At 63.5% G+C, this 56,670-nt stretch carries 49 protein-coding genes, 1 tRNA gene, 1 pseudogene and 2 riboswitches (1 of these 53 only partly in view); of the genes and pseudogenes, 29 read left to right on the top strand and 22 right to left on the bottom strand.

The window, feature by feature from the left end; translation table 11 throughout:
• Positions 1 to 488: 488 nt before the first annotated feature.
• The gene (locus C5N93_RS09955; RefSeq protein WP_242559138.1) at positions 489 to 1,820 is read right to left on the bottom strand and encodes a sigma 54-interacting transcriptional regulator; all 1,332 of its coding nucleotides are present in this window, start codon (positions 1,818 to 1,820) and stop codon (positions 489 to 491) included.
• 182 nt (positions 1,821 to 2,002) lie between these two features.
• On the opposite strand from C5N93_RS09955, the gene C5N93_RS09950 reads away from it, so the two are divergent.
• Positions 2,003 to 2,947, top strand: a complete 945-nt coding sequence (locus tag C5N93_RS09950) for a LysR family transcriptional regulator (protein ID WP_069341538.1) — start codon at positions 2,003 to 2,005, stop codon at positions 2,945 to 2,947.
• A 72-nt stretch (positions 2,948 to 3,019) separates the two neighbouring features.
• On the opposite strand, the gene C5N93_RS09945 is transcribed toward C5N93_RS09950, so the two are convergent.
• From C5N93_RS09945 to C5N93_RS09935, 3 genes are all read right to left on the bottom strand, one after another.
• Positions 3,020 to 3,775 (bottom strand): 3-oxoacyl-ACP reductase family protein, encoded by a 756-nt coding sequence (locus tag C5N93_RS09945; protein WP_242559137.1) that lies wholly within the window; start codon positions 3,773 to 3,775, stop codon positions 3,020 to 3,022.
• 103 nt (positions 3,776 to 3,878) lie between these two features.
• Positions 3,879 to 5,741, bottom strand: coding sequence for a TRAP transporter large permease subunit (locus C5N93_RS09940; RefSeq protein WP_242559171.1), 1,863 nt, complete (start codon positions 5,739 to 5,741; stop codon positions 3,879 to 3,881).
• Between the two features lie 15 nt (positions 5,742 to 5,756).
• Entirely contained in the window at positions 5,757 to 6,776 is a 1,020-nt protein-coding gene (locus C5N93_RS09935) for a TRAP transporter substrate-binding protein (protein ID WP_242559136.1), read from the bottom strand.
• Positions 6,777 to 7,491: 715 nt separating this feature from the next.
• Here C5N93_RS09935 and C5N93_RS09930 point away from each other — a divergent pair.
• The 4 genes from C5N93_RS09930 to C5N93_RS09915 are packed head-to-tail and all read left to right on the top strand — an operon-like array spanning position 7,492 to position 11,199.
• Positions 7,492 to 8,658: an acetyl-CoA acetyltransferase gene (locus C5N93_RS09930; protein WP_069341535.1), complete on the top strand. Its 1,167-nt coding sequence runs from the start codon at positions 7,492 to 7,494 to the stop codon at positions 8,656 to 8,658.
• 20 nt (positions 8,659 to 8,678) lie between these two features.
• Positions 8,679 to 10,256, top strand: a complete 1,578-nt coding sequence (locus tag C5N93_RS09925; protein WP_150719513.1) for an acyl-CoA synthetase — start codon at positions 8,679 to 8,681, stop codon at positions 10,254 to 10,256.
• Positions 10,253 to 10,789 (top strand): hypothetical protein, encoded by a 537-nt coding sequence (locus tag C5N93_RS09920; RefSeq protein WP_242559135.1) that lies wholly within the window; start codon positions 10,253 to 10,255, stop codon positions 10,787 to 10,789. Before C5N93_RS09925 ends, C5N93_RS09920 begins: the two co-directional genes overlap by 4 nt.
• Positions 10,786 to 11,199 (top strand): PPC domain-containing DNA-binding protein, encoded by a 414-nt coding sequence (locus C5N93_RS09915; protein WP_069341532.1) that lies wholly within the window; start codon positions 10,786 to 10,788, stop codon positions 11,197 to 11,199. The genes C5N93_RS09920 and C5N93_RS09915 overlap by 4 nt, the downstream gene beginning before the upstream one ends.
• 99 nt (positions 11,200 to 11,298) lie before the next feature.
• Here the strand turns inward: C5N93_RS09915 and C5N93_RS09910 are convergent, their stop codons facing one another.
• The gene (locus C5N93_RS09910; protein ID WP_242559134.1) at positions 11,299 to 12,069 is read right to left on the bottom strand and encodes an alpha/beta hydrolase; all 771 of its coding nucleotides are present in this window, start codon (positions 12,067 to 12,069) and stop codon (positions 11,299 to 11,301) included.
• A 102-nt stretch (positions 12,070 to 12,171) separates the two neighbouring features.
• Here C5N93_RS09910 and C5N93_RS09905 point away from each other — a divergent pair, with 102 nt between their 5' ends.
• On the top strand, positions 12,172 to 12,948 hold the full coding sequence (locus C5N93_RS09905) for a helix-turn-helix transcriptional regulator (RefSeq protein WP_242559133.1): 777 nt from the start codon (positions 12,172 to 12,174) through the stop codon (positions 12,946 to 12,948).
• A gap of 118 nt (positions 12,949 to 13,066) precedes the next feature.
• Here C5N93_RS09905 and alaC read toward each other — a convergent pair whose 3' ends face one another.
• Complete coding sequence (gene alaC / locus C5N93_RS09900) at positions 13,067 to 14,284, bottom strand: alanine transaminase (protein ID WP_242559132.1); 1,218 nt, start codon at positions 14,282 to 14,284, stop codon at positions 13,067 to 13,069.
• A gap of 184 nt (positions 14,285 to 14,468) precedes the next feature.
• Here alaC and C5N93_RS09895 point away from each other — a divergent pair, with 184 nt between their 5' ends.
• Positions 14,469 to 14,798: a multidrug efflux SMR transporter gene (locus C5N93_RS09895; protein WP_150719510.1), complete on the top strand. Its 330-nt coding sequence runs from the start codon at positions 14,469 to 14,471 to the stop codon at positions 14,796 to 14,798.
• Here the strand turns inward: C5N93_RS09895 and rocD are convergent.
• Complete coding sequence (gene rocD, locus C5N93_RS09890; RefSeq protein ID WP_242559131.1) at positions 14,746 to 15,999, bottom strand: ornithine--oxo-acid transaminase; 1,254 nt, start codon at positions 15,997 to 15,999, stop codon at positions 14,746 to 14,748. The genes C5N93_RS09895 and rocD overlap by 53 nt on opposite strands.
• Before the next feature lie 194 nt (positions 16,000 to 16,193).
• Between rocD and C5N93_RS09885 the strand changes: the two genes are divergently transcribed.
• Positions 16,194 to 16,270 (top strand) — tRNA-Arg (locus C5N93_RS09885).
• 238 nt (positions 16,271 to 16,508) lie between these two features.
• A complete protein-coding gene (locus tag C5N93_RS09880) occupies positions 16,509 to 17,222 on the top strand; it encodes a GntR family transcriptional regulator (protein ID WP_242559130.1) in 714 nt (237 codons plus the stop codon).
• Positions 17,223 to 17,321: 99 nt separating this feature from the next.
• On the opposite strand, the gene C5N93_RS09875 is transcribed toward C5N93_RS09880, so the two are convergent.
• The 4 genes from C5N93_RS09875 to C5N93_RS09860 form a co-directional block, all read right to left on the bottom strand.
• Entirely contained in the window at positions 17,322 to 18,692 is a 1,371-nt protein-coding gene (locus C5N93_RS09875; protein ID WP_347403301.1) for a cytosine permease, read from the bottom strand.
• Positions 18,693 to 18,879: 187 nt separating this feature from the next.
• Positions 18,880 to 19,413, bottom strand: coding sequence for a flavin reductase (locus C5N93_RS09870; protein WP_242559128.1), 534 nt, complete (start codon positions 19,411 to 19,413; stop codon positions 18,880 to 18,882).
• Positions 19,414 to 19,429: 16 nt separating this feature from the next.
• On the bottom strand, positions 19,430 to 20,698 hold the full coding sequence (locus C5N93_RS09865; RefSeq protein WP_069341523.1) for a styrene monooxygenase/indole monooxygenase family protein: 1,269 nt from the start codon (positions 20,696 to 20,698) through the stop codon (positions 19,430 to 19,432).
• A 105-nt stretch (positions 20,699 to 20,803) separates the two neighbouring features.
• Positions 20,804 to 21,748 (bottom strand): NAD(P)-dependent oxidoreductase, encoded by a 945-nt coding sequence (locus C5N93_RS09860; RefSeq protein WP_242559127.1) that lies wholly within the window; start codon positions 21,746 to 21,748, stop codon positions 20,804 to 20,806.
• A gap of 291 nt (positions 21,749 to 22,039) precedes the next feature.
• On the opposite strand from C5N93_RS09860, the gene C5N93_RS09855 reads away from it, so the two are divergent.
• The 4 genes from C5N93_RS09855 to C5N93_RS09840 all read left to right on the top strand — a co-directional run bounded on the left by C5N93_RS09855 (position 22,040) and on the right by C5N93_RS09840 (position 26,708).
• Positions 22,040 to 22,954: a bifunctional riboflavin kinase/FAD synthetase gene (locus tag C5N93_RS09855; RefSeq protein WP_242559126.1), complete on the top strand. Its 915-nt coding sequence runs from the start codon at positions 22,040 to 22,042 to the stop codon at positions 22,952 to 22,954.
• 100 nt (positions 22,955 to 23,054) lie between these two features.
• Positions 23,055 to 24,518: a dihydropyrimidinase gene (gene hydA / locus C5N93_RS09850; RefSeq protein WP_242559125.1), complete on the top strand. Its 1,464-nt coding sequence runs from the start codon at positions 23,055 to 23,057 to the stop codon at positions 24,516 to 24,518.
• A 95-nt stretch (positions 24,519 to 24,613) separates the two neighbouring features.
• Entirely contained in the window at positions 24,614 to 25,495 is an 882-nt protein-coding gene (locus C5N93_RS09845) for an RNA polymerase sigma-70 factor (protein WP_242559124.1), read from the top strand.
• 163 nt (positions 25,496 to 25,658) lie between these two features.
• The gene (locus C5N93_RS09840; protein WP_242559123.1) at positions 25,659 to 26,708 is read left to right on the top strand and encodes a LysR family transcriptional regulator; all 1,050 of its coding nucleotides are present in this window, start codon (positions 25,659 to 25,661) and stop codon (positions 26,706 to 26,708) included.
• Positions 26,709 to 26,781: 73 nt separating this feature from the next.
• Here the strand turns inward: C5N93_RS09840 and C5N93_RS09835 are convergent, their stop codons facing one another.
• Positions 26,782 to 27,261 carry a carboxymuconolactone decarboxylase family protein gene (locus tag C5N93_RS09835; RefSeq protein WP_242559122.1) on the bottom strand — a complete coding sequence of 160 codons (480 nt, stop codon included), beginning with the start codon at positions 27,259 to 27,261 and terminating at the stop codon, positions 26,782 to 26,784.
• A 359-nt stretch (positions 27,262 to 27,620) separates the two neighbouring features.
• Here C5N93_RS09835 and C5N93_RS09830 point away from each other — a divergent pair, with 359 nt between their 5' ends.
• The 6 genes from C5N93_RS09830 (at position 27,621) to C5N93_RS09805 (ending at position 33,144) form a co-directional block, all read left to right on the top strand.
• Positions 27,621 to 27,902 carry an OsmC family protein gene (locus C5N93_RS09830; RefSeq protein ID WP_242559121.1) on the top strand — a complete coding sequence of 94 codons (282 nt, stop codon included), beginning with the start codon at positions 27,621 to 27,623 and terminating at the stop codon, positions 27,900 to 27,902.
• Between the two features lie 172 nt (positions 27,903 to 28,074).
• Entirely contained in the window at positions 28,075 to 28,698 is a 624-nt protein-coding gene (locus C5N93_RS09825) for an alpha/beta fold hydrolase (protein ID WP_242559120.1), read from the top strand.
• Between the two features lie 156 nt (positions 28,699 to 28,854).
• Positions 28,855 to 29,010: riboswitch (FMN riboswitch) on the top strand.
• A gap of 70 nt (positions 29,011 to 29,080) precedes the next feature.
• Positions 29,081 to 29,587: a 6,7-dimethyl-8-ribityllumazine synthase gene (locus C5N93_RS09820; protein WP_242559119.1), complete on the top strand. Its 507-nt coding sequence runs from the start codon at positions 29,081 to 29,083 to the stop codon at positions 29,585 to 29,587.
• Between the two features lie 115 nt (positions 29,588 to 29,702).
• Positions 29,703 to 30,272 (top strand): cysteine hydrolase family protein, encoded by a 570-nt coding sequence (locus C5N93_RS09815; RefSeq protein WP_242559170.1) that lies wholly within the window; start codon positions 29,703 to 29,705, stop codon positions 30,270 to 30,272.
• 317 nt (positions 30,273 to 30,589) lie between these two features.
• The gene (locus C5N93_RS09810) at positions 30,590 to 32,425 is read left to right on the top strand and encodes a 3'-5' exonuclease (protein ID WP_242559118.1); all 1,836 of its coding nucleotides are present in this window, start codon (positions 30,590 to 30,592) and stop codon (positions 32,423 to 32,425) included.
• 8 nt (positions 32,426 to 32,433) lie between these two features.
• Complete coding sequence (locus tag C5N93_RS09805; RefSeq protein ID WP_242559117.1) at positions 32,434 to 33,144, top strand: hypothetical protein; 711 nt, start codon at positions 32,434 to 32,436, stop codon at positions 33,142 to 33,144.
• Between the two features lie 1,000 nt (positions 33,145 to 34,144).
• Here C5N93_RS09805 and bluB read toward each other — a convergent pair.
• The 5 genes and pseudogenes from bluB to cobA form a co-directional block, all read right to left on the bottom strand.
• Complete coding sequence (bluB, locus tag C5N93_RS09800; protein WP_242559116.1) at positions 34,145 to 34,828, bottom strand: 5,6-dimethylbenzimidazole synthase; 684 nt, start codon at positions 34,826 to 34,828, stop codon at positions 34,145 to 34,147.
• Positions 34,812 to 36,125: a cobyrinate a,c-diamide synthase gene (locus C5N93_RS09795; protein ID WP_242559115.1), complete on the bottom strand. Its 1,314-nt coding sequence runs from the start codon at positions 36,123 to 36,125 to the stop codon at positions 34,812 to 34,814. The genes bluB and C5N93_RS09795 overlap by 17 nt, the downstream gene beginning before the upstream one ends.
• A gap of 2 nt (positions 36,126 to 36,127) precedes the next feature.
• Complete coding sequence (cobO, locus tag C5N93_RS09790; protein ID WP_242559114.1) at positions 36,128 to 36,730, bottom strand: cob(I)yrinic acid a,c-diamide adenosyltransferase; 603 nt, start codon at positions 36,728 to 36,730, stop codon at positions 36,128 to 36,130.
• Positions 36,717 to 37,226: a cobalamin biosynthesis protein gene (locus C5N93_RS09785; protein WP_242559169.1), complete on the bottom strand. Its 510-nt coding sequence runs from the start codon at positions 37,224 to 37,226 to the stop codon at positions 36,717 to 36,719. The genes cobO and C5N93_RS09785 overlap by 14 nt, the downstream gene beginning before the upstream one ends.
• A 12-nt stretch (positions 37,227 to 37,238) precedes the next feature.
• Positions 37,239 to 37,946 (bottom strand): annotated as a pseudogene (gene cobA, locus C5N93_RS09780) (uroporphyrinogen-III C-methyltransferase); the annotation flags it as partial.
• A 409-nt stretch (positions 37,947 to 38,355) separates the two neighbouring features.
• Positions 38,356 to 38,641: riboswitch (cobalamin riboswitch) on the top strand.
• A 179-nt stretch (positions 38,642 to 38,820) separates the two neighbouring features.
• Here cobA and cobW point away from each other — a divergent pair.
• The 5 genes from cobW to C5N93_RS09755 all read left to right on the top strand — a co-directional run bounded on the left by cobW (position 38,821) and on the right by C5N93_RS09755 (position 46,670).
• Positions 38,821 to 39,927 (top strand): cobalamin biosynthesis protein CobW, encoded by a 1,107-nt coding sequence (cobW, locus tag C5N93_RS09775; RefSeq protein ID WP_242559113.1) that lies wholly within the window; start codon positions 38,821 to 38,823, stop codon positions 39,925 to 39,927.
• A 19-nt stretch (positions 39,928 to 39,946) separates the two neighbouring features.
• Positions 39,947 to 43,771 carry a cobaltochelatase subunit CobN gene (gene cobN / locus C5N93_RS09770; RefSeq protein WP_242559112.1) on the top strand — a complete coding sequence of 1,275 codons (3,825 nt, stop codon included), beginning with the start codon at positions 39,947 to 39,949 and terminating at the stop codon, positions 43,769 to 43,771.
• A 38-nt stretch (positions 43,772 to 43,809) separates the two neighbouring features.
• A complete protein-coding gene (locus tag C5N93_RS09765; protein ID WP_242559111.1) occupies positions 43,810 to 44,862 on the top strand; it encodes an ATP-binding protein in 1,053 nt (350 codons plus the stop codon).
• Positions 44,863 to 45,017: 155 nt separating this feature from the next.
• Positions 45,018 to 45,569 carry a VWA domain-containing protein gene (locus C5N93_RS09760; protein WP_242559168.1) on the top strand — a complete coding sequence of 184 codons (552 nt, stop codon included), beginning with the start codon at positions 45,018 to 45,020 and terminating at the stop codon, positions 45,567 to 45,569.
• Positions 45,570 to 45,614: 45 nt separating this feature from the next.
• A complete protein-coding gene (locus tag C5N93_RS09755) occupies positions 45,615 to 46,670 on the top strand; it encodes a HoxN/HupN/NixA family nickel/cobalt transporter (RefSeq protein ID WP_242559110.1) in 1,056 nt (351 codons plus the stop codon).
• A 74-nt stretch (positions 46,671 to 46,744) separates the two neighbouring features.
• On the opposite strand, the gene cobJ is transcribed toward C5N93_RS09755, so the two are convergent.
• From cobJ to C5N93_RS09735, 4 genes are read right to left on the bottom strand one after another with little or no spacing between them, the layout of a single operon-like run.
• Complete coding sequence (gene cobJ, locus C5N93_RS09750; protein ID WP_242559109.1) at positions 46,745 to 48,502, bottom strand: precorrin-3B C(17)-methyltransferase; 1,758 nt, start codon at positions 48,500 to 48,502, stop codon at positions 46,745 to 46,747.
• Positions 48,499 to 49,233, bottom strand: coding sequence for a precorrin-2 C(20)-methyltransferase (locus tag C5N93_RS09745; RefSeq protein WP_242559167.1), 735 nt, complete (start codon positions 49,231 to 49,233; stop codon positions 48,499 to 48,501). The genes cobJ and C5N93_RS09745 overlap by 4 nt, the downstream gene beginning before the upstream one ends.
• Positions 49,230 to 49,856, bottom strand: a complete 627-nt coding sequence (locus C5N93_RS09740) for a precorrin-8X methylmutase (protein ID WP_242559108.1) — start codon at positions 49,854 to 49,856, stop codon at positions 49,230 to 49,232. The genes C5N93_RS09745 and C5N93_RS09740 overlap by 4 nt, the downstream gene beginning before the upstream one ends.
• A complete protein-coding gene (locus tag C5N93_RS09735; RefSeq protein WP_242559107.1) occupies positions 49,853 to 51,277 on the bottom strand; it encodes a precorrin-3B synthase in 1,425 nt (474 codons plus the stop codon). Before C5N93_RS09735 ends, C5N93_RS09740 begins: the two co-directional genes overlap by 4 nt.
• Positions 51,278 to 51,550: 273 nt before the next feature.
• Here C5N93_RS09735 and cbiE point away from each other — a divergent pair, with 273 nt between their 5' ends.
• Genes cbiE through cobF form a run of 4 tightly spaced genes read left to right on the top strand, consistent with a single transcriptional unit; the run spans position 51,551 to position 55,078 of the window.
• Positions 51,551 to 52,789, top strand: a complete 1,239-nt coding sequence (gene cbiE, locus C5N93_RS09730) for a precorrin-6y C5,15-methyltransferase (decarboxylating) subunit CbiE (RefSeq protein WP_242559166.1) — start codon at positions 51,551 to 51,553, stop codon at positions 52,787 to 52,789.
• The gene (locus C5N93_RS09725; RefSeq protein WP_242559165.1) at positions 52,789 to 53,541 is read left to right on the top strand and encodes a cobalt-precorrin-6A reductase; all 753 of its coding nucleotides are present in this window, start codon (positions 52,789 to 52,791) and stop codon (positions 53,539 to 53,541) included. Before cbiE ends, C5N93_RS09725 begins: the two co-directional genes overlap by 1 nt.
• A 14-nt stretch (positions 53,542 to 53,555) precedes the next feature.
• Entirely contained in the window at positions 53,556 to 54,314 is a 759-nt protein-coding gene (cobM, locus tag C5N93_RS09720; protein WP_242559106.1) for a precorrin-4 C(11)-methyltransferase, read from the top strand.
• Positions 54,311 to 55,078: a precorrin-6A synthase (deacetylating) gene (cobF, locus tag C5N93_RS09715; RefSeq protein WP_242559105.1), complete on the top strand. Its 768-nt coding sequence runs from the start codon at positions 54,311 to 54,313 to the stop codon at positions 55,076 to 55,078. The genes cobM and cobF overlap by 4 nt, the downstream gene beginning before the upstream one ends.
• A 3-nt stretch (positions 55,079 to 55,081) precedes the next feature.
• On the opposite strand, the gene C5N93_RS09710 is transcribed toward cobF, so the two are convergent.
• Complete coding sequence (locus C5N93_RS09710; protein ID WP_242559104.1) at positions 55,082 to 55,948, bottom strand: alpha/beta hydrolase; 867 nt, start codon at positions 55,946 to 55,948, stop codon at positions 55,082 to 55,084.
• A 125-nt stretch (positions 55,949 to 56,073) separates the two neighbouring features.
• Here C5N93_RS09710 and C5N93_RS09705 point away from each other — a divergent pair, with 125 nt between their 5' ends.
• Positions 56,074 to 56,670: the 5' portion of a helix-turn-helix transcriptional regulator gene (locus C5N93_RS09705; RefSeq protein WP_242559103.1), read on the top strand. The gene runs 186 nt beyond the window's last position; the window shows 597 of its 783 coding nt (coding positions 1-597); its start codon is at positions 56,074 to 56,076; its stop codon lies off the right edge, out of view.

Genomic DNA, 56,670 nt, shown 5'->3' with positions numbered 1-56,670 from the left:
CGCGACACGCATGATCGGATTTGGTTCCGTGAGTGTGTGAGCATGTCGCATGGATGATTGCGCACGCCTCGCATCGAACCATCGCATGTTGTGACAGTCATCGTCTCGCGCATCGATGACGAGATGTTTCACCTCATCACTTCATCACGACGATCGCGCGTGTCGTTTCTCGTCATGTTGGATGGCTGCCATGTGGCTGTCATCTATGACGCGTACGCGCGCGCAATGAGATAAATCTGAGACGTTGGCAAGCGCACGAAAGCGTCGCGTGCCGAAAAGTGCTTTATTTATGGGGTTTTACGGACTATTGCGAGTCGCCGAATAATTCATTGCGTCGAATGATGACAATGATTTCGGGATGCAGACCTATACTACGTTCCGCGAGAAGTAGACTTTTGCGTTGAGTGAAAAGTCTCCAAACCTTGGCGCGGCCTCATCGGCCGCGCTTTTTTTTGCCCGCGAATTTCAGCGTACTGGCGCAGGTGTCGTCAGGCGTAATAGCCGGTGGTGAGGGCTTCGCCGCAATCTCGCACGTGGGGAATGCTCAACTGCTTGAGCTTGCGATACAACGACGCACGGCAGAAGCCGAGCGTGCGCGCGGCGGCGGAAATGTTCCAGCGATGTTGGGCGAGCGCTTGCAGAATGCGTTCGCGTTCGGCGTCGTGATGAGCGTCATGCGTGAGGGATTCCGCATGCAGTGCGACCGCCTTCGATGCAGCGCTCACATCCTTCGCATCCTTGCCTTCCCCAAGTTCCTTCGTGCGCAACACGTCGTCACGAGATAACGCTTGCGTCATCCGCATCGACGTTGCCGAGTGCAGCGCGCCGGCTTGCAGACACTCCGGCGGCAAATCGCTCGCGCACAGCACGTCGTCGCCCATCACGGCGCACGCATAACGCAACGCGGCGCGCATCTGACGCAGATTGCCCGGCCATTGATGTGAGAGCAGACGTGAGAGCGCATCCGGCGACACGCGCGAGAGTGCCTGATCGACGCGCAGCCCGGGCCACTCGTCGCACAGCATGCGCGCAATCAATTCAGTCTTGTCGTCGCGCTCACGCAGCGTGGGCAGTGTGAGCACGCCGACCGCGATCCGGTAATAGAGGTCTTCGCGAAACGTGCCTTGCGCGACCGCACTCGCGAGATCCTGATGGGTCGCGCAGATCAGTTGCACATCGACCGGGACCGGCTGGCTTGCGCCCAGCGGTGTGACCTCGCGCTCCGAGAGCACGCGCAGCAAGCGCGTTTGCAACGCATGCGGCATGTCGCCGATCTCATCGAGAAACAGCGTGCCGCCGTCGGCCTGTTGCAGTTTTCCTTTCATGCCGCCGGGCAATGCGCCCGAAAATGCGCCGCGCTGGTATCCGAACAATTCGCTCTCGACCAGATGTTCCGGCAGCGATGCCGTGTTGATCGCGACGAAGGCCTGCGCGCGACGTTCGCTGTACGCATGCAATGCACGCGCGAGAAATTCCTTGCCGGTGCCCGTCTCGCCGAGAATCAGCACCGGCAGACCGCGGTCAACGAAGCGCTTGCCGCGCGCGAGCAGATCGCGCATGCGGGCGTCGGTGCCGCACAGGTCGTCGATGTCGAGGTAGTCGGGGCGCAAATGCCGGGCATGCATCGGTGCCGGGCGGGCGGGGGCGGCCGCAGGCACACGTACGATGCGCTCGGCGAGCGCGGCAAAGTTGTTGAAGGCGGTGTTGACGTTGTTGACGGTGCCGACAGCACCGACGGTATTCGCATTGGCGGCGCCGAGGGGGCTGGCGTGGCCGACAGGTCGAGCGGGGGCGTGCGCTACGGCTAGGTGAGCGGGCATGACTTGTCTCCTTCTCGTATTGGTACGAAAGGGGCGCCGTCGGTGGCTTGTGGCCTGGCGATTCCTGACGTCTCTTTATGTCGCGACCGGCTCGGGTGGCCAACCGCCAATGCAGGATACGACCGCTGAGTCATAACATCCAATACAATATTGATGCGCCAATAATACCTTTGGGGTATCAAATGATCGAATTGCGCCATTTCCAGTACTTTGTCGTGCTCGCGCAGACGCTTCACTTCGGCCGCGCGGCCCAGCAACTGCATATCTCGCAGCCGCCGCTATCGCGTCAGATCGCGTTGATGGAGGCCGAGCTGGGCGTGCAACTGTTCGAGCGCACGAATCGCAGCGTGCGGCTCACACGGGCCGGCACGCGCTTCTATCAGGACGCGGTGGAAATCCTCAATTCGGTCGACCGGGCGCGGCGCAATGTCGTGGCGGCCAGCCGAGGGGAGGACGGTGCGATCACCGTCGGCTTCATGATGTCGTCGGCCTACAACATCCTGCCGGCGCTTACCCGGACGTACGCCGCTGCGTATTCACGCGTCGACATGAAGCTGGCGGAAACGCTGCCGAATCTGCTCGCGGAGTCGGTGCGGGCCGGGCAGACGGACGTCGGCATCATGTACCGCCCGGAGGATCTGACCGGGCTGGATACGGCGACGGTGTTTCGCGAGGAGATGGTGGCGGTCATTCCGCGCACGCACCCGCTCGCGAAGGTGCGCGTGCTCGACGCCGAGCATCTCGCCGAAGAATCGTTCGTGAGCATTCCGCGCGAGATCGCGCCGCTCGTGTACGACCTGATCGTCACGCATTGCCGGCGCTCGGGCTTTTCGCCGCACATTCGTCTCGAGACCAACTTGCAGCAGACGATCATCAACCTCGTCGGAGAGGGTCTTGGCGTGGCCATGGTGCCGATGTCGATGAGCAGTGCCAGTGCTTCGGGCAACGCCGTGTTCAAGCCGCTCAGGAACGCGCCTGTGGCCGAGGTGGCGCTGCTGTGGAGCCGGGACAACCACAACCCCTGCGTGGCAACGTTCGTGGAGAACGCGCGCAGTGTGTGGCGGGAGATGCAGCGCGCGCCGGGCGCGCGGCTGGTGCCCGATCTGCCGGACACCAGCCTGCGCTGAGCGCGTCATGCGTTGGGGGGGAATGATGGGGGGGGACCTTGAGACGAGGAAAGCCGGGGCGCGAGCGCGCCGTCAGATTTCCAGAATCCCGGCGGCCACGAAGCCGCCGTCGACCGGCAGAATGTGGCCGGTCACATACGAGGCGTCGTCCGACGCCAGAAAGCTCACCGCACCGGCGATTTCGTTCGGCTGTCCGTAGCGCCCCAGCGGGGTCGTCTCGGTATAGTGACGACGCGAGATGTCCGAGTGCAGCACCTTGGTCAGCGGCGTGTCGATCGGCCCCGGCGCAATGCCGTTCGCCGTGATGCCGAACGGCGCGAGTTCGATCGCCATCTGACGCGTCAGCCCGATCACCGCCGCCTTCGACGTGCCGTAAGCCGTGCGACCCGCGCTGGCCAGAATCCCTGCGACCGATGCCAGGTTGACGATGCGCCCCCAGCGCTGCTCGCGCATGAGCCGCGCGGCGTGCTGTCCGCACAGCAGCGTGCCCGTGAGGTTCACGGCCATGACCTGATGCCAGTGTTCGAGTGGATAGTCCAGGAACGGAAACGTCTTGGCGATGCCCGCATTGTTGACGAGCACGTCGCACCGTCCGTACCGTTTCGCTACCTGCGCAAAGCCGTCGGCGATCGACGCTTCCTCACCCACGTTCATCCCCAGCGCCCACGCGCGGCCACCCGCTGCGCTGAGCGCTGCGGCCGTCTCCGTTGCCGCGCCTTCGTTCAGATCGGCCACGACCACGGTCATGCCATCCTTGATCAATCGTTCGCAGATGGCGGCACCAATGCCCATGCCGCCGCCCGTGACTACTGCTACCTTCTCCGTCATGCTATGGACTCCTAAATTTACTGGCAGTTACAGCTCGGGCTCCACCGCCTGCTTAAGCGGCGGAGCCCGTCGGTGATATCGCGAAACCGTTAAGGGGTTGGCGTTACTTCAGGAAACCGATCGAGATCCAGGGGATGAAGACCACGATGAGCAGCGCGATGAGCAGCGCCCCCATGTATGTCCACATCCGGTTGAAGACCTTGTCGGGCGATGTCTTGCCGATGGCGCAGGCGGCATAGAAGCCGACACCGAGCGGCGGGGCGAACAGGCCCATGCCCATCGACAGGATCACGACCATGGCGTAATGCACGTCGTGAATGCCGAGCGAGCGCGCGACCGGGAACAGGAGCGGCCCGAACAGCACGATGGCGGGAATGCCTTCGAGCACGCTGCCGAGCACGATGAACACGACCATCGAGATGAGCAGGAAGCCGACCTGTCCGCCCGGCACGCCATGCATCAGGCCGACGAGCTTGGCCGAGAAGCCGGATTGCGTGAGCGCCCATGCCATCGCGGTGGCCATGCCGATGATCAGCAGGATCGCGCCGGACAGGGCCGCGGTCTCGGTGAGCAGCGGATAGAGGCGCTTGAAGTTCAGATGCTTCTTGAAGGCGTGGACGATCAGGCCGATCACGATGGTGTACGCGATGCCGATGGTCGACACTTCCGTGGCCGTTGCCGCGCCTTCGATCACTGCCGTACGGATGAGGATCGGCAGCGCCAGCGCGGGCAGCGCAATGATGAAGGTCTTGCCGATCACGCTCCACGGTGCACGACGCGCGGCGTTGGGCGCTTCCTTGCGCGAGCGGGCGAAGCACACCACGACGATGGCCAGTGTGGCGATCACGGCAGGCAGCAGGCCACCGACGAACAGGGCGGTGATCGACACGCCGCACACGGCGCCGATGGTGATGAGCACGAGGCTCGGCGGGATCGTCTCGGTCATCGCGCCGGTGGCGGACAACAGGGCGACGAGGTCTTCCTGTTTCGAGCCGCGTCGCTGCATCTCAGGGAACAGCGCCGGGGCGACGGCGGCCATGTCGGCTGCCTTGGAACCGGAGATGCCCGATACCAGGAACATCGCCCCGAGCAGCACGTACTGAAGGCCGCCGCGCACGTGGCCGAGCAGCGAGGCCATGAATTCGATCAGGCTGCGCGCCAGTCCGCTCATTTCGATGAGCGCGCCGAGCAGCACGAACAGCGGTACCGACAGCAGCACGAGCCCGGACATGCCTTCGTCCATGCGGCTCACGACGATCTGCAACGGGGCATCGGTCACGAGCGCGAGATAAGCGAGGGTCGCCGTGCCGAACGCGAAGGCGATCGGAATGCCGCCTGCCACGCACGCGCCCACGATCAGCACGAAGAAGATGAGCAGGTTGTAGTTGCCCATGGCGATGAGCGCGGGGCGTCCGAGCCAGAGCGCGGCGCCGAGTGCGGCGACGAACAGCACGCCGAGCCCGAACTGACGCAGGCTGGAGCAGCGCGCCATGCGCGAGATCGCCGCGATGAGCATCAGCGCGGCGCCCACCGGCAGCGCTGCTGCACGCAGGCCGTCGGGAATCTCGAGGGCGGGCGTGGTGATGTCCATCTGTTCGATCGCATGCGTGTACGCCGGCATGATGATCAGCGCGACGAACACGCACACGGTCAGCGCGGCCATGGTCTGGAACCAGTCGCGCCATGCAGCGGGAAGTTTGTTGACGATGGCGGACAGGCGCATGTGTTCGCCCCGGTCGAGGGCGAGCACGGCGCCGAGCATCGACAGCCAGATGAAAAGGATCTGCGCAAGCTCATCCGACCACGTGAGCGGATTGTCGAACCCGTAACGCGAGACAACGCCCGCGAGCAGGATGAGAGTTTCCGCCACCACCAGCAGCACGGCAGCCGCTTCGGTGACTTTCATCACCGCGCGGTTGACGTGGCAGAAGAGGCGGGCGAGCGCGTGCGTCGGCTCGGCCGTCATCGTCAACGTTTCCATTTACGCGAGCTTCCCTGTGTACTTTTCCAGCATGGCCCATGCTTCGTCGCCGAACTTCTTGTGCCATTCGGCATAGAAGCCCGCGGCGCGCAGCTTTTCGCGGAACTGCTCGTTGTTCGGTGCATTGAACACGAGACCCTTCTGCTTGAGCTCGGCCGTCACGCCTTCGTTGAGCTTGCGCACGTCCTCACGCTGGGCGACGGCGGCGGCATTCACGTTGGCGGTCACGATGTCCTGCAGGTCCTTCGGCAGCTTGTCCCACTTCTGCTTGTTGGCGAGGAACCAGAAGCCGTCCCACATGTGGTTCGTCATCGACACGTACTTCTGCACTTCGTAGAGCTTGGCCGTGGTCAGCAGCGCCAGCGGGTTTTCCTGCGCTTCGACGATGTGCGTCTGCAAGGCGGAATAGACCTCGGCGAAGTTGATCGACGTGGGCGACGAATCGAACGCGCGGAACATCGACGTCCACAGCGGGCTCGTCGGCACGCGAATCTTCAGACCCTTCAGATCGTTCGGCGAGTTGATCGGACGGCTGCTCGTGGTGATCTGGCGATAACCGTTTTCCCAGATCTTGTCGAAGGCGAACACCGTGGTCTTCGCGATCTGACCGCGCACGTGCGCGCCAAGACCGCCGTCCATGGCCGCCCACACCTGGCTGTAATCCTTGAACGCGAAACCCACGCCCGAGATCTGCGCGGCCGGTACGAGCGTGCCGAGAATCAGCGGCGAAAGCGTGAAGTAATCGATTGCGCCGGAGCGGATCTGGCTCAGCATGTCGCTGTCCGAGCCGAGCTGGTTGTTCGGATAGATCTGGAAGTCGATACGTCCCTTCGACTGCTCCGCGATCTTCTGCGCCATCTCCTTGGCGCGGATGTTCATCGGATGGCTGACGGGCAGGTTGTTGGCGAACTTCAGGGTGAATTCGGCGGCGTGGGCCTGCGTCTGATACAACCCCGTGGCGGCGGCTGCCGATGTGGCGGCCACGACTTTGATGAAGTGGCGACGATCCATGGTGCTCATACTGCATGTCTCCTATTTATAGGTTTGGTGACTGCGTCTGATGCGCAAGACGTGTGAGGTTGATCGCCTCGCAACGTCCCGGCCAACTCGACTGGCGATGCGCAAATTCATCGATTCGCGTCATCTGCCGGACATTCGGCTCGCAAGTGGCTGGGTCATCTTACGCAAATCGAATGCCAGTTCGGGCCCTGAACGGGAAAACCCTTACGTTGTTAAGCATCAGTGAAATCCCGCGTGGCGTGTCGGCATCCTTTCGTCATGCGCAACAAGGCTTCGCGGCGAACTGGCACGATGACGCGCGTTTGCTGCATGTGCGAACAGCGCCGGGACGCCCCGGCGACCGGGGTGTGACACCTGTCGCATTTCGCCAATGCCTTGCGACACCTGTCGCATGCCCGGCCACGCGCGGTGCGACAGGTGTCGCATCGATATCGGCCCGGCGATTTCTGTTGCGGCACAGCAAAATTTCCGCGTATTACAAGCCTTGGCGATTTTCAAATTTCACTTGATGCGGCGACAAATCCCGCTTTACGCTTGCGTCAATTGCGAATGCGCCAAAAGCGCGTGAGACGGATGGAACTCGCAACGACGACTGACCGAGCCGTCGATGTCGCAGACCTGGCCCTGTGCGGCCCGCGCGCAGACACGCGGCAGAGGTCTGGCATCGAAATTGCTCACCGGAGTCTGGATGACCCCATTTTTCCGGAGACACTTCATGGTTGCTGCATGCCTTACCGGCTGGGCCCACTCCCAGTTCGGCAAACTCGATAACGTCGATGCCGAAGTTCTGCTGGCCGACGTCGCACAAGCTGCTCTCGACGACGCGGGCCTTTCGCCCGAACAGATCGACTCGATTCACGTCGGCACTTTCAATGGCGGGTTCCTGTATCAGGACTTCCCGTCGTCGCTCATCTTCAACCGGATTCCCGGGCTGCGCTTCAAACCGGCCACGCGCTACGAAAACGCCTGCGCGACGGGCTCGGCTGCTGTGCATGGCGGGCTGCAATCGATCGAAGCAGGCAAGGCCACGCACGTGCTGGTGATCGGCTTCGAGAAGATGACCGAACTCGCTACGCCGCAAGTCGGCGAAGTGCTGCTCAAGTGTTCGTATGCGCGTGAGGAAGCCGGTATTCCCGGTGGCTTCGCCGGTGTGTTCGGCACGATCGCGCAGACGTACTTCGACCGTTACGGCGACCAGTCCGACGCCCTCGCCCAGATCGCCGCGAAGAACCATCGCAACGGCTCGGTCAATCCGTACGCGCACATGCGCCGCGATTTCGGTTACGACTTCTGCCGCAACGTCTCCGAGAAGAACCCGTTCGTGGCGGGTCCGCTCAAGCGCACCGACTGCTCGATGGTGTCCGACGGCGCGGCCGCCCTCGTGATCTCGAAGGCCGATGTGGCGCGCGCCATGCCCAAGGCGGTCGGCTTCCGTGCGGCGGTACAGGTCAACGATTACCTGCCGCTCTCGCGTCGCGATCCGCTGGCGTTCGAAGGCGGTCAGCACGCGTGGCGTCAGGCGCTGGGTGTCGCGGGCGTGTCGTTGAAGGACCTTTCGCTGGTCGAGACCCACGACTGCTTCACCATCGCCGAGCTGATCGAGTACGAAGCGATGGGGCTGGCCAAGCCGGGGCAGGGCGCGAGCGTGCTGGCCGAAGGGCTGACGCAAAAAGACGGCCTGCTGCCGGTCAACCCGTCGGGCGGTCTCAAGGCGAAGGGTCACCCGGTGGGTGCCACGGGCGTGTCGATGCACGTCATGGCGGCGATGCAACTCACGGGCACGGCCGGCGAGATGCAGATTCCGGGAGCGAAGCTCGCAGGCGTCTTCAATATGGGCGGCGCGGCGGTGGCGAACTACGTGAGCATTCTCGAAGCACGCTGAGTGCATACAGGAGACGAGAGATGCTCAAGAAGGTCATGAACCTCGGCCGACTACTGGCCGACGTCGCCCGCCGTCATCCGGACGAACCCGGTCTGATCGTGGGCGACAAGATCACCACGTGGGGCGAGATCGACGCCCGCGTGAACGCTGCCGTCGATGCCCTGCGCAAGCTCGGCGTCGGAAAAGGCGACAAGCTGCTGGTGCATTCGCGTAACAACCTGCCGATCTTCGAGAGCGCGTGGATCGCGTTTCGTCTGGGCGCGGTGTGGGTGCCGACGAACTTTCGTATCACCGCCCCGGAGGCCGCGTATCTCGGGCAGTCGAGCGGTGCCTGCGCCATGATCTACGACGCAGGATTCGAAGGTCACGTCGATGCCGTGCGCGCCGCCTCGCCGGCGTTGCGTCATGTGATCGCACTGGGCGCGCCGCGCGAAGGCGAACTGCATTACGAGACGCTGGTGGCCGAGCATCTCGGCGCGCCCGGTTTCGAGGAAGAGGTCGAGTACGAGGACCCGCTGTGGTTCTTCTACACGTCCGGCACGACGGGGCATCCGAAGGCCGGCGTGCTCTCGCACGGGCAGATGGCGTTCGTCGTCACCAACCATCTGGCGGATCTGATGCCGGGCATCACGTATCGCAGCCGCTCGATGGTCGTGGCGCCGCTCTCGCATGGCGCGGGCATTCACGCCATCGTCAATACGGCGCGAGGCGCGGCGAGCGTGTTGCTGCCGGGCGAGAAGATGGACGCAGCGCAGGTCTGGCAGGCGGTCGAGCGTCACCGTGTCGACAACATGTTCACGGTGCCGACCATCGTCAAGATGCTGGTCGAAGATCCGGCAGTGGACGAGTACGACCATAGCTCGCTGCGCTTTGTGATCTACGCGGGCGCACCGATGTATCGCGCCGATCAGAAGTATGCGTTGCAGAAGCTGGGTCGCGTGCTGGTGCAGTACTACGGGCTGGGCGAGGTGACGGGCAACATCACGGTGCTGCCGCCGTGGCTGCATAGCGACGACGATGACGCCCCGGACGCCCGCGTGGGCACTTGCGGTCTGCCGCGCACGGGCATGGAGGTGGCGATTCTCGACGAGCAGGGGCAGCGTCAGCCGGCGTTCGCGTCGGGGGAGATCTGCGTGCGCGGGCCGGCCGTCTTCATGGGGTATCACAACAATCCGGACGCCAACGCCAAGGCGTTCAAGGACGACTGGTTCCACACCGGCGACCTCGGTCATGTGGATGCGCAGGGCTTCCTGTACATCACGGGTCGGGCGTCGGACATGTATATCTCGGGCGGCTCGAACGTCTATCCGCGCGAGATCGAGGAAGCGTTGCTGACACACCCGTGCGTCTCCGAGTGTGCCGTGCTCGGCGTGCCCGACCCCAAGTGGGGAGAGAGCGGGCTCGCGGTGGTGGTCGCCCGGGAAGGCATGGCCGCACAGGCCGATGAACTGCTCGGACATCTCGAAGCGCGTATTGCCCGCTACAAGTGGCCGCGCCGCTTCGTATTCTGGAGTGCCATGCCCAAATCGGGCTACGGCAAAATCGTGAAAAAGCAAATCAAGACGATGCTCGAAGAGCAAGGAGACTATCGACTATGAAACCTGCGCTTTCACGGGTCTATCAGCATGCAGGCGTCCCCACGTTACCCCGTGTGGAAGACTGCGTGTTGAGCGGGCAGCACGAACTGCGCGTGACGATCCGGTCTGGTGCGAATCTCGGCGAGTCCTTACGCGCGGCGTTATCCCGCTATGCGTACGGTGGCGGCGTCGGGCGTTTCTGTGCGGGTACCGCGCGAGGGCTGCGGTATCACATGATCGAGAACACGACAGACGTGGAGCGTCCCTTCGGGTACGGCGCGCCGGTCGACGAGATGCGCGAGGTCGATCTGATCGGCGGCGCGATCACCGTCGGTCGCACGGCTGACGGCGCCACGCTGCTGCATTGCCATGCGGGGTTCTCCGACCCGTCCGGCGAGTTGCACGGCGGGCATCTGATCCTCGATCACACCTGGGCCGGGGACGAGCCGGTGGTGATTCGTCTGTGTCTGTTCGAGCATGGCGGATACGTGACGGGCGACGACGAGGAGACGCGGTTTCATCTGCTGCGTCCGGTGGTGGGAGATTTCTCATGAGCGTCGCACTGGATGTTCCGGTCGCCATCGAGAGCGGCACGCTGGGTCGGTTGGTGGTGGCGCGCCTGAAGCCGAATCAGGATCTGACGGAAAGCATCGAGGCGCTGTGTGCCGAGCATGCCATCTCACGCGCCATCGTGCGGGGGGCCGTCGGCAGTCTGATCGACGCACGACTGGCGTTCCGTGCGGGTGACGGCTGGCGCGAGCAAGTGGTGAACGGCCCCGGCGTGGAGATCCTCAACGTGTTCGGCGAGGTCGATGCCCGGCCCGGTGCGGCGAACGCGCTGCCCATGCTGCATGGCATGGTGGCCGACACCAACGGGCGCATGTTCGCGGGTCGCTTCGTTCGCGGTGGCAACCTGTCGTTCATCACCATCGAAGTGACGCTGCAGGAGTGGTTGCCGGCCTGACGCCGCAACGACAGACAGATCGTCGGTATACGTGAAAGCGCATGGGGAGTCTTCGGACTCCCCATTTGCGTTGGTTGGCACTGGTGGGCCTGGTCGGTACTAGTCGCCGCTGCGGAGGAACGACTCGATGGCGTTCACCAACGCGAGCGGCGTCTCGTTCATCGGATAGTGACCGGCGTTGCGCATCACCTCGACGCTCGCTCGCGCGTAGCGCTTTCCATAGGTCTGTGCCATCAGTTCGGCGGTAAACACCGGATCGTGCTCACCGACGAGCGCTTTGACGGGCACATTGGCGTGGATCTCGTTGCTGAAGTCGGTATCGGCCCATGCCGGGAAATACGCGGCGAAGGCCTGTGACGACGAACCTGTCGCGGAGGCGTTGACCTTCCAGTCGATCCACGACGATGGCAGACGGTTGCCGGTGCTGCGGTCGATGATGGCCTTGCGGGCATCGAGCGAGGTGGCGGCGCTCTCGAACAGCGCGCGACGGGCGGCGTCGAACGCCACACCGCCACAGGGCACCGGCGCGACGGCGACGAGCTTGCGAACGCGGTGCGGAACGAGTGCGGCGACCTTCTCGATCGCCATGCCGCCCATCGAATGACCGATCAGGCTGAACGTCGTGAAGTCGAGCGAATCGGCGAGGGCGATGGCGTCCGTGGCGATCTCGGTCATGGTGTGCTCGCCCGCAACGTCCAGCATGCCGCCATAGCCGCGATAGTCCATGAAGACGTAGCTGAAGTCGCTTTGCGAGAGCCACGGCTCGCAGGCGGCGAACGAGCGGGCGTCGCCGAACCAGCCGTGCAGCGCGAGGATGGCGTGCGGGCCGTGGCCGACGCGATGAAACGTGTTGGGTTTGCGATCTGTCATGTCGAATCCTTCGGGGCATCGGGAATTGTCCGGACGCTCATCGTAGCCACGGCGGAGATTGCCCACCGTCGATGACGGGTCAATCACTGTAGAATCCAGGCCATGCGAAATACGTTGATCGATCCCTACGAGCATTTGCCGCGCAGCGTCGTCGTCACGGCCAACGACTACCCGGCCGGGCTCACCTTCCCGCAACACGCGCATGCGCGCGGGCAGTTCGCGTTCGCGTCGCGCGGCATGATTACGGTGTCGACGCCGCAGGGGCGATGGTTCGTGCCGCCGCAGCGTGCCTGCTGGGTGCCCGCGCAGGTTTCGCACGACATGACGATGACCGGCCCGGTGACGATGCTCAACACGTTCGTCACGCCCGAAGCGTCGCGGTCGGCGGGTTTGCCGGACCGATGCTGTGTCTATGGCGTCTCACCGCTGCTTCGTCAGTTGCTGGACGACGCCATCGACTTGCCGCCGCTGTACGACGAGCAGGCGCGCGACGGCAAGCTCATGGCGTTGCTGCTCGCCGAGATCGCGGTGATGCCGCGTCTGTCGCTACATGCGCCGTTGCCAACCGACGCCGAGCTGGCGCGGGTGTGTCGGGACGTATTCGCGGCACCGTCGATGACGTTGGAACTGGATACCGTCGCGGCGATGGCGTCGATGAGCCGCCGCACGTTCACGCGCCGCTTTCGCGAGGCGACGGGGGTGAGCTTTGCGCAATGGCGCCAGCAGGTGTGTCTGCTGGCAGCGGTCGAGCGGCTGAGCGACGGACAGCCGGTCACGCGTGTCGCACTGGATCTCGGCTACGGCAGTCCGAGCGCGTTCACGGCCGCGTTTCGCCGGGTGCTTGGCGAGCCGCCGAGTCGCTATCTTGCGCTTGCATAGCGCGGCGCATCGTGCGGTGAGGGTGTTCACGCACGGGTGAGGCGTGCGACGTCCCAACGAAAAAGGGGCGCCATCGAGGCGCCCCTTTTGCTTTGCGTGCGGTACTGGCTGCGATGCCTTATGCCACCGTCGGTTGCACGAGTCCGTCTTCACGGAACATGTGCTTGATGCCGCGCACGGCTTGCCGGATACGCGACTCGTTTTCGATCAGCGCGAAGCGCACGTACTCGTCGCCATACTCACCGAAGCCGATGCCGGGCGAGACCGATACCTTGGCTTGCGCGAGCAGCTTCTTGGCGAACTCCAGCGAGCCAAGCGCGCGATACGGTTCCGGAATGCGCGCCCAGATGTACATCGACGCCTTCGGCAGATCGACCGTCCAGCCTGCTTCCGTCAGGCCCTTGTAGAGCACGTCGCGGCGGCGCTGGTATTGCTCGCGAATCTCTTCGACGCATGTCTGATCGCCTTCGAGTGCGGCGATGGCGGCGACCTGAACCGGCGTGAACGTGCCGTAATCGTGATAGCTCTTGATGCGCGCGAGTGCGGCGACCAGTTCGGCGTTGCCGACCATGAAGCCGATGCGCCAGCCGGCCATGTTGTAGCTCTTCGACAGCGTGAAGAACTCGACGGCGACGTCCTGCGCGCCGGACACCTGCATGATCGACGGCGCCTTGTAGCCGTCATAGACGATGTCGGCATAGGCCAGATCGTGCACCACGAGAATGTCGTGCTTGCGTGCCAGATCGACGACCCGCTCGAAGAATTCGAGTTCGACGCACTGCGCCGTGGGGTTCGACGGGAAGCCGAGAATCACCATCTTCGGCTTCGGATGACTCTCGCGAATGCCGCGTTCGAGTTCGGTGAAGAAGTCGATGCCGGGCGTCATCGGCACGGAGCGGATGTTGGCGCCGGCGATCACCGCACCGTAGATGTGAATCGGGTACGACGGGTTCGGCACGAGCACCGTGTCGCCCTGATCCAGCGTGGCGAGCATCAGGTGCGCGAGGCCTTCCTTCGAGCCGATGGTGACGATCGCTTCGCGCTCGGGGTCGAGTTCGACGTCGTAGCGATCCTTGTACCAGCGGGTGATGGCGCGACGCAGGCGGGGAATGCCGCGCGAGGTCGAATAGCCGTGCGTGTCGGGGCGTTGTGCGACTTCGACGAGCTTGCTGACGATATGCGGCGGTGTGGCCCCGTCGGGATTGCCCATCGACAGATCGATGATGTCCTCGCCACGACGGCGCGCCGCCATCTTCAGCTCGGCGGTGATGTTGAAAACGTACGGGGGAAGACGATTGATGCGCGCAAAGCTGCGCGAGCCCTGAGAGCTGGACATGAGAAATCCTGGAACGTAAGCGCCCGGAACCGTCCGAGCGACGCCGGTGTGCTGGCCACACCGTGACGGCGAATGTAGCGCGACGGCGATCGCTTAGGCAAGCGATTTTTGCAGCGCGTTGCAGAGGGGACGTCGGGTAAGATGGGCGCCCGTGTGTTGGCAAGTCCGAAGCAAAGGAGGGGCGATGGCGTATCTGTACCTGCTGGTGGCAATCGTGGCGGAGGTGATCGCGACGTCTGCACTGAAGGCGTCTGAGGGTTTTACGCGGGTCGGTCCGGTCGCGCTGGTCGTGGCGGGTTACGGCATCGCGTTCTACATGCTCTCGCTCACGCTGCGCACGATCCCCGTGGGCATTGCCTATGCGATGTGGTCGGGGCTGGGCATCGTGCTCATTTCCATCGCGTCACGGGTGTTGTTCGGACAGAAGCTCGATGCGCCGGCCATGCTCGGCATGGCGCTGATCATCGCCGGCGTGCTGGTGATGAATCTCTGGTCGAAGACGTCGGCGCACTGACATCGTGTTCCGCTTCGGCGAGCACCGCCTTGAGTGCAGAGATGCAGGTATCGATCTCTGTACGTTCGATGACGAGCGGCGGCGCGAGACGCAGCACGGTCGAGCGCGTCTCCTTGGCGAGCACCCGACGGCGCAGCATGCGCATCGACAGATCGTGCGCATCGGCGCGCGCCGGATCGATCTCTATGCCTGCCCAGAGGCCGCGTCCCCGCACTTCCCGAATGAGCGGCGAGTGAATCGCGTGCAGACGCGAGAGCAGATATTCCCCCATTTCCGCACTTCTGCCCGGCAGGTCTTCGTCGGCCATGACGTCGAGCGCTTCGAGCGCGACGGTGGCGGCGAGCGCATTGCCGCCGAACGTCGAACCGTGGCTGCCGGGTTCGAACAGGTCGATGATGTCGCGCCGCGCGACGAAGGCCGACACCGGCAGCAAGCCGCCGCCCAGCGCTTTGCCGAGCATGATGCCGTCCGGCACGATGCCTTCGTGCTGATAGGCGAACCATCGGCCTGTGCGTCCCAGGCCGGACTGGATTTCGTCGAGCAGCATCAGCACATTCTGCTCGGTGCAGAGTTGGCGCAGCCCGCGCAGAAAGCCGTCGGGCGGCACGACGATGCCGCCTTCGCCCTGAATCGTCTCGAACAGTACGGCGCAGGTGTTGGGCGTAATGGCGGCGCGCACGGCGTCGATATCGCCGTAGGGCACGCGCACGAAGCCGGGCGCGAACGGGCCGAAGTCGGCGCGATAGGCGGGCTCGGAAGAGAAGCCGACGATGGTGGTGGTGCGTCCGTGGAAGTTGCCGTCGGCGACGATGATTTCGGCTTTCTCGGCAGGAATGCGTTTGACGCTGTATCCCCAGCGTCGCGCGGCCTTGATGGCCGTCTCCACGGCTTCCGCGCCTGTGTTCATGGGCAGGGCGCCGCCAAGCGTCGTGAGGTCGCAGAGGCGTTCGAGAAAGGCGCCCAGCCGGTCGGTGTAGAAGGCGCGGGAGACGACGGCGAGTCGCTGCGCCTGCGCGGTAAGTGCGGCGACCAGACGCGGATGCGCGTGGCCATGACTGACGGCGGAATAGGCGCTCATCATGTCGAGGTAGCGATTGCCCTCGACGTCCCAGACCCAGACACCTTTGGCGTGCGAGAGCACGACGGGCAGGGGAGCATAGTTGTGCGCACCAAAGCGTTGTTCGCGTTCGATCTCGTTCATGAGCGCGTTCCTCCACGTCTGAAGTCTAGATGCGAACGCGCTGGCACGCAAAGGGGGAGAACTCCCGAAGGGCCTCGCATGAATTTGGCATGCACGTGCGCTATAATCGCCGATTACCCGGATGTGACGCATTACGTCGTGTCCGGGCCTCTCCGGCAGCGATATCAGATCGCCGCCAGCATGTCGCAAGCGCACTGCCCATAGCTCAGTTGGATAGAGCATCGGCCTTCTAAGCCGACGGTCGGGGGTTCGAATCCCTCTGGGCAGGCCAATCACGGCAAGACTTCCCACAAACGTTGCGATCACGCCTCCCGGTGTTGACGCGCGGTGAAATCCCGGTGACATCGATACGCCGACGCGCGTTGCAGATACCGCTATACCAGCGGATTTTTGCTGTCGATGCGTATAATCTAGGAACAAAAATCATCGGCCCGCGCTGTGCGTATCGCGTTGAAGTCCGTTCGTTTTCTTCGCGCGTCGTCTGTGTCCAGGTCTCGACTCCAACCAACATGTCCAAAGCCTCCCGTTCACCTCGCGCCGCACCGAAGCCTACCGAAAGCACGAGTGAAGAGATCTACGAGCGCATCTACCTAGCCCTGCTGGAGCATCGGCTCACGCCCGGCACCAAGCTTGCCGAAGAGCGGCTGGCGGCCATCTTCAATGCCAATCGTGCGCGTGTCAGAGATGCCCTGAGCAAGCTGGCGTACGAACAGATTGTCGAGGTCTATCCGAAGAAGGGCTGGTTCGTGGCGAAGCCATCGGTGGATCAGGCGCGCGATGTGTTTGAGGCGCGCCGCGTCATCGAACCGGCGGTCATGCGGCGTCTGGCGCAGGAGATGGACGACGAGAAGCTGGCGGCGCTTCAGGCGCATCTGCGCAAGGAGATGGACGCGCGCGAGTCAGGCGACAAACGCGCCGTCATTCGTCTGTCGGGGGAGTTTCATAATCTGGCGGCGTCGCTCGCCGGTAATTCATCGTTCATCCGCAGCCTTCGCGAATTGTCCACGCTGACCTGCCTGGTGATTCTGGTGTACAACGCGCCGGTCGTGGAGAGCTGCCGTGCCGACGAACACGAACGCATCGTCAAGGCGCTTGCCGCGAACGATGGCGAGACGGCGGCCACGATCATTCTCGAACATCTGAGCCATGTCGAGCATTCGCTCGATCTCGGCGCGGCGTCGGAAGAAGCCGATCTGGAAGCGATTTTCGGCAGTGCTGCCTGACGGCAGCGGTCCCCACGGTCCCCGGTTACGGCAACGCCGTCGGCCAGGGACAGGCGCCGACGGCGTTGCGCGAGAACCGCGGCTAAGGGTTCCGACGCCTCAGACGGAAGGCGACGGGACGCTCGCCTTCGGCGGGAGCGCGAACTTCAGTGACCCATACAGCAGCGAGGCCGTCACGGCAGTGATGGGGCCGGAGAAGTCGGCAATCGCGCCACCCCATTCCATGATCGTGATCCCGCAGGCCGTCGAAACCGCCCAGGCGGCAATGCCCGGGAAATTGAACGACGACTGCGAACTGTCTTCCCACTCCTGCGTGAATGATCCCTGCGACCCCTGTGCCCCTTGAGAATGGCGCGTGGCGACGATATGCATGACGGCGATCGACACCCATGCCACCACGATCACTCCCTGATAAGCCAGTGCCTGCAAGATGTATTCAAAGACATTGAGCAGCATGAGCAGGTAGATCAGCACCCCGATGACCGTGGCGCAGACGAAGCGCGGCAGCTTTAGCGAGAATATCGTCTGAAGCAGCGACTGGAGATTGACCGCAGCCAGATAGAAATTGGCCGTGTTGATCCGCGTCTGGCTGACCCATACGAAGAACAGACCGCCCACGCCCATGAGCTTCAGGATGGCGAAAACGACCGACAGTTCCGACACCTTGTCGCCGGACGACAGGCTGCCCACGAGGAAAATGCCGACCAGCCCGTTCACGAAGAACGTGAAGAAGTAGAACGGCCATCCGAAGTTCAGGCGTGCGTGATACTTGACGTCGCGCTTCTTGCCGAAGCGAGCGTAATCGAAGGTGAACATCATCATGATCCACACACCCATCAGATACGCGAAGGATGAAAACCATCCGAATCGCGAAGGGTGTGCCGGGCCGAGATGAAGCCACTGGGTCGTCAGGCCCACGTCGTAGATGGTCAGCGCCGTTGCGGTGACCAGCCCGATCAGATAGAACGGCAGCAAGACGCCGTTGAACTTGTCGAGCCATTTCTGAACGCTGCCGAATACCAGAAGGACGCTGTACACGACCACGAACAGATTCATCACCTTTTGCGGCACGGCGGGAACGAACGAGTGCAGTGCAATGCTGATCACCGACCCTTCGAACAGCCCGTAGTACGTGGCGCAGGCAAAGAAGATGAGTGTCGCCAGTGCCGCGCCGGACCGGCCGAACAGAATCCGCGAGAACAGCGCGACGGACAGTCCGGAGTTGATCGCGTATCTGGCGATGATGCCGTTGACGATGCTGTAGCAAATGACCGTCAGGCCAAGGCCGATCAGGGCGTTGACCGTACCGAAGTTGATGGCCATCGTCGCCGAGAACACCAGCCAGCACATCGAACTGCATGCGGCCCACCACGCCATTGTCAGCGGGCCTTTGTTCATCCGTTGGTCTTCAGGGATCGGGCGATCGGCGAAATCGCTGTTTTGTTCTTCATTGGAAGGCTGCAAGTTCATTTGTCACCTGCTTCATAAAGTGAGGTTCGCTCCTCCAATGTCGACCAGATGCAAGGTTGCGGCCTTAACGATCATGGCGATCGGAATGATCGAGATGATTGAAACGGCCGAACCTTGCACCATGCCGCTAGCCCGAGCGAATCCTGAGCTAACTACGGAACCGTCGTATGCCTTGGCAACGACGCAGCTACTTGACGGCAACGGCCGGCGCTTCGGAGAGCGCGTGGTAACGACGGCCGAAGTAGATCAGCCCGTGCGCGGCCGACGAACAAAGCCCGACGGCAAGGACGCTCGCGATGATGATCGAGTGCGTGCCGACCTCCGAGACCTCCTTGATTTGGCAGTCGAACGACACGACAGCGTTGCGCAGGATCGGCGCACCGGTCGCGAGCGTGGTCCACTCGGCTTTCTCGAAACGTTCGGGAATGGATAACGCACCGACGCCGGCGAAGGTGTCTGCCAGATGCTGCTGATGACCCGACAGGCTGTTCACGCAGAACACGCCGTTCTGTTTGAGCGGCAAGTTCTGCAGGCTCGAGCGATTCATACACAGCAGCAGGGTTGGCGGCGTATCGCTGACACTGCATACCGCGGACGCCGTAAAACCGAGTTTTCCGGCAGGCCCGTCCGACGTAATCACGTTCACGGCAGCGCCGAGCCGGGACATGCCGTCGCGGAACTGCTGTCGTGAGAGATCGCCTTCGTAAGTGGAAGTGTCCATTGCGTCTCCGCGCCTGTCAGGCCTGATAGCGCTCGACGAATGCCTGTGCCTGTTGCGGGCAAAGCAAGGTGTCGAGCATGCGATCCGGGCGAGCGAATCCGTTGAACAGCGCATCGCCTGCGTCGAGATTCTGTGCCGCCGTGGCAATCACGCTGGCGCCGGCCGAGTCGAACGGTTCCAGGAAGTGATGGTTGAACTTGTAGGCTGCACGGCCATAGTTTTCCCAGAGGTCGTCGTTGATCTGCGTCAGCCACTGTTCCGTCACGGGATGCTCGCCTCGCGCCACGATGACTTCGGCAAGGAAGTTGGCGCTGCGATTGGCGAACTGTCCGCCCTGTCCGCAGACCGGGTCGAACGTGATCGCCGTGTCACCGACCGGAATCACGTAGCCGCCGGACGGCATCTTGGCGAACGCCTGACGCACGGTGGGCGAGAATCGGCCGACCAGCCATGCGTGCGGGTCGCCTTCGACGTAGGTCATGTCGTCGGCAATATGCGCTTCCCACGGTGCCGTATCCCGGATGATGTCGCACGCGGCCTTGACCACATCCTGTCCGGTCTTGCAGTCGCCGAAGCGATCCATCATGCCGCCCGGGCGAGCTTCGAGCAGGATGGCAAACGAGGCGCCGGCGGTCTTGTGCTCGTAAGGCACCCAGAAGTACTCGCCCACATCGCCATACTGATTGAACTTGACCGGCACGTACGGCACCCGATCCGAGAACCATTCGGTGTGCTTGCCCGACTTGCTCTGAACCACGGCCATGGCGAGGTTGCGCTGCGGACGGTCGTAGACGGCGCGTTCCGCGTGGCGCGGGATGCATGCCGCGAGGTCGGCCTTGCCTGCGGCCAGCACGGTGAGGTCGTGCGTGGCGGCGATCTCGTCCATGCGCTCAAGCGTCACGCTCTCGATGACCAGCTTGCCGCCACGGCTTTCCAGATCTTCCAGCCAGCGGCTTACGCGCATACGCTGATCGATTGCCGCTCCACGACGACCGTACTCGGTGCGTCCCTGCACTGCCGTACGCGGACCGCCCACCGTCGCGAGGGTGTCGAGCAGGAAGCCATGCCCACGGAAAGACTTGTCCGACCAGTGATCCATGCCCAGCGAGCGTTCGATCTCGATCACTTCGTCGTACAGGTACGCCGAACCCGTGGGCTTGGAGTGATTCAACCATTGATCGGGGGACCGATCCGAATAGAGCGTGACGTCGTAGTTCGATTTGAGCAGCGCGTAAGCCAGAATGCATCCTGCGGGACCAGCACCAATAATCGCAATCTTCTTCATTAATTCATCTCCATTGTCGTCTTGATGAAACGGTTGACGGCCGTTGCGTCGGGCTTTCGAAACCCTGACGAGGCGTCGTAGCAAGCACTCAAACTATTCGTTCGTTCAGCCTCCTGTGGTGGTGCTCTGTTGTCGCAACCAGGCGGCGTAGCGTTCGATGCCTGCCTCCAGGCTGACTTGCGGGGAGTAGCCCAGATCCCGTTGCGCCGCCGAAATGTCGAACAACCCTTGACTCTCGTCCAGGCAATCGGGGCCCGCCTGTAACTGGATATCCGCTTCGGGGACGACGGCGCGCACGATCTCCGCGATCTGGCTGAACGTGACGCGCGATCCGCCGGTGATGTTGTAGGTGCGACGCGGCAGCGTTGGCGCATCGAGTGCGCGGATCAAGCCGTTGGCGGCGTCGTCGATGTGGATGAACTGGCGGTGAAAGTCGCTACCGAACGGCATGCGGGTCGGGCGGCGGTGAAGGGCGTCGGTCAGCATCGTGCGGATGACGCAGTCCGTCGTGCGGCGCGGGCCGTACACCCACGAAATGCGCGCGCTCACGCCATCGACGCCGTACTGTTTCGCGTAACTCTCGACGAGGTATTCGGACGCGACCTTGCTCGCGCCATAGAGGCTTTCCGGCTTCAGCGGCGAGTCTTCGCCGATACGGCCGCCCTCGGGAAGCGCGATGTGTCCGTAGGCGCTCGTCGACGAGCAGAAGACAAACCGTCGCGCCTGATGAATCCGCGCGATCTCCAGCATGTTCGCGGTGCCGACGATGTTGACCTGCACCATCGAATAAGGCTCGTCGCGCGCCACCATGGGCCCGGAGTAAGCGCCGCAATGGATGATGGCCGAGACGCCCTTGCGGGTCAGTTCATGAAGGCGATGGATCTCGGTGAGGTCGCATCGAATCACGTCCAGTCCATCGATGCTGTGTCCACCGGTTCTGTCGATGGCAATGACATCGTCTCCTCTGTCTTTGAGCTTGCGCGCGACTGCGGCACCCAGCAGTCCCGCAGCGCCGGTCACAACAATGGTCTCGGCTTTCGAATTCGTCATCGTCTGTCCTTTGAGTTTGTCTCTCTCTTACTGAATGGCTGCCCCGCATGCAGGCTAGATCATGTAAACAGTGTTGTTAACAATATATTTATTTTCAACTGAGAAAAAATTCTGGTTTACGATTATGTTGTTGTTTACATCAATGTAAACATGTTTCGATATTTGACGTACACTCCTTCCATGAGACGGCGAGGCGTTTGCCGGGGCCGCGCGAGGGCTGGAAAGATCACGAGATTGCGTGTGTTTCGTCCAGCGGCAAACGCAGTCGATGTACGGAACGGAGTGATCGGAATGAAAGTGAGTCGTGGCATTTCGACATTTGCCGAGGGGCGAGCAAAGGCCCGATGCGGCCTTGTCATTGGCAACTTCGATGGCGTGCATCGGGGGCACCAGTCGGTGCTCTGGCATGCTCGCGTCGCAACGGCGAGGCTGGGGATCGCGCTGGTCGTGCTGACGTTCAACCGGCATCCCAAAGCGGTGCTCACGCCGGCGTGTGCGCCTTCGGAGATTCTTCCGGTACGCGAGAAGCTGCTGGCGCTGGAAACGTGCGACGTCGATCACGTCGTGCTGCAACCCTTCACCACGGCGTTCGCGAGTCTGACGCCGGAGGCGTTCATCGAGGACGTGCTGGTCGGCGCCCTGAACATTGCCTGGTTGCAGGTGAGCAAGGACTTCCGGTTCGGTGCAAAGCGGGCGGGAGACTTCGCGCTTCTGGCAAAGGCCGGCGAGCAGCATTCGTTTACCGTGAGCCGGAGCGACACGGTGCTGGACCGGGGGGTACCCATTTCCAGTTCGACGATCCGTCAGGTCCTGGGCCGGGGAGACATGCGCGAAGCGGAGCGCTTGCTGGGGCGGGACCTTGCGTTTGCCGGCACGGTCCTGGCCGCAGCCGGCGCGCGTGACGGCAAGCGATGGTTGCGCGTCAGGGTTGGCTATGTTCGCCCGAGTCTGGTCGGGCTATTCAACGCGCAAATCACGTTCAACGACGGGGCGGTCGTTACGGGTGTCGTGGCGTTGAGTGGCGTGCCGGGCGCCACCCATCGGGAAAAGCGCATTGCGGAAATTTTTCTTGACGGTGAAGCGCCGCTGCCGGTCGGCAGGGCGGTTCGCATCCGGATCCTGGCGCCTTGCCGCGCTTTTCCTTCGGACGACACGTGTCTTGCCCACGAGGAAGATGCCATGGAAATGGCCGGACGCAGCGTTTGATCGAGCCGTCAGTGGTCCTGTATTGCGGTTGCAACGCGGTCCTCGCGAATTTTAATTTAGTAATCCTGTTTAAATTCATTGAATCGAAAGGATGCCGGTCATGGAAAGACAAAGCAGTTTTGAGTTCGATACGGTGCTTCGGAACGCACGCGTGGCAACGGCGTCCGATGTCTTTTTGGCCGACATCGGCATTCGTGACGGCAAAATCGCGGCGCTCGGGGCGAACTTGCCATCCGCGACGCACGAGATCGATGTCATGGGCCGCGTCGTGACGCCGGGCGGGGTCGATGCGCACTGCCATCTGGATGAACCGATGGAGCCGCCGCTGCGAATGGCTGACGATTTTCTGACCGGAAGCCGCGCGGCGGCCTGTGGCGGAACGACGACCATCGTGCCCTTCGCCGTGCAGCGTCGCGGCACTTCGCTCGCCGAAGCCGTCAAGGCGTATCACGCAAAGTCCGAGGGGCGGGCATGCATCGATTACGCCTTTCACATGATCGTGACCGATCCCACCGAAGTCCTGCTCAAAACGGAGCTGCCGCATCTCATCGAGAACGGCTATACGTCCTTCAAGATCTACATGACGTATGAAGACCTGAAGCTCGATGATTTTCAGATCCTCGATCTGCTGGCGGTCGCGCGCCAGTCGGGTGCCATGGCCATGGTGCATGCGGAGAACTCCGATTGCATTGAATGGCTGACGCGCAAGCTGGAAGCCGTGGGACGTACCGCACCGCGTTTTCACAGCCACGCGAGGCCGATGCTGGTGGAGCGTGAGGCGACACACCGGGCGATTGCGCTGGCGGAACTGATCGACGTTCCGATTCTTATCGTGCATGTGTCGGGGCGTGAAGCCGTCGAGCAAATTCGTTCGGCACGCGGCAAGGGGCTTTCCATTTACGCGGAGACCTGTCCGCAGTATCTGTTCCTGACCGCCGACGATCTCGGTATCGACGACAGCTATCACGGGGCCCGTTGCGTGTGCAGTCCGCCGCCTCGGGACCGGCAAAATCAGGAAGTGATCTGGAACGCCATCAATGAAGGTCTCTTCTCCGTTTTCTCGTCGGATCATGCCCCGTTCCGGATGGACGGCGTCGACGGGAAGCGCCCGGGCGGGCGCGAACAGCCGTTCAGGCATATTCCGAACGGCATGCCGGGCATTGAAACGCGCATGGCGTTGCTCTATTCGGAGGGGGTTCTTGCGGGACGCATTACGTTGCCCCGATTCGTGCAACTGACGGCCACGGGCCCGGCCAAGGCTTATGGCCTTCATCCGAGGAAGGGCGCGATTGCGATCGGATCGGATGCCGATCTCGTGATCTGGGACGAGCGGGCGAAAACGATTGCGAATGCCGACCTCCACCACGGGGCCGACTACACCCCTTATGAAGGGATGCAGCTCAAGGCGTGGCCGGGGCTCACCATGAGCCGGGGCAAGGTCGTGTGGGACGGTGAGTCGTTCACCGGCGAGCCGGGGCACGGGAAATTTCTGCGATGTGGCTCGCCGACCCTCGGACCCCGTCCTGGTCGCGGTGCGGGGCCAGGTTTTTTCGATGAGGTCTGAGCGCGCGTCGTTCTTGTCGGGGCGGTCGTGCTGCGGCAAAATGAGCAGCCTTGCGCGTGCGCACTGCCCGCACATTTTCTGGCCTTCGCCACGACATGACCGACTCCGCACTCCTCTTCGAGCGTCACCGTCCGCGCCTGCAAGCGATTGCGTATCGCATGTTGGGCGCCGTAGCGGAAGCCGAGGACGTCGTGCAGGATGCATGGCTGCGCTGGCACAACACCGACCCGCATGCGGTAGAGAGCGCCGAAGCGTGGCTGGTCACGATCACGACACGCCTGTCCATCGACCGCCTGCGCGCGGCCAAGGCCGAGCGCGAGCACTACACCGGCGTATGGCTGCCCGAGCCGGTGCTGATGGCCGAGGCGCCGCCGACGCCGGAGCAGGTACACGAGTTCGCCGAAGACGTCTCCGTCGCCTTTCTCTACACGCTGGAACGTCTCTCGCCGGACGCTCGCGCTGCCTTTCTGATGCGCGATGTGTTCGACGCCGAGTATGACGACATCGCGCAAACGCTGGAGAAGACGCCCGCGGCCGTCCGCCAGCTCGTACGACGCGCGCGGGAGACGTTGCGCGACGGCAAGCCACGCGAGTCAGTGCCGCGCGCCACGCTGCATCGTTTGCTGACAGCCTTCGCCGACGCGATGCAGCGCAGCGACTTCCATGCGCTGCACGCGCTGCTGAGCGACAACGCAGAACTCATCGGCGACGGTGGCGGCAAGGTCTCGGCTTTCAGCAGCCTGGTCGGCGGGAAGCGGCTCGCGCAGCTCTTCTTCGCGGGCACGCGTCGTTATGGCGACGCGCTGCGGGTCGAAGTGGCACTCGTCAACGGCGAATGGGCGCTGCTACGCTTCATCGATGGGCAACTGGAGTCGGTGCTCGCATATGAGACCGACGGCGAACGCCTGACGCGCATTCTCGCGCAACGCAACCCGGACAAGCTGGCAGGGATCGCGGCGGCGCTGGCACGGCGCTGAGATGGCACGCGTCTGAGGTGGCAGGGGCTACGTCCGAGCGACACATCCCATGCGACTCGTCTGACACGAGGTAAGGCCTCGCGAGATTTTTTTCATTCGATGTCACAAATCGATCCGGTGGCTCGTCTTAGCGGTATGGTCAACAAACCGCGGGTTTGCCATCATGTCGATATCCCTCTCAATGCTGCCGGTCAAACCCTCCGTCACGGGGCCGAGCACGCTGCCCGGCCGGGCTGGCACCGATCGTACCCATCGCGCTGATTCGCTGGCGGACAGTTTCGCCACAAGTTATGCCGGTGTCGTGGCGTTTCTCGCCGTCGTGGCGGAAGGCAACTTCGTGAAGGCTGCCGACCGGCTGGGCATCGGCCGCTCGGCGGTCAGTCGCAGCGTACAAAAGCTGGAGGCGCAGTTGGGCGTCCGGCTATTTGTGCGCACCACGCGCAGCACCTCGCTCACGCCCGAAGGACAACGTTTTTACGATGAATGTCATCCCGGCGTGACGCGCATCGTGCAGGCGCTCGACGACATGCGGGAGCTACGCGAAGGCCCACCGTCCGGGCGATTGCGCGTGTCGTCGACGGCGAGCTTCGGCCGGCAGGTCGTAGCTCCACTCCTCGCCGGATTCCGTCGTGCGCATCCGGATATCGCTATTGAATTGTTGCTTGACGACGCACCTGTCGACCTGGCCGCCGACGGCGTCGATATCGCGTTTCGCAACGGCCGCATGGAAGACAGTCAGGTCATCGCGAAGCAGGTGATTCCCATGCAGATGGTGTTGTGCGCGTCGCCCGAATACGTCGCCAGACATGGATTGCCGACGAGTCTTGAGACGCTTGCCGATCACAGTTGCGTGAATTACCGGCTGGCGTCCGGTCGATTATGCGAATGGGAGTTCAGGAAGGGCGGCCGTCCGCTCAAGGTCGCGCCGAACGCCATGCTGACGTTCAACGATGCCGATCTGGTCCTGCAATCGGTGCTGGACGGTCAGGGGATTGCGCAGATGGCGGCCTATCAGGTGAGCCACCATCTGCGTGCAGGAACGTTGATGGCATGCCTTGCGCAACACGCGCCCGACGACTATGGGCACTACTTGTGTTTCCTGAGCCGTCAGCACCTGCCGGCCCGGATGCGCGTGTTCATCGACTACATGACCGAGCGCATCCGCTCGCTGGACTTGCAAGTCTTCGACGGGGTGCTGCTGAAGCAGGCGTAAGCCGCAAGCTGACGCGTCGCGTGGGCGACGACCGGCGATAGCCGGTGTCGTCGCCGGTCGCCGTGACGCGTGTTCAAGCGAGATTCGCCTTGTCGAGGCCGTATGCCTTGTCGGCCGAGCCGGGCACCGTACGGAAGCCGACGTTCAACCGATTCCAGCCGTTAATGGCCATGACGGCGAAACTGAGGTCGGAAATTTCCTTCTCGGACAGGTGCGCACGCACTTGCTCGTAGACGTCGTCGGACACCCCGTGCGGGGCCAGCGTCGTCAGGGCTTCGGTCCATGCCAGGCAGGCGCGCTCGCGCGGGGAAAACAGCGGGGATTCGCGCCAGATCGCCACGTGATGCAGGCGAAGCTCGCGCTCACCGCGAATCTTCGCCTCTTTCACGTGCATGTCGAGGCAAAAGCCGCAGCCATTGATCTGCGATGCGCGAATCTCGATCAGGCTCAGGATGGAGGATTCGACGGTGCTCGACTTCAGCAACATGCCGAACTCGACAAATTTCTTGAAAAGCTCGGGCGATTGGGCGAAAGCGTTCAGACGTTGACTCATGGTGGCGACCTCGATGGGGTGACGCGTCCCGACACGGTTCGGTCAGGGCGCTAAGGCATGAAACAGCCTCTTCATCTTAGGTGTCGACACCGAATGACAGAAGATCCGGCGTGGGGCGCACCATGTTGCCCTGGCGGCAACAATCCCCCGTCCGAAGCCTGTCACAAACCATACCGGGATAACGACTTGCCTTCCTAAGCCAGCGCTGTGCGCAGACACTGGCAATAGTTCTCGACGCCACGGATACCATCATGATCACGGCAACACGACAGGGCGAGCCATATGGCGTCCAATTGACCAATGGGCGTTGTCTGGTGTCCTCGGATACGCAAAAGGGTGGGAAAGGTGGGCGTGCGGGCATGCGACCGCATGAGTTGCTGGAAAGTGCGCTTGCAGCGTGCATTCGTATGTCCATCGATATGGCTGCCGAGCGCGCAGGTGCGACACTTCCCGCCGTCACAGTCGAAGTGACGATCGACAGGCAAGACCACGAAACCGCATTCGACGTGTCTCTTCACTTCTCGACAGCACCCTCCCCGGCGCACGAGTCACTCGCTCGTGAGGCGGTGCGAGCATCACCCGTTGCGCAGACACTGGGCAAGCCCATCGCGATTCGTCCGGCGGCAATCGTCACGCCTTGATAGGGGGCATTTATCATGGGCGACCAAACCATCGAAGCCCTCTCGTCGGCAATGCGCCAACTTGCACCGATTGGCGGGATGCTATTGAACTGATGGGTGATCGGTTTCTGGTCCCCGACGTTTGCCTCGTTGACCTGCCTGATCGAATATTCCAGACACGGAGAATCTACGCTTGCCTGCTCCATCGAAACTGCTTTTCCTGCCGGGCGCATCCGGAAACACCGCGTTCTGGCAGCCGCTCGCGAGTTTGCTGATCACCCCCGCCAGCAAAGTCATCCTTCCGTATCCGGGGTTCGGTCAGGAGCCCCCGGCACCTGATGTCAACAACATCGACGATCTCGTTCGAAGGGTCGTCTCTCACATCGACGAACCCACGGCCTTGATTGCTCAATCGATGGGAGGGGTGTTAGCGATTCGCGCAGCGCTGGAAAGGCCTGATCTGATAACCCATCTTGTTTTGACGGTGACGTCTGGTGGCATCGATACACGCGCGCTGGGTGCGGCAGACTGGCAAAGCGGATTTATCAATGCCAATCCGTCTTTCCCGAACTGGTTCACGTCGTTCACCGCTGACCTGACTGACGAGCTAAGCCGAATTGCACAGCCTGTCCTTTTGCTTTGGGGAGATGCCGACCCGATCAGCCCGCTAGCGGTTGGCCAGCGGTTGCGCGAACTGCTGCCTGACGCACGGTTGCACGTTGTCCCAGGGGGTAATCATGATCTGGCGCATGAGCACGCGTCGGAACTCGCGGGCCTTGTCGATGCCCACCTATCGCGGATCCGCGCGGGTGACTAAGGTTGGTGTTGCATCGTTTCGGTGTCGCACTCGCTAATCGTGGTGGGCGCCCGCGCGAGTTTGACTGCGACTGTCCGGGCCGGTCGAATCCGCGGCAAAAGGTGATCATTTCGCCAATGCATTTGTGATAGATTCCCCAGGCAGCATTTGATGCTGTTTCGTTCTCAGGGCGGGGTGAAATTCCCCACCGGCGGTAATCGTATAAATATACGTAGCCCGCGAGCGCTTCTTGGGATGTCATTCCCTGGAAGGTCAGCAGACTCGGTGTGATCCCGAGGCCGACGGTTAAAGTCCGGATGAGAGAGAGCGGGGTTGTGGGTTGCGTGCCTCGAGCGCGCGGCTTGGCCCTGTGCGCCCGTTTAATTTCACACAGGATCAACCCATGACCCAACTTCAAAATCCTTCCGTTGTTTCCGGTCGTCGCATCGCTTTCGTTCAATCCAGTTGGCATAAGAACATCGTGGACAATTGCCGGGCTGCTTTTGTTCAAGGCCTGGCTCAGGCAAATATCGCCGAATCCAACTGCGATTTCTTTGAGGTGGCGGGGGCCTTCGAAATTCCACTACACGCGAAATTGCTGGCGAAGACCGGCAAGTATGCGGCGATTGCCTGCGCGGGATTGGTCGTCGATGGTGGAATTTACCGCCACGAGTTTGTCGCTCAAGCCGTTATTTCCGGGCTGATGCAGGTGCAACTTGAAACCGAGGTTGTCGTCTTGTCTGCGGTTCTGACACCGCATCATTTCCACACTTCGGATGAACACAACAACTTCTTTCGAGAGCACTTCTTGGTTAAGGGCAGAGAGTTAGCGCACGCATGCTCTGACACCATCGAGAAGGTGATGTCGCTGAAAGATGAAGCTTTCGGTGGAATGAAGCACGCGGCCTGAATGGCGTCCGCGCCTTGCCGAACCGGGTAATTCAACAAAAGGAAAAACGGACGTTCGCTTCAAATCGAACGTCCGTTTCTTGTATCGTCGAATGTCGCTTTCCACATCTGAACACATGCCAGCCCGACTTCCTGCTCCCGGCGCAGTCCTTTTGCTGATTGATTTGCAGCGCGCGATCGACCACCCCAGTTGGGGCGAGCGAAATAACCCCGATGCCGAGCGACAAGTCGGCCGATTGCTGGCTCACTGGCGTTGCCAGGGTTGGCCTGTCTGGCACGTTCGGCACGACTCCACAAATCCCGCGTCTCACTACCGGCCGGGCCAGCCAGGACATGCATTCAAGCCAGAGACAGCGCCGGTGGCGGGGGAACTGGTCATCCCGAAGCAGACGAACAGTGCGTTCATCGGAACCGACCTGGAAGATCGGCTTCGAGCCGGAGGCCTCGACGCGTTGGTTGTGGCGGGCGTCATCACCAATAATTCAGTGGAAGCCACTGTCCGCATGGCCGGTAACCTTGGTTTCCAGACATGGCTCGTGTCTGACGGCTGTTTCACGTTTGCGCGGACAGACTGGAACGGGACACAACGAAGCGCCGAAGAGGTTCACGCGATGTCACTCGCCAATCTGGACACCGAATATTGCACCGTCACGACTGCCGATGCGTTATTAGGCACGGTTAGTTAAAGCAGGTTTGCAACGGCCGTTCGACGTCGGGAAAACGATACTCGAAGGGTGACTTGCCGAACGTCAAGTCGGGGTGGAAACAGTTTTCAGAAGTGACCAAAATCGGCCGGAAGCGGTCCCCTGCGCCAACGCGTCTTTGCTTCCGGACGTTACCGCTATCGTCGTAGTGTTGCTGCCATCCTTGTGCACAAATCCCTTGTGGCTGGCCGACTCCTGAATCAGCGTGCCGTCCGGGATGGGTTGACGACGACAAAGCCCATCAGCAACTCCTTTGGAGCGTGGTAGATTAGTGAACCTAACTTATAAGACCTTGGTTTATGGCAACGGCAACCATTGTGCCTTCGCTCTCCTCTTGTCTTGGCAGAATGTGGCCGGGTGAGAGGCGCTTTGCCGAACGACTTGAACAGAAGCTGGATGACGATTACAAGGTTTGGTACGACGTGCGTATCGCCTCGCTCGACAAATATCCGGACTTTGTAATCCTACACCCATCACATGGGTTGCTTGTGCTCGAAGTGAAGGATTGGAGACCAAGCACCATCAATGTTGCAACGCCAGGCGATTGGATCATCCACGGTGATTTTGGTCCGAAAGAGGTCACTAATCCGCTTGAACAGGCCAGGCGTTACATTACGGGTATCGTCCGCGCCCTCGAGCGCGATCCGCAGCTTGTGAATTCTCTGGGGCACCCGTATCAAGGGAAGCTGCGGTTTCCGTGGGCGTACGGTGTGGTGTTTCCGTTCATGACGCGTAAGCAGTTCATGGATGGGCAGTTGGATAATGCGATTCCGCTGGATCGTGTGATCTGCTCCGATGAGATGACTGAATCGGAGGATGCAGAGCGTTTTCAGGAGCGCCTGTGGAACATGTTCCCGTATCGGTTTCGAGATAAGTTGACCTTGCCGCAGATCGACCGGGTGCGCTGGATTCTCTTTCCAGAGATTCGCGTCTCGGCCAAGCAGCAGGAACTGTTTGGCGATGAGCCTGAGTTGCCAGATATTATGGCAGTGATGGACATGCAGCAGGAGCAGCTCGCACGAAGCTTGGGGGACGGTCATCGCGTTATCCACGGCGTGGCGGGATCTGGCAAGACGATGATTCTTGGTTACCGTGCCGAGTACCTCGCCGGTGCGTCCGAGAAGCCCGTTCTGATTCTGTGTTTCAGTGAGCCGTTGTCCAAGCGGTTGAAAAGTTGGATGGAGGCCAAGGGCCTGTCGGAGAAGGTATCCGTTCGCCACTTCCACGGTTGGTGCTTCGATCAACTAAAGGCTTACAACCAGCCTCGGCCCAGTGCGGAAGGAGATGCATTCTTTCCAGCGTTGGTCCAGCGCGTGATCGACAGTGTCGACCGTGGACATATCCCGAGCAATCAGTACGGTGCCGTGCTGATTGATGAAGGGCACGATTTTGAGCCGGGTTGGTTTAAGCTCGTGGTGCAGATGATATCGCCCGAGAGCAATCACTTGTTGGTGCTGTATGACGATGCGCAGTCGATCTTCAAGCGGTCAAGCCACCGAGGTTTCAGCTTCAAGAGTGTCGGTGTGCAGGCTCAGGGGCGCACGACGATTCTAAAGATCAACTACCGCAATACTCGGCAGATTCTCGAGCTGGCAGCGCTGATTGCCAAGGACATCCTAGACCCGAAGGCCACCGATGACGATGGCGTACCGCTGATTCGTCCGGTTAGCTGTGGGCGTGACGGCCCCCCTCCACATCTTATCAAGCTGCCATCCATCAAAGACGAGGCGATTGAGATCGCTCGCTGCTTGGAGCAAGCTCATCAACAAGGAGTTGCATGGCAGGACATGGCGATCGTCTATCGTACCTGGTCGGTAGGGCAGACCTGTGTCGATTCATTGGTTCGATCCAAAATTCCGTACCAATGGCAGCAACGTGATAAGAAGTCCTATTCACCGACTGCCGATGCCGTGACGGTGCTGACCATGCATGCCAGCAAGGGACTCGAATACCCCTTTGTTGCGATCCCTGGGGTGGGGCTGCTGTCGACTGAAGCAGCCGATCTCGAACAGGAGGCGAGGTTGTTCTATATTGCAGCGACGCGGGCCACCCATCAATTGGTTGTGACGGGCAGCGGCGAGTCCCTGTTCGTGAAGAGGCTGTTTCCAGCAGCCCCACAACCCACCGTGAACTGAAAGGCCGCATGGATCAACGTGTTCGTCCAACAATTCGCAGGCAGGATCTTGACCATGTGAAAGGGATTGTCCGAAGGCTGACTACCCGAAAACGCCCAGAGCGCCCTAAAAGCCGGTGGGTAGCACGTGTAGAGAATGCCGAGAAGCTGGTCCGTACCCTGGGCGTGATTGGCCTGCTTGAATGCGTGGTGCTCGCTATCGTGAGCCGCATCTTCGAGAGCCCTGCGCTGGCACAAACCGTCCTTGCCATGAGCATTCTGGTCACGCTGCTGGGAATTGCCTTGCTCATTTCCCCCGTCGTGCTCTCCGTCCCATTCTTCCGAGCGTTGTACCGAACGCCGTTCTCGCCTTTGCTCGAGGCCTTAGATGACGACATGGCATTGGACCTGCCGATGGTGCTGGAGTTGACGGAGTGTGACGGTGAGGCTGTCGAGTATGTGCTTGCGCACTACCGACATCAGCGCAACGCATTTGAGAAGCGAGGGATGATGCTGGCGGGGGCGTTGGACAAGATTGGCTTCTTCCCCGCCCTTGTTGCCTTTGCAATGCTCATGATCCCGGCATGGGGGCATCTCAATGCATGGGTCCAAAGCTTTGCGTTGCTTGTGCCCGCGTTCCACTTTCTGAACCTGCTCAGCTATGGGCTGACGCAAGAAATGGATCGTACGATTGCGTTGCTCGAGTACAGCCTCACTGCTCGCAAGCGAGCCGGCCGTTAAGCCAGCCGCGCCGAGTTCTGATCGAGCATCAGAAGATGCTTGATCCGCAGCTCGCTATCCACGAACCAGTCAAGCACATTTCGCAGACGCGGGGAGTCGTCGATCTGGAACGGTCATAGTCTCGTTCTATCGAACCGGCGACCCATGCATGGCAGATTTCTGCCACGCGAACAGGCTGTCGCAATAGGTACTTGCTAACCAGGGTCACAGCGAATGTAGCGGTTGGGGCGAGTTCAAGCGACCGCTTGCCTGACATCCAGCGTTAAAACGTGGCGGGTTTCAAAAGCCGCTCCATCCTCAATACCGGCCATCGCAGGTCGATAGCAGCGACTGCCTCATGTGGGCCGAACAGCTTCACAAATGACCGGAACCGGCCAGTAGCGGACGGTCGAGATAAACTCTGATTCTTAAATAGATATCGGATAGCTGTCTTCCTATGCCTCGAACCACCGTAGACATCGCCCGTGACATCGCTACGTTTACTCCTAGAGAGGACAACTGGCTTTCCTTGGATTCACTCCTTGTGGAACTCTGGCAGGCGGGGCATCCGGAACAGGCGATACCCGAGCTTCTGGGTCTGTTCGAGCGCTACCCAGAGGAGGATGGTTGCGGCGTGATGTGGAGCGTTCTACACGGACTGGAGTCGCTGCCAAATTATGAACGAGAGCTTCTTCGTTCCCTTATGCGACAGCCCAGCGAATTTGGCGTCCTCATGGTTGGCCGACTGCTTAATGCAGGCATACAACATGTTGGGGACGCTTCGCTAGTCGACACACTGCATGAACTGGCGTCCACGGCGGAGTCCATGCTCATTCGTGAAACTGCGATAAGCTTTGTATCCCAAAACAAGTGAATGAATGATCGCAGGAGACACTTCCCTCAAATATTAATGGCTGCTTTAGGGGGAGCGCTAACTGGCTGTTGTGGGGCGGGAACGGCCCTCCGCATCCGTCGGCAATCGGCCCAAAGCCGCCGTTCATTCTCTGCGGCATCACCCACATCATTCCGCTGCACTACTGGGGTCGCTCGCCGCAGTGTCCTTTTCCGACGGCCATCGGTTTTCGAAAACGTATTCGTCCAGCGGGGCGCGAGACGCCCAGCCTTCCTGTTCCAGCATCGGGGCGTTGTAGAACTCGGTCACGTGTCCGAGGCAGAGAATTGCGACCGGCTTTGCACCCGCTGGCATTTCCAGTAGTTGCGCGACCTCGTCGGGATCGAAGATCGACACCCATCCCATGCCCAGACCTTCCGCGCGGGCGGCCAGCCACAGGTTCTGAATCGCGCAGGATACCGAGGCCAGATCCATCTCCGGTAACGTGCGTCGGCCGAAAACGTGACGCTCGCGTCCGTCCATCAGCGCCATCACCAGGATCTCGGCGCACTGCTGCATGCCCTCGACCTTGAGCTTCATGAATTCGTCGCGGCGAGCACCGAGTGCGTCAGCCGTCTTGTGCCGCTCACGTTCGACTGCATCGTGCAACGCCGAACGCAGGGCGGGTGACGTCACCCGCACCACGCGCCAGGGCTGCATGAAGCCAACGCTCGGGGCATGATGCGCCGCGTCGAGCAGTCTTGCGAGGACCTCGGGATCGACGGGCGTCGGTACGAAATGGCGCATGTCGCGCCGCTCGTAGATCGCGCGGTAGACGGCGGCGCGTTCGCGTTCGCTAAAAGGCTGTGCCATGAAAGAGTGCGGCAGTAAGCGCCGGGTTCGACGGCCAGTAGCCGTGCAGATAGCTCGCCACGATCGCGCCTTGACGGTACACCGGCTCACCCGTCGTGCTGGCAGCGCTGCCGGGCCGTGTCGAGTGGTAAATCGGCGCCATCGACGTGGCCATGCGCGTGTAGTGAAAGGTGTGCCCCCTGAGCGTGCCGTGCGATGTCTCCAGCGCCTGCATGCCGAGACCGGCGAGGCGCTTTTGCAGCGTGGCGTGCCCGGGCAGAATGCCCAGCATGGATGTCGAGACGCCGTCAGCATCCGTCAGCTTTTCCAACAGATACAGCATGCCGCCGCACTCGGCCACGATGGGCTTGCCTGCCGCCGCATGCGCACGCACGCTCGCAGCGCTCAGCGCGTTGCCTGCAAGCCGCGCCGCATGCAGTTCGGGATAGCCGCCGGGCAGGAACAGGGCATCCGTCGCGTCGGGCACGGCATCGTCCGCGAGCGGCGAAAAATACGTCACATGTGCACCCATCGTCTCCAGCAGACGAAGGTTCTCCGGGTAGATGAACGAGAACGCGGCGTCACGCGCGACGGCAATGCGCTTGCCGTCGAGAGATTTCGGGATGTCCGGCATCGCGTCCAACGTCGGCGCGTCGAAGCTGACCGGCGGCGGGAGGTCGGCGAGTGCGGTGCCGGCGAGCGCCTGCGCGGTCGCGGCAATCCGGGCATCGAGCCGATCGATCTCATCGGCCTGATGCAGGCCGAGATGTCGTGCGGGCAGCGTCATCTGCGCCGATGTCGCGAGATGCCCAAGCCATCGCAAGTCCGTCGGCATGCCCTCCTGCAACAACTGCGCATGACGCGGCGAACTCACGTGATTCGCGAGCACGCCATGCATCGGCAACCCCGGCCGGTAGTGGGCGAGTCCCGAGGCAATCGCGCCGAACGTCTGCGCCATCGATTTCGCCGAGATGACCGTGACGACGGGCACACCGAACGTCATCGCCAGATCGGCGCTGCTCGGGGTGCCGTCGAACAGTCCCATCACACCTTCGATGAGAATCAGGTCGGCCTCGCGCGCAGCCTCCGCCAGCAGGCGACGGCATTGCGCAACGCCCACCATCCACAGATCGAGCGTCTGGACGCACGCCCCGCTGGCGCGCTCGAGAATCTTCGGATCGAGAAAGTCGGGACCGGTCTTGAAGACGCGAACGCGGCGTCCCTGCTCGCGATGCCATTGCGCCAGACCGGCCGTGACCGTGGTCTTGCCCTGACCGGACGCAGGCGCACTCACGAACAGCGCGGGGCACGACGCCATGATCAGAACTCGACGCCCTGCTGCGCCTTCACACCCTGCTCGCGATACGGATGCTTCACCAGACGCATCTCGGTGACGAGGTCCGCCGCTTCGATCAGTTCGTCCGGCGCATGACGGCCGGTGACCACGACGTGCTGCATTTCGCCACGTGCGGTGAGCACGCCGAGCACTTCGTCGAGCGGCAGATATTCGTACTTCAGGACGGTATTGAGCTCATCGAGAATCACCATGCGGTAGTTGCTGCTCTCGATCATGTCGACGGCCGCTTGCCAGCCCTTGCGCGCGGTAGCGATGTCGGCGTCGCGGTTCTGCGTGTTCCAGGTGTAGCCGTCGCCCATCGTGATGAAGTCGCACTGCGGGTGGCTGCCGAGAAAGTCACGCTCGGACGTATGCAGCGCGCCCTTGATGAACTGCACCACGCCAATGCGCTGGTCGTGACCGAGCATGCGCACGGCCATGCCGAACGCCGCCGTGCTCTTGCCCTTGCCGTTGCCCGTATGTACGATCAGCAGGCCCTTTTCGGTCGTCGCGGCAGCTTGCTTTTTTTCGTGTCCTTCGCGACGTCGCTGGGTCATGCGCAGGTGGGATTCGCTATCTGTCTTCATCGTTTCGTGACTCCGGTTGAGCGTCGTGCTGAGGGTTGTCTGAGGCGGCGTTGGTGGTCGTCACCGCGATGGCGACGGTGATGCCGTCGTCGGCGTATTTTTTTTTCGTGAGCAGCGTGCCGCCGGACGATGCCAGCAAGGCGCAAGGCTCGCATACCGCGCGCACACCCACGTGGGCGAGCACGGTGTCGGAGCGGGGCAGTTGGGGATGCGCGTCGAGACACGCCTCGATCTGCGCAGGCGCATAGCCTGCCAGACGAATGCCGTGGCGCTCGCAGAAGCGCACGAGAGCCAGATCGCCGACCTTCTTGTCGAGCGTCGCGAGGGTGTCGACCTCGGCAAGCGAACGCGCGCCTAGTGCAGCGAGTACCGCGGCTTCGATCTGCGCTGTCGTCACGCCTTGCCGAAAACCGATGCCGAGGCTGAGCGGGCGCTGCGCCGTGGGGCGTCGGGAAATCCCGGCGATCTCACTGCCGGCATCATCACCGTCGATCATGCCGGGGCGCTGCGCGAGCGACACCACGTCGCCGATCACGATGATCGACGGTGAACCGATGGTCGCCGCACGGACCTCGGCAGACAAGGTGTGCAGCGTGGCAATAACGTGACGTTGCGCCGGGAGCGTTGCCGACTCGATGGCCGCGCACGGGGTGTCCGGCGACATGCCCGCTTGTTGCAACTGATCCGTGATGTCTTGCAGACGGCGAATGCCCATGTAGATCACGAGCGTCAGGCCCGTGGCCGCGAGTGCTTGCCAGTCCGGCTCGTCGTCGCCTGCGCTGTGTCCCGTCACGAAAATCACGCCCTGTGCCAACCCCCGATGAGTGACGGGGATGCCGAGCGTCGTCGGTGCCGCAATGCCGGCGGTTATCCCGCCCAGGATCTCGACGGGCACTCCCGCCGCCTGCAACGCTTGCAGTTCCTCGCCGCCGCGTCCGAACACGAAGGGGTCGCCGCCTTTCAGGCGCGCCACGCTTCGGCCTGCGCGAAGGTGCGAGAGCATCAGCGCGATGATCTCGCGCTGCGGCGTGGACGCATGCCCGCCGCGTTTGCCGACGTAGACGATCTGCGCGTGCGGCGCGGCCATCGCCAGAATGCCGGGATTCACGAGATCGTCGACCAGCACGACATCCGCCCGGCCAAGCGCTCGCATGGCCTTAACGGTGATGAGTTCGGGGTCGCCCGGTCCGGCGCCGATCAGCCACGCACGACTCATTGCGGGCCTCGTTCGGCGTAATCGTGGTGGGAGACGTGCAGGTCGAGCAGGTCGTGCATCGGGCCGCACGAGACGAAAACGGCACCCGACATGGAACGCGATGCAGGACGCAGACGGGCCACCGGGACCGGGGCAGGACGATGACTCATAAGCGGGACGACGGGGGAGGGCATGAGCGGTCGGCTGCGGTGCGCAGAACGAATGCGCGGTAACGCCCTTCATGCCCCTCATCGAGGGAGCAGGGGGACCGAAAATTTGGTGGCGAGGATACCACAGGCCCTGTGCGGCTCGCTTCGCGCCCGTCTGCCCCGCCGGCGTTCCGATTGTGGACAGCCGGAGGGCAGCTTGAGGGCGGCTTGAGGGCGGCTTGGGGCCGTCGTCTCGCCTTGACGGAGCGGTATCCGGCACCTACACTCGCGGCTAATCTGGTGCTCGCGCACACGTTCAGGCGTGCGCAGTTAAACGGGAAACAGACGGGCGGCGCGCCCCCTCATGGGTTCGACGCGACGCCCCAGCCTGTGCTGCCCCCGCAACGGTGAAACGAAGGTGCCGCAGTCATGCGGCGCCAGGCCGACTTCAACCCCGCACGTGTTTCGCGGGGCGAGACCACTGCGCCAATGCCCTCACGGGCGGCGTGGGAAGGTGAAGCGGCCATTTCGTCAGCCCGGATACCGGCCGGAGAAGACGATTGGCACTGCGGGTAGGCGGTGTGCAGTCAAACCTTCAGTTTCGCCACGTTTCCTCCGCTTTCCCGATGCAGCCGTCACCGGCGGCGCGGCCGTGTCCTGCCGGACAGGTCGAATGCCATGCCGGCAATACCGACGCACCGACGACCGGGCCGGAAGAGGCGTGTCACCACGCTTTGCCTTATTCCATGTCGACTTCCATGCGCAAGATCCCCGTGACCGTGATTACGGGCTTTCTCGGCAGCGGTAAAACCACGCTGCTGCGTCACATCCTGTCCAACAACAACGGCCTGCGCGTCGCGGTCATCGTCAATGAATTCGGCGAACTGGGCATCGACGGCGAAATCCTCAAGGGTTGCGGCATCGGCTGCGACGACAACGGTCAGGAGACCGAGGGCCAACTGTACGAGCTGGCCAACGGCTGCCTGTGCTGCACCGTCCAGGAGGAGTTCTTCCCTGTGATGGAAGCGCTGGTGGAGCGTCGCGACCAGATCGACCATGTGCTTATCGAGACGTCCGGCCTCGCGCTGCCCAAGCCGCTGGTGCAGGCGTTCAACTGGCCGTCGATCCGCAACAGCTTCACCGTCGACGCTGTGATTACCGTGGTCGACGGTCCTGCCGCCGCCAGCGGCCAGTTCGCCGAAGACCCGGTGGCGGTCGACGAACAGCGCAAGGCCGATCCGAATCTCGACCACGAATCGCCGCTGCACGAACTGTTCGAAGACCAGTTGAGCGCGGCGGATCTGGTCATTCTCAACAAGACCGATCTGCTCGACGACGCGGCGCAAGCCAGCGTGTCGGCCCTGATTCGGGAAGAGCTGCCTGCGCACGTGAAGATCGTGCCGGCGAGCAACGGCAACCTCGATCTGAGCGTGCTGCTCGGGCTGAACTCGGCCTCCGAGGAAACCATCGATCAGCGTCACGACCATCACGGTTCGGCGGACGATGCGGACCACCATCACGACGAGTTCGACTCGGTCATGGTGTCGGCATCGCTCACGGCACCGGCGTCGCGCGACTCGGTCATCGCCGCGTTGAGCCAGTTGGTGCAGAACCACACGATCTACCGCGCCAAGGGGTTTGCGGCGTTGCCGGGCGCACCGATGCGTCTCGTGATTCAGGGCGTCGGCAAGCGTTTCGACAGCTATTTCGACCGTCACTGGCGCGATGGCGAAACACGCGGCAGCCGCTTCGTGCTGATCGGCGAAGACCTCGACGCCGAAACGCTCCAGCGCGAATTCGACGCGGCACTGGGCGCAAGCGCCACGTCGTCCACGTCCACCGCAGCGGCCTGAGCCGGGGAAGACGCGTCGCATGCATCTGTTACGGACAGTCCCCGGCGGCTTTGTCGATGACGCCGCCGGCGTGATCCGCATCGATCAGCAGCCCGCCGACATCGTGGTGCTCAGCTCGGCCGACACCACGCTGTCGTTGCTCGCGAGCGTGGTCGAGCGGCTCGGCGACGATTTCCCGAGCCTGCGGCTTGCCAACGTCACGTATCTGCGGCAACCGGCGTCGGTCGACTTCTATGTCGACGATGTCTTGCAGCATGCGCGCGTCGTGGTGGTCGATCATCTGGGGGGCGAAGCTTACTGGCCGTATGGCATCGAGCGGATCGTGGAACTGGCACAGCGTCGCGGTCAGATGCTGGTGATGTTCTCCGGCGACTTGCAGGAAGATCCGAACCTGACGGCGCTGAGCACGGCAAGCCCCGAGTTCTGCACGCGCCTGTGGCGCTATCTGCGTCAGGGCGGACCGGTCAACGCCGAGGCGTTCCTGCGTGCCATCGCGTGGCACGCGCTCGGCTGGGGCGACGAACCGCCGCTGCCGGTCGCGGTGCCCAATGCCACGCTGTACCACCCGAATCCGCGATCGCCGACCGGAGTCGCCACGATGGACGACTGGCAGGCCTGCTGGCATGCCGGGGCGCCCGTCGTCGCCATCCTGTTCTACCGCGCGCACTTGCAGGCGGCGAATACCGGCGTGTTCGACGCCCTGATCGATGCACTGAGCGCGCGCGGTCTGAATCCGCTGCCGATCGCGATTACGTCGCTCAAGGACGCCCTCAGCCGCGACGTCGTGCAGCAACTCTGCGACACCTACGACGTCTCGCTGGTCCTCAACACCACGGCCTTCTCCACCTCAACGCCGGAAGATCCGCGCCAGTCGCAGGTCTTCGGCAGCGACGCGCCGGTGTTGCAGGTGATTCTCAGCGGCGGTAATCGCGACGATTGGGTCAAGGACAATCAGGGCCTCAACTCCCGCGATATCGCAATGCACGTCGCGCTGCCGGAAGTCGACGGCCGCATCATCACCCGGGCGATCAGCTTCAAGGGCCTCGACTATCGCTGCCCGCGCACTGAAGTCGATGTCGTGCGTTACCAGCCGGACAAGGAACGTGTCGCATTCGTGGCCGAACTCAGTCGCCGCTGGTGCCTGCTGCGCACGAAGCCCAACGCGCAGAAGCGTCTTGCGCTGGTGCTGGCGAACTACCCGGCGAGCGAGGGACGCATCGGCAACGGTGTCGGACTCGATACCCCGGCGTCGGTCGTCGAGATATTGACCTTGCTGCGCGACGAAGGCTACCGCGTCGATGAACTGCCCGACGACGGCGAGGCGCTGATGGCACGCTTGACGCGCGGCGTCACGAACGATCCCGAGACGCGTGCGTTGCGCCCGGCCTTCCAGAGCTACGCGCTCGACGACTATCTCGCGGCGTTCGCGCAGTTACCGGCAGACGTGCGCGACGCGCTGAACGAACGCTGGGGGCCGGCAGATCAGGACCCTACCGTCCGGCAGGGACGCTTCATGATCGCCGGCTGGCGATGCGGCAATGTGTTCGTGGGCATCCAGCCGTCGCGCTCTCGCATCGACGGCGATTACGCCAGCTATCACGACGCCGAACTCGTCCCGCCGCACGCCTACCTCGCGTTTTACTTCTGGCTGCGCCATACGGTCGACGTCGATGCCGTCGTGCACGTGGGCAAACACGGCAGTCTCGAATGGCTGCCCGGCAAGAGCGTGGCGCTGTCCGATAGTTGCTGGCCCGACCTGACGCTCGGCCCGCTGCCCCATCTCTACCCGTTCATCGTGAACGATCCGGGCGAGGGCAGTCAGGCGAAGCGTCGCGCGCAGGCCGTGATCATCGATCATCTGATGCCGCCGCTCACGCGCGCGGAGTCGTATGGCCCGCTTCAGGATCTGGAGCGTCAGGTCGACGAGTATTACGAAGCGCTGATGGTCGATGCGCGCCGCGCCAGACTGCTGCGCAGCACGATCCTCGAGACCATCGTTCGTCATCGGCTGCACGAGGAACTGAGCCTCGACGCCCCGAACGATACGGACGCGGAAGACGAACTGCTTACCCGCGTGGACACCTGGCTGTGCGAGTTGAAGGAGACGCAGATTCGCGACGGTCTGCACATCTTCGGTCGCTCGCCGGCGGGGCGCGAGCGTCGCGACACGTTGCTCGCGCTGATGCGTTTCCCCGTGCGTGGCGGGCAGGGCCGCGACGCCAGCCTCATCGATGCGCTGGCGAAAGACTTGCAGATCGACGATCGGTTCGATCCGCTCAAGGCCGATTGGTCGGCGCCGTGGGATGGACCGCACCCGGCGTTGCTCGCGCAGGTGAGCGATGCACCGTGGCGTCATCAGGGCGATACGCGAGAGCGGTTGGAGTTGCTGGCGACGAACTTGCTGGAGACGTTGACCGGTCAGGATGCAGCGCCTGCCGCGTCGCTCGAAGGCAATACACAGCCTCTGAGCGCGACGCGCGAAGTGCTGGCGCGAGCGCGGGACGAAGTGCTGCCGTCGCTCGATGCCTGTGGCAGCGAGGAGCTAAGGCATCTGCGGCGCGGTCTCGAAGGGCGCTTCGTGCCGCCGGGACCGAGCGGCGCACCGTCGCGCGGACGCCCGGACGTGCTGCCCACGGGGCGCAACTTCTACTCCGTCGACACGCGCGCGATTCCCACGCAGACGGCATGGGCGCTCGGCGTGAAATCGGCGCGCCAGTTGATCGAGCGTCATTTGCAGGATCACGGCGATTACCCGCGTGCCATCGGCCTGTCGGTGTGGGGCACGGCCACGATGCGCACCGGCGGCGACGATATCGCGCAGGCGTTTGCGCTGCTGGGCGTGCGTCCGAAGTGGGCTGCGGGCAGTCACCGGGTGACGGACTTCGAAATTCTGCCGCCGGGTGGCATGGAGCGTCCGCGCATCGACGTCACGCTGCGGGTGTCCGGCTTCTTCCGCGACGCGTTCCCGAACGTCATGCATCTGTTCGACGCTGCCGTGCAGGCCGTGGCGGCGCTCGACGAGCCGGAGGACATCAACCCGATCCGCGCGCGTGTGCTGCGCGAGCGCGACGCCTGGATGGCGCGCGGACTCGACGCCGACGAGGCACGCAAGCGTGCGGGCTGGCGCGTCTTCAGTTCGCGCCCCGGCACTTACGGCGCGGGCTTGCAGGAGATGATCGACAACGGCCTGTGGCAGACGGACGAGGATCTCGCGCAAGCCTATCGTGAGTCCGGCGGCTATGCGTATGCGCAGGCGAGTGCCGGTGAGCAGGCGCATGGCGTGTTTGCGACGCGTCTGGCGAGCATCGATGTCGTTTTACAGAATCAGGACAATCGCGAGCACGACGTGCTCGACTCGAACGACTACTACCAGTTTCAGGGCGGCATGACGGCGGCCGTGCGCCACTTCTCGGGGCAGCAGCCCGAGGTGTACCACGCCGACCACAGCCGCCCGGATGCGCCGCGCGTGCGCCCGCTCACCGAAGAGATCGCCCGCGTGATCCGTGCGCGTGTCGTCAATCCGAAATGGCTCGACGGGGTGAAGCGTCACGGTTACAAGGGCGCGGCGGAGATTGCCGCCACGGTCGATTACCTGTTCGGTTACGACGCCACGGCGCGCGTGGTGTCGGACCATCAATACGGACTCGTGACCGACGCCTGCCTGAACGATGCGCACACGCGCGAGTTCATGCAGCGCCACAACCCGCAGGCACTGCGCGGCGTGTGCGAGCGTCTGCTCGAAGCCATCGGCCGGGGCCTGTGGCAATCGCCCGGGGCCTACCGTGAGCAAATCGAAAATCATCTCCTGGCCGTCGGGCAGGAAATCGAACGGAGCGTGTCGTGACATCGCCCAACGAACCGAGCGCGTCTGAGACGTCGCCAATGCCGCCGCCTTTTCCTTCATTTCCCCTGACTGCGCTCGTCGGTCAGGCGCCGCTGCGCGACGCCTTGTTGCTGATCGCCGTCGATCCGTCGATTGGCGGCGTGCTGATCACCGGCCCGCGCGGCACCGCGAAATCGACGGCGGCCCGCTCGCTGGCCGATCTGCTGCCCGACTGTCCTTTCGTGACGCTGCCGCTGGGCGCGAGCGAGGAGCGCCTGATCGGCGCGCTGGATATCGACGAAGCGCTGCGCGGCGGCGGCGTGAAGTTCTCGCCGGGCCTGCTGGCGCGCGCGCATCACGGCGTGTTGTATGTCGACGAAGTGAACCTGCTGGCCGATGCGCTCGTCGACGTGGTGCTGGACGTTGCCGCGAGCGGCATCAACGTCGTGGAGCGCGACGGGGTATCGCACCGGCACGCAGCGCGCTTCATGCTCGTCGGTACGATGAATCCGGAGGAGGGCGAACTGCGGCCCCAGTTGCTGGACCGCTTCGGCCTGACGGTCGTGCTGGAGAACTGTTTCGATCCGCAGGTGCGTCAGCAAATCGTGAAGACGCGACTGGCGTTCGATCTCGATCCGGCGGCGTTTCACGAGCGATACGCGCCGGCGCAGGCCGAGCTTCGTCAGCGCATTCTCGACGCGCGCGCGGCGCTGGCCGATGTCGGCATCGACGACGACGTGCACGATGCCGTGAGCGCCCGGTGTATCGAAGCGCAGGTCGACGGCATGCGCGCCGACCTCATCATGCTGCGCGCCGCACGGGCACTGGCTGCGCTGGAAGGTTCGCCGGCGGCCACGCGCGCGCATGTCGAGCGCGTGGCGGAGTCGGTGCTGGGGCATCGTCGTCATGCTCCCGCGCAAGGCACGTCGTCCGGCCGTCCGTATCAGGACGCCGGCGGCACCGCACAAGAGGCCCGTGGGGCTGACGCAGGGGACGCGCCGCAGAGCAGTGGAACCGGCGACGTTGCGCCCGATTGGGGCTATCTACCACCCGAGCCAACCGGAACGACTCGTGTGAAGGGCGTGGTCCCGCTGTCGTCAAAAAAACGCTGAACCATCGGGAGCGTGCCGCCGTCGGCTCGTCCGGCGGTTCCCGGTGGTTACACGGTGCAGGGCAGGCAAGACGCGCGAAACGTCGTAGCGACACGTCCGTGCCGGGACGACGCATCGTCTGGAGCGCGACGCTATTGCGCAAAGGCCCGCAGCCGCTGGACAGAACGCATCTGCGTTACGCGGGGGACGAAACCCCCGGCGGCGAATTGCACTGCTTCGTGCTCGACGCTTCCGCATCGATGCTCGGCAGTCTCGCGCAGGCGAAAGGCTGGTTGCTCGATAGCTTCGACCGCCTGGCGCGGGAGCGATCCGAAGTCGCGCTGATTCGCTTCGGCGGCGATCGCGCGGAGGTGCTGTTCGGTCCCGCCGTGCCGCGATGGTGGAACGAACGTTGGATCGAGCCCATCGGCGGCGGTGGCGGTACGCCGCTGGCGGCCGGTGTCGCCGCAGCAGCCCGACTGTTCGCGCGGGCAAAACGTGCCGAGGGGCCGCAGGCATCGCAGGTGCGGGTGTTGTGGTTGCTGACGGACGGACGCACCCGCGACATGCCGTCGAAGCCCCTGGGCGTCGACCGCGTTGTCGTGGTCGATTGCGAGCAGGCGCGTATCGGACATGTGGCACATATCGCGCTGGGTGGTTGCGAACGTCTCGCCCGCGCGTGGGCGGCCGAATGCGTTCGTCTGGATGAGATTGCACCGCGTATTTAAGGATTTTCCAGTTGCACGGACTCACTTGATTTAAGGATCGACCGTATGTCCATGTCTCTTACCTCCCTGCCCCCGGCGGGACGCTTGCGCACTCGCGTCGGCGGCATGTATGCCTTGCTCGCGGCGTTCAATATCGGCGCGTGGGTCTGGGCGTTCGTCGCGTTCCGTGGCGACCCGCTGCTGCTGAGTACCGGCGTGCTGGCATGGGGCTTCGGCCTGCGTCATGCGGTGGATGCCGATCACATCGCCGCCATCGACAACGTCACGCGCAAGCTGATGCAGGACGGGCAGCGCCCCGTCTCGGTCGGCTTCTTCTTCGCGCTCGGGCACTCAGCCGTGGTGCTGATCGTGGCGGCCGGCGTGGCGCTTGCAGCGGTGGCGCTGCAAAACCGTGTCGAGGAATGGCGGGGTGTCGGCGGCATCATCTCCACCAGTATCTCGGCGACGTTTCTGTTCCTGATCGCTGCGATGAATATCTTCATCCTGCGCGGGGTGTGGCGTGCGTTCGACAAGGTGCGTCGCGGCCTGCCCTATGACAACGACGATCTCGACATCCTGCTGAACAATCGTGGCTTCGTGGCGCGCCTGTTCCGTCCGATGTTCCGGCTCGTGTCGCATCCGGCGTGGATGCTGCCGCTGGGGTTCCTGTTCGGCCTCGGGTTCGATACGGCCACGGAAGTGAGTCTGCTGGCGCTGTCGGCCAGTCAGGCGGCGCATGGCGTGTCGCTGGGCACGGTGCTGGTGTTCCCGGCGCTGTTTGCCGCCGGCATGACGCTCGTCGACACGACGGACGGCATTCTGATGCTCGGCGCCTACGAGTGGGCCTTCGTTCGTCCGATTCGCAAGCTGTATTACAACCTGACGATCACGCTCGTGTCGGTGCTCGTCGCCGTGCTCATCGGCGGGATCGAGACGCTCGGCATGTTCCAGAACAAGTACGAACTGACGGGCGGGTTCTGGGATGTGATCGCCGAGTTGAACGAGAACTTCAACAACCTCGGCTTCGCCATCATCGGCGTGTTCATCCTGTCGTGGCTGCTGTCTTTCGTCGTCTACCGGATCAAGGGATACGACAAGCTCGGGCCGGCCGAGGTGGCGTAATCGCTTAGCCGCCTGGCAGCCCGGCGGCGTAACGTCTTCTTCTATTTCGTCGCGCCGCTGAGTTTTGTCAACCCTCAGCGCTTCGGCGGCTCGCCGTACCAGCGGGGCGTGTAGATCCACTCCCCGTTCGGGCCGCCATCGATGCCTCGCGTGGTCGACGAGCCGACGATGACCATCGTGCGCATGTCGACCTGCTCCGCACGCAACTCGCCAAGCGTGGTGTTGACGAGCGTGGCGCCGGGGCGGCCGACGTCGCGCCCGAGCACTACGCGCGTGTCCGGCGTGCGCCATTCGCGCACGATGTCCAGCGCTTCGCCCAGTTGCCACGGACGCGCCCGCGAGATCGGGTTGTAGAACGCCATGACGAGATCGGCTTGTGCCGCGTGTTGCAGGCGCTCGCGAATCACCTGCCACGGCTTCAGATTGTCCGATAGCGACAGCACGCAGAAGTCGTGACCGAGCGGTGCGCCTGCGAGTGCTGCCGTTGCCATCGCCGCCGAGATGCCCGGGACGATGCGCAGGTCGACGGTCTTCCAGTGCGCATGCTCACTCACGTCCAGCGCTTCGAGCACGGCACTCGCCATCGCGAACACGCCCGGATCGCCCGACGACACCACCACGACATGCCGGCCCGCGCTCGCGAGCTCGAACGCGTGGCGCGCACGCATCAACTCCTCGCGGTTGTCGGTCGCGTGCACTTGCTGGTCGTCGCGGAACGGGCCGGCCATGGCGACGTACGTGGCATAGCCGAGAATGTCGGTCGCCGCCGCCAGCGCTGCAGTGGCATCGGGCACACGCAGGCCGACGTCGCCGGGGCCGAGCCCGATGACGGTCAGCGTGCCGCGTGCCTGACCGATCCGCGCGGAATCGATCGGCGCCCGTGCCCGGGCGAGTACGATGCCGGCGGCGTCGTGATGAAAATCGACGTCCGGGCCAAGCGTCGTCACCAGCCAATCGATGGCGGTCGAGGCTTCAGAATCGTCGAAGTTGGCAAAGCGCAGCGGCACCGCGAGTTCGTCGGCAATGGTTTGCACGGCGGCGTCGCCCATCGACGAGATGGGTGCAAGCACAGCCGCCAATGCCTGTGGCGAGAGCGCCTGCGCCGAGAGCATCGCGCGAATCTGTTGCGCGTTGACACCTTGCGGCTGAGCGACGACGGCGAGCAGGCTGCGCGGATGAATCACCAGTGCGTCGCGATGTGAGGTGCCATGGGCGTCATCGACGAACGGCGTGATGCGAATCGTCCGCGCCGCGCCGTCGGCTTTCGGGAGGTCGGCGTCGTCGAGCCACGGGGCATCGCCTTCGATGCGCACCGTTTCCCCGGCGAGCAGATCCGAGACGAAATGCTTGCTCTGCTCAAGATCCGCGAGCACGTAGCCTTCCGGCGGATTCAGCAGACAGGTGCCGAAACGCAGTTCGCCGCTGGTCGTGATGGCCGGGGCGATCCCCAGCGTTTGCGCGAGGTGACGCGCCAAAACGTTGGCACCCGCCAGGCCGCCGAGCAGCGGCACCACGGCGCTGCCGTCTTCGGCGACGGCCAGCACCGGCGGCTCCGTTCCCTTGTTGCTCAACATCGGGGCGACACAACGGATGACGATACCGGCCGCGCACAGGGCGACGATCGGCGTGCCGTCGGCATACAGCGCCTGAAGATGTTCGCCGAGTTGCGTGAAACTCACGTCCGCGTCGTGCCCGACGCGGGCTTCGAGACCGTGCAGGGTCGCGCCCGGCAGGCTCGCCTGAAGACGTCGCGCGGTGTCGAGCGCGCTGCGTCCGAGCACGACGATGGCCGGTGCCGGCGCGATGGCCTGCCCCATGGTTGAGAGGTTCATCCCTGCCATTTCTGCCCCGGCACGACGAGCAGCGAGAAGTACGGCGAGGCGCTCGGGTCGACGTCCGCCAGCGGCACGATGCGCTGGTTCGCCATCGTCGCCCGCTCGACGTAGAGCGCACGGCTGGCGAGTCCGAGATCGTCGAGCACGCGCCGCACCTTATCGAAATTGCGCCCGAGCTTCATGATGACGGCCGCGTCCGTGTCAGCAAGTTTGCGACGCAGCTCCGCTTCGGGCATTACGCCCGAGAGCACCGACAGGCTCTGATTGCGATAGACGAGCGGCGTGCCCAGCACGGCGGCACCGCCCAGCATCGAGCACACGCCCGGGACCACGTCGACGTCGAACCGTCCGGCCAGCCGGTCGTGCAGATACATGTAGGAGCCGTAGAAGAACGGATCGCCTTCACAGACCACGGCGACGTCGCGTCCCGCTTCGAGATGCTCGCCGATCAGTGCGGCGGCCGTGTCGTAGAAGTCCGCGATGATCGTCTCGTACGACAGCGGCGGTTCGAGGGCTTCGGTCGTGACCGGATAGACGAGCGGCATGCGCGTCTGCGAGTCGAGCAAATGGCCTTCGATGATGCCGAAGGCGTTACCTTTCTTGCCCTTCGCCACGAAGTACGCGACGACCGGGGCGGCTTGCAGCAGACGCAAGCCTTTGAGCGTGAGCAACTCGGGGTCGCCGGGGCCGACACCGATGCCGAAGAGTTTGCCGGAGGTTGTCATTATTCGATCTCCGTTGCCAGAGCGTTGATGGCGGCGGCCGCCATGGCGCTGCCGCCTCGGCGGCCCGAAACGATGACGTACGGCACGCCTCGACTGTCGGCCGCGAGCATGGCTTTGGACTCGGCGGCGCCGACGAAGCCGACCGGAAAGCCGAGGATCAGCGCCGGACGCGGCGCGCCCTGGTCGAGCATGTCGAGCAGATGAAACAGGGCGGTCGGCGCGTTGCCGATGGCGACGACGCTGCCCTCAAGTCTCGGTCGCCACAGTTCCAGCGCCGCTGCCGAGCGCGTGTTGCCCATCGTGCGGGCAAGTTCCGGCACGGCGGGATCGGCGAGCGTGCACACGACATCGTTCGCGGCAGGCAGGCGGGCGCGGGTCACGCCGTGCGCGACCATGTTGGCGTCGCACAGGATCGGAGCACCGGCGCGCAGGGCGTGGCGTCCGGCCGTGCCTGCGCCGTCCGAGAATTGCAGGGCATCGACGATATCGACCATGCCGCACGCGTGGATGACGCGAACGGCGAGCTTTTCGAGGTCGGCAGGGATGCGCGAGAGGTCGGCTTCGGCGCGGATCGTGGCGAACGATTCGCGGTAGATGGCCTGTCCGTCGCGGACGTAATCAATCATGGCTGGGCAATCCGGTCTTGCGAGTTGAGTCGAAGCGCAATCGCTTCGAGCGTCAGGTGAGTGGCGACGCGCGCGCCGAAGCGGGCGGCGTCGTCCCGGCGAGTGCCGGGGGTGTCGATGTGGTCGACGGGGGCTACGTCTGACGCCGCGTCGCGGTACAGGTCGTACTGTCCCGGGCCGACAGCGAGCAAGGTCCACGGCGCGCGATGTGCCGACGCGCACGAGCGGACACAGCCGCTGACGTGAACTTCGACACCGGTTTGCAGACGTTCGGCCAGTGCACGCGCGTCGGCCTTCGTGTCGGAGAGCGCCTTGGCGCATCCCGCCGATCCTGCGCAGGCGATCATGCGACCCAGTGGCGTGTGTGCGTGGCGAATCATGCCGAGACCGTCGAGGGCTCGCTCGACCTGCGCCACATCACGCTCGGCGACGTCAGTGATCAGCAGACCCTGCCACGGCGTGACGCGGAAACTGTCTTGCGCATGCGAGCGCGACAGCATCGCGATGGCGTGCAAGGTCGCGGCGTCGAGGCGTCCGAGCGGCGCCTGCGCGCCGACGTGCCACAGGCTTGCATCGGCATCACGCTGGGGCCATGCGCCGAACCGGCGCAGCGGATCCGCAGGCACGCGGTGCCAGTCGCTCACCGCTGCGTCGCGATGCAACGTGACACCGGCGCGGGCTGCGGCGCGATGGGCGACGTCGTCCGCGCGGTGCACCCGCAACAGGTCGCGCATCCGTTTGTGGTCGTCGTCGGCCAGATCGATGAACGTGTGCAGCAACGCGTGCACCAGTGCGGGAACGTCGCTCGCCCGAACCGCCGCGATGGCGCTGCCGGGCGTGGTGGCCGTGGTGGGCGTGGTGAGCGGATAGCCAGCGAAACCGAGTGCGAACATCGGTTCGCTGGCAACGGTGGCCGCCATCGGCGACAGCCAGATGTCATGCGGATGATCGAGCGCGGCAAGGTGTTCGCCGCCGTCGAGCAGCACGGAGAATTTCGGCGACAGCGCCGCGAAGCGCGGTTCGTTTTCCAGCCGGAGGAGGATCGTATCGGCGAGTAGCGTGGTGTCGTACAGCGCGCCTGCGTCGCAGCCGGCGGTGGCGCTGAGCATCAGGTTGCGCACGTCGTCCGCAACGGCGGTTTGCCGGGCCAAATCTTCGTCGCCGGTCAGTTCGCCGCTATCGTCTCCTGCAACGGCGCAGCGCTGGACACGTGGCCCGAGTCCGGCGTCGATCAGCCGTCGATGCAGCGCGGCTTCGGCGCCTGCCTGCACACCGCGCAGTTGAAGATTCGCACGGTTCGTCAGCTCGATCACACCGGTGGCGAACGTCCGGGCGGCTTCGGCAATCGCGATGGCCTGTGTGGCGCTCAGTTTCCCGCCGGGCAGTTTGACCCGGCATAGTCCGCCGTCGCGGCTGGCCACGATGCGTCCGAGCGCCGGGCAGGCCGAAGGCCGGAGAGAGGGAAATGAGACGTGATCCAAGGTTCGATGAATGGCAGGCGCGACCGTGGCACGGCCGTCTGTGCGAGCGGTTACGGCGGCTGTCGTATTGCCGTCGTGACGCCGTCGTGTCCTCTAGGGCCCCGGGGGGCTTCAGCAAAGCGGTATTATGCCTGCTTTGCGGTTTCCGGCCCCGATTTTACGGGCCGTGAACGAGGGATGGAGAGAGGATCGAGAATGACGACCGGCGATGCGATGACGCCCTGGCTGACGGTGATCGGCATAGGGGAGGACGGGTTTGCCGGTCTGGGCCGCAACGCCCGTCGCGCACTGCTCGACGCCGAGATCGTGACCGGGGCCGCGCGCCATCTGTCGATGCTTCCCCCACGCCTGCGCGCGCGACGTGAACCGTGGCCCAGGCCGTTCGACGTCGAGCCGCTGCTGGCATGGCGCGGCCGCCGCGTTTGCGTGCTTGCCAGCGGCGATCCAATGCTCTTCGGCGTGGGCGCGACGCTGGCCCGGCGTCTTCCGTCGAGCGAGATGCATGTGATCGGCGCGCCGTCGTCGCTGTCGCTGGCCGCCGCCCGGCTCGGATGGGCGTTGCAGGATGTGCCGACGGTCTCGCTCGTCGGGCGGCCGCTCGCCACACTGAACGCGCACCTGCGAGATGGCGCGAGGCTGCTGGTGCTGAGCCGCGACGGCGCATCGCCTGCCGATGTCGCCGCCATGCTGTGCGCCAGCGGTTTCGGCCCGACGCACATGAGCGTATTCGAATCGCTGGGCGGGCCGCGCGAGCAGCGCATCGATGCCGTTGCCGCCGACTGGGGCGACCGGCAAGTCGAGGCGCTCAATCTCATGGCGCTCACGTGTCGCGCCGACACGGGCCGTTCCCTGCCGTCGGCGACTGGTCTGCCCGACGACGCTTTCCTGAACGACGGCCAGTTGACCAAGCGCGACGTGCGCGCGATCACACTGGCGCGGCTGGCGCCGTATCCGGGCGCACTGTTGTGGGACGTCGGCGCAGGCTCCGGTTCCATCGGCATCGAATGGATGCGCGCGCATCCGGCATGTCGCGCCATCGCCATCGAAGCGTCGTCCGAGCGTCAGGCATTCATCACGCACAACCGGGAGGCGCTGGGCGTGCCCGGGCTGGAGCTGGTGGCGGGACGTGCGCCCGAGGCCTTGCAGGGACTTGCCGCGCCGGACGCGATCTTCATCGGCGGCGGCGTGACGGTGCCGGGGGTGCTCGACCTGTGCTGGTCGCGACTGCGCCCGGGCGGCCGCCTCGTCGCCAACGCCGTGACGCTGCAAAGCGAGGCGGCGCTGGTCGACTGGCGCGAGCGTCATGGCGGCACGTTGACGCGTCTGGCGATCAGCGAAGCCCGGCCGCTCGGCGGGTTCGACACCTGGCGGGCGGCGCTGCCGATCACACTGCTCGAAGCGATCAAGCCGTCCGACGATTCCGGCGCTGCATCTGACGGGACGCTGTCGTGATGCGCGTTCTGCTGCTCGGTGGCACCGGCGACGCCCGCAAGCTCGCGCGCCAACTCGCGTCGCACGACGTCTACAGTCTGGCCGGACTTGGCCGCGTACCTGACGACTTGCCGTGCAAGGTCCGTGTCGGCGGTTTCGGCGGTAGCGAAGGGCTCGCGAACTATCTTGTTACCGAAGGCATCGACCTGCTGATCGACGCCACGCATCCCTACGCCGCGCAGATCAGCGCCAACGCGCGCACCGCCGGGCAACGTTGCGAGGTGCCGGTGTGGGCGCTACGCCGTGCGCCATGGCAACCCCGGCCGGGCGACGACTGGCGTGTCGTGCACGACTGGCCCGCCATGTGCGATGCCCTCGCTGCTTTCTCGCGGCCGCTATTCACCTCGGGACGCGAGCCACTCAACCATCTGAACACGATCCCCGCGCATCAGCGCTGGGTCGTGCGCTGTCTCGACGATCATCCGGGCAACGCACAAGCCCTCGTGATCGGCGCACGGGGGCCTTTCACACACGAGAGCGAGCGCGCCTTGTTCGCGCAGCATGACATCGACGTGGTCGTCAGCAAGAACAGCGGCGGCGCGGCGACCGAGGCGAAGCTCGACGTGGCGCGTGAACGCGGCCTGCCCGTGGTGATGCTGGCGCGGCCCCCGGTCGTCGAGGCGGATCGCACGTTCGAGACGGGAGACGCCTTGCTGGCCGCACTCGATGCGTGGCGAGCCGGGGCGCCTATCCAACACAACCCGACCTCCTGATGAGGGAATGAAGCATGACGGTCTACTTTATTGGCGCCGGGCCGGGCGACCCTGACCTGATCACGGTCAAGGGGCAGCGTCTGATTCGCACGTGTCCGGTAATTCTCTACGCGGGTTCGCTCGTGCCCGACGCCGTGCTGGCCGGTCATACGGCCGAGCGCGTGGTCAACACTGCCGACCTCGATCTCGACGCCATCGTCGCGATGCTGTCCGAGGCGCATGCGCAAGGGCAGGACGTCGCCCGCGTGCATTCAGGCGATCCGTCGCTGTACGGCGCAATCGGTGAGCAGATCCGGCGGCTGCGCGCGCTCGGCATCCCGTACGAGATCGTGCCGGGGGTGACGGCAACGGCCGCCTGCGCGGCGACGCTCGGCTGCGAACTCACGCTCCCGGGCATCTCCCAGACGCTGATCCTCACGCGTTACGCGACGAAGACGGCCATGCCGGAAGGCGAAGCGCTGGGCGATCTGGCGCGTCACCGCGCGACCATGGCGATTCACCTCGGCGTACGGCATCTCGCGCGGATCGTCGCCGAACTCAAGCCGCATTACGGTGACGATTGCCCGATTGCGGTCGTGTACCGCGCCAGCTGGCCGGACGAGACCCGTGTGACAGGCACGCTGGCGGACATCGAAACCAAGGTCGGACAGACGGGGATCGAGCGTACGGCGCTCATTCTGGTCGGTCAGGTGCTGGCCGCCAACGGCTTTGCGGATTCGTCGTTGTATTCCACGCTGGGCGCGACAGCCCGGCAACAGGAGATCGGGCGATGAAGCACGTCCTCATCATTGGCATTGGCGCCGGCAACCCCGATTACCTGACGGTGCAGGCCATCGACGCGCTCAATCGCGCCGACGTGTTCTTCGTGATGGACAAGGGCGTTGCGAAGGAGAAGCTGATCGCACTGCGCCGGCACATCATCGAGCGGTTCGTGAAGGAACGGGACTACCGGATTGCGGAAGCCACGAGTCCGGAGCGTCGGCGCGACGAATCGGATGCCGACTACCGCTCGGCCGTCGACGAACTGAATCGCGACAAGCAGGCAATTTTCGAACGGCTGATCGACGACGAGTTGAAGGACGGCGAAGTCGGCGCGTTCCTCGTGTGGGGCGATCCGTCGCTGTACGACAGCACGATCCGCATTCTCGACGCCATTCGTGCCGAGGGCAACGACACCTTCGCGTTCGACGTCATCCCCGGCATCAGCAGCGTGCAGGCGCTCGCTGCGCAACATCGCATTCCGCTGAACCAGATCGGGCGATCGATCGAGATCACCAACGGACGTGGCATCGTCGACGGCTTTCCAAAGGGCGTGGATACCGTCGTCGTGATGCTCGATTCGAAACACTCGTACAAGCATCTCGCGCACGAGGATCTCGACATCTTCTGGGGCGCTTACGTCGGCACACCCGACGAGATCCTGATCTCCGGACGTCTGCGCGACGTCATGGACGAGATCGAGCGCGTGCGCGATGAGGCGCGTCGCACGCACGGCTGGATCATGGATACCTATTTGCTGCGCAGACGCGCGTCGTAACGGTTACGGGCGAGCCGTCACGCCGATCATCTCGAGAATGGCGTCAGACAGTTCGTTACCGGCCTGACCCACGCGGTCGACGGCATCGAAGTGATGCCCGTCGCGCTGACGCGCGATCTTGACGTTCAGGCCGTGGTCGTCCAGCAGCGTCTGAAACTGCGCCTGTAGCCGATGGAATTCGTCCGACTCGTCGCCACCCACGCTGAGGATGTACGGCAGCGGCACTTTGGGAAGATGGTGAATCGGGCTGAAATCCATCACCTCACCGCGATCGAGCTGAACCGCCTTGTTCAGATAGCACAGACGGATCGGCTCCAGATCGTAAAGCCCGCTGATGGCGCAAGCGCCCTTGATCAGATTGGCGGGCGCATCGTAGGCGGCCCAATCCGTGCCGGCCAGTGCCGCCGTCAGGTGACCGCCCGCCGAACTCCCGCAGACGAACAGGGCATCGCGCTCGATGCCGAGCGACGCGGCATTACGATAAAGATGCAGTACCGCCTGACGATTGTCCTCGACGATGTCTCCCATCCGCACGTCCGGCGCGAGCCGATAGTTCACGACCACGAAGTTGATGTCGTGCGTCTGATACAGCCCTGCGAGCGAACTGAAGTCGGACTTGTCCAGCGATTGCCAGTAACCGCCGTGAATGAAGACGAGCGTGGGTCGTCCGGCCTGCTTTGCGGGGAACAGATCATAGGTCTGTTTCGCGTCTTCGCCGTACGCGATGTCTTCCCTGAACGCGTTGGCACGACGAAAGGCTTCGCCCGTGCGAGCCCAGCGCGCAAAGATATCGAGATGATCGGGAATCCCCGCACGAACGTTGTATTGCAGATCCAGTGCCTCTTGATCAAACGAACGGTAAACCGGCATGCTAGCCTCACTAATCGGAATGGAAGTCGATTTCACGCCGCAGCATCGCGACGCAAATTCCGAATCTAAGAGAGGCGCGACGACGCGGCGCGCGAACAAGTGACAAGGTATGCCGAGGTTACGCCATGTTCGGAAAGAGTGAGGACCGGGACGATTATCAGCAGATTGCGCGGCCCGTCGGCGGCATGGCGCGAGACTTGCCGGATCGATTTTTCATCGACTATCACGAGCACGTTCGCGGTCAACTGATCTACACCGTCACGGGCTCCATCGTCGTCACGACCGCCAAGGGCACCTGGGTCGTGCCGCCGCTGCGCGCGGTCTGGGTGCCGCCCGGCGTGCGGCACTGCATGCAGGCGGTGGGGGCCATCGAGATGCGCACCCTCTATTTCGACGCGGATCGGTTGCCCCTGCATACGAGCGACTGTTGCGTCGTGTCCGTGTCGCCGCTGCTGCGCGAACTCATTTCCGCCGTCGCGCGTATGCCTGTCGAATATGCGCTGGGCAGCCGCGATGCGGTCGTGGTGGATCTGCTGTTTCACGAAATCCGTCCGCTCAGTATCGAACCCCTTCACCTGCCCATGCCGTCAGACGAGCGCATCGCACGCATTTGCCGGTGGATTCTCGCGAACCCGGCAGAAGAGACGTCGGTGTGCGCGTGGAGCAAGGTCGTGGGTGCCAGCGAGCGCACCATCATCCGTCTGTTTCCCGAGCAGACGGGG

Source organism: Pandoraea sp. LA3 (assembly GCF_022696215.1).
GTDB classification, from domain to species: domain Bacteria; phylum Pseudomonadota; class Gammaproteobacteria; order Burkholderiales; family Burkholderiaceae; genus Pandoraea; species Pandoraea capi.
Note: the sequence above shows the minus strand (reverse complement) of the source record. Positions and strands in the feature narration are given on the sequence as shown.

Excerpts from the sequence above, each read along its gene's own strand:
- C5N93_RS09955 (WP_242559138.1), bottom strand. The coding sequence starts at position 1,820 with ATGCCCGCTCACCTAGCCGTAGCGCACGCCCCCGCTCGACCTGTCGGC.
- C5N93_RS09950 (WP_069341538.1), top strand. The coding sequence starts at position 2,003 with ATGATCGAATTGCGCCATTTCCAGTACTTTGTCGTGCTCGCGCAGACG.
- C5N93_RS09945 (WP_242559137.1), bottom strand. The coding sequence starts at position 3,775 with ATGACGGAGAAGGTAGCAGTAGTCACGGGCGGCGGCATGGGCATTGGT.
- C5N93_RS09940 (WP_242559171.1), bottom strand. The coding sequence starts at position 5,741 with ATGACGGCCGAGCCGACGCACGCGCTCGCCCGCCTCTTCTGCCACGTC.
- C5N93_RS09935 (WP_242559136.1), bottom strand. The coding sequence starts at position 6,776 with ATGAGCACCATGGATCGTCGCCACTTCATCAAAGTCGTGGCCGCCACA.
- C5N93_RS09930 (WP_069341535.1), top strand. The coding sequence starts at position 7,492 with ATGGTTGCTGCATGCCTTACCGGCTGGGCCCACTCCCAGTTCGGCAAA.
- C5N93_RS09925 (WP_150719513.1), top strand. The coding sequence starts at position 8,679 with ATGCTCAAGAAGGTCATGAACCTCGGCCGACTACTGGCCGACGTCGCC.
- C5N93_RS09920 (WP_242559135.1), top strand. The coding sequence starts at position 10,253 with ATGAAACCTGCGCTTTCACGGGTCTATCAGCATGCAGGCGTCCCCACG.
- C5N93_RS09915 (WP_069341532.1), top strand. The coding sequence starts at position 10,786 with ATGAGCGTCGCACTGGATGTTCCGGTCGCCATCGAGAGCGGCACGCTG.
- C5N93_RS09910 (WP_242559134.1), bottom strand. The coding sequence starts at position 12,069 with ATGACAGATCGCAAACCCAACACGTTTCATCGCGTCGGCCACGGCCCG.
- C5N93_RS09905 (WP_242559133.1), top strand. The coding sequence starts at position 12,172 with ATGCGAAATACGTTGATCGATCCCTACGAGCATTTGCCGCGCAGCGTC.
- alaC (WP_242559132.1), bottom strand. The coding sequence starts at position 14,284 with ATGTCCAGCTCTCAGGGCTCGCGCAGCTTTGCGCGCATCAATCGTCTT.
- C5N93_RS09895 (WP_150719510.1), top strand. The coding sequence starts at position 14,469 with ATGGCGTATCTGTACCTGCTGGTGGCAATCGTGGCGGAGGTGATCGCG.
- rocD (WP_242559131.1), bottom strand. The coding sequence starts at position 15,999 with ATGAACGAGATCGAACGCGAACAACGCTTTGGTGCGCACAACTATGCT.
- C5N93_RS09880 (WP_242559130.1), top strand. The coding sequence starts at position 16,509 with ATGTCCAAAGCCTCCCGTTCACCTCGCGCCGCACCGAAGCCTACCGAA.
- C5N93_RS09875 (WP_347403301.1), bottom strand. The coding sequence starts at position 18,692 with ATGAACTTGCAGCCTTCCAATGAAGAACAAAACAGCGATTTCGCCGAT.
- C5N93_RS09870 (WP_242559128.1), bottom strand. The coding sequence starts at position 19,413 with ATGGACACTTCCACTTACGAAGGCGATCTCTCACGACAGCAGTTCCGC.
- C5N93_RS09865 (WP_069341523.1), bottom strand. The coding sequence starts at position 20,698 with ATGAAGAAGATTGCGATTATTGGTGCTGGTCCCGCAGGATGCATTCTG.
- C5N93_RS09860 (WP_242559127.1), bottom strand. The coding sequence starts at position 21,748 with ATGACGAATTCGAAAGCCGAGACCATTGTTGTGACCGGCGCTGCGGGA.
- C5N93_RS09855 (WP_242559126.1), top strand. The coding sequence starts at position 22,040 with ATGAAAGTGAGTCGTGGCATTTCGACATTTGCCGAGGGGCGAGCAAAG.
- hydA (WP_242559125.1), top strand. The coding sequence starts at position 23,055 with ATGGAAAGACAAAGCAGTTTTGAGTTCGATACGGTGCTTCGGAACGCA.
- C5N93_RS09845 (WP_242559124.1), top strand. The coding sequence starts at position 24,614 with ATGACCGACTCCGCACTCCTCTTCGAGCGTCACCGTCCGCGCCTGCAA.
- C5N93_RS09840 (WP_242559123.1), top strand. The coding sequence starts at position 25,659 with ATGTCGATATCCCTCTCAATGCTGCCGGTCAAACCCTCCGTCACGGGG.
- C5N93_RS09835 (WP_242559122.1), bottom strand. The coding sequence starts at position 27,261 with ATGAGTCAACGTCTGAACGCTTTCGCCCAATCGCCCGAGCTTTTCAAG.
- C5N93_RS09830 (WP_242559121.1), top strand. The coding sequence starts at position 27,621 with ATGCGACCGCATGAGTTGCTGGAAAGTGCGCTTGCAGCGTGCATTCGT.
- C5N93_RS09820 (WP_242559119.1), top strand. The coding sequence starts at position 29,081 with ATGACCCAACTTCAAAATCCTTCCGTTGTTTCCGGTCGTCGCATCGCT.
- C5N93_RS09815 (WP_242559170.1), top strand. The coding sequence starts at position 29,703 with ATGCCAGCCCGACTTCCTGCTCCCGGCGCAGTCCTTTTGCTGATTGAT.
- C5N93_RS09810 (WP_242559118.1), top strand. The coding sequence starts at position 30,590 with ATGGCAACGGCAACCATTGTGCCTTCGCTCTCCTCTTGTCTTGGCAGA.
- C5N93_RS09805 (WP_242559117.1), top strand. The coding sequence starts at position 32,434 with ATGGATCAACGTGTTCGTCCAACAATTCGCAGGCAGGATCTTGACCAT.
- bluB (WP_242559116.1), bottom strand. The coding sequence starts at position 34,828 with ATGGCACAGCCTTTTAGCGAACGCGAACGCGCCGCCGTCTACCGCGCG.
- C5N93_RS09795 (WP_242559115.1), bottom strand. The coding sequence starts at position 36,125 with ATGGCGTCGTGCCCCGCGCTGTTCGTGAGTGCGCCTGCGTCCGGTCAG.
- cobO (WP_242559114.1), bottom strand. The coding sequence starts at position 36,730 with ATGAAGACAGATAGCGAATCCCACCTGCGCATGACCCAGCGACGTCGC.
- C5N93_RS09785 (WP_242559169.1), bottom strand. The coding sequence starts at position 37,226 with ATGATCGACGGTGATGATGCCGGCAGTGAGATCGCCGGGATTTCCCGA.
- cobW (WP_242559113.1), top strand. The coding sequence starts at position 38,821 with ATGTCGACTTCCATGCGCAAGATCCCCGTGACCGTGATTACGGGCTTT.
- cobN (WP_242559112.1), top strand. The coding sequence starts at position 39,947 with ATGCATCTGTTACGGACAGTCCCCGGCGGCTTTGTCGATGACGCCGCC.
- C5N93_RS09765 (WP_242559111.1), top strand. The coding sequence starts at position 43,810 with ATGCCGCCGCCTTTTCCTTCATTTCCCCTGACTGCGCTCGTCGGTCAG.
- C5N93_RS09755 (WP_242559110.1), top strand. The coding sequence starts at position 45,615 with ATGTCCATGTCTCTTACCTCCCTGCCCCCGGCGGGACGCTTGCGCACT.
- cobJ (WP_242559109.1), bottom strand. The coding sequence starts at position 48,502 with ATGAACCTCTCAACCATGGGGCAGGCCATCGCGCCGGCACCGGCCATC.
- C5N93_RS09740 (WP_242559108.1), bottom strand. The coding sequence starts at position 49,856 with ATGATTGATTACGTCCGCGACGGACAGGCCATCTACCGCGAATCGTTC.
- cbiE (WP_242559166.1), top strand. The coding sequence starts at position 51,551 with ATGACGCCCTGGCTGACGGTGATCGGCATAGGGGAGGACGGGTTTGCC.
- C5N93_RS09725 (WP_242559165.1), top strand. The coding sequence starts at position 52,789 with ATGCGCGTTCTGCTGCTCGGTGGCACCGGCGACGCCCGCAAGCTCGCG.
- cobM (WP_242559106.1), top strand. The coding sequence starts at position 53,556 with ATGACGGTCTACTTTATTGGCGCCGGGCCGGGCGACCCTGACCTGATC.
- cobF (WP_242559105.1), top strand. The coding sequence starts at position 54,311 with ATGAAGCACGTCCTCATCATTGGCATTGGCGCCGGCAACCCCGATTAC.
- C5N93_RS09710 (WP_242559104.1), bottom strand. The coding sequence starts at position 55,948 with ATGCCGGTTTACCGTTCGTTTGATCAAGAGGCACTGGATCTGCAATAC.